Source organism: Carboxylicivirga litoralis, assembly GCF_025499605.1.
GTDB classification, from domain to species: Bacteria; Bacteroidota; Bacteroidia; order Bacteroidales; family Marinilabiliaceae; genus Carboxylicivirga; species Carboxylicivirga litoralis.
On record NZ_JAFMVC010000026.1, the window covers coordinates 1 to 57,671 of the forward strand.

Genomic DNA, 57,671 nt, shown 5'->3' on the forward strand with positions numbered 1-57,671 from the left:
GCGCCGAAACCCTTACCACCCTTGCCTTTTAGATGAACCGTTGTTCTCAAAAGCGGGTGCAAAATAAGGGAGTATTTTTGGAAGAACCAAATCGTAAGACAAAGTTTTTTGAGGCCTTTTTCCTTCGCTGTAGCTTAGGTACTGATTTGATGATGCTTGTGGCAGATGTTAAAATGTGTTATGAAGTAATTCCTCCACGAAGATGCGATGAATACGAAAGGGCTTCTGTGTAGATGTGGTGCTTTGATGGTGTAAAAATGGCTGGTAAGGGGTAGCGTCGTACCTGAATCAGGGTAAACTCATAGTAAAGTCATACTAAACTCGAAGTAAACTCATAGTAAATTCGATCGTAGTTGACTTTAATACGACTTAAATATGTATTAAATGTGGTGGAAGTGTGGGTGTAGAACTTGAAGGGTAGAATGGTGGGGTGAAAGAATGAGAATGAAAAAGGCTCCCGGGTGGGAGCCTTGGTATTAATTAAATCAATGTCATTAGCTTTTAATGATGATGTCCTTCACAACACTTCTTCTTTTGAGTCGAACTACACTCCTCATCTTTCTGTTCGTCCACTTCAAAACCTATTTTTTCAAAAGCCTTAACCAGATTTTCTTTATTCGTTTTATCCTCGCGATACTTAACCGTTACTGTTTGCCCTTCGAAATCTACATTCAAATCCTTCACACCTTTCTCAAAAGGAATGTTCTTTGTTATTTTATTAACGCAGCTTTGGCAGTCCATTTCAACGTTGTAGGTTACCTCGCTTACCTTTTTATTTTTGTCGTCGGCATATGTATTTAATACAACCAATGCCATCACAATTAATACAATTACTTTTTTCATGATTTATAATTTAAAATTTAATTACTCTTCTCTGTCTATTGAAAAACGAAGACCAAAATAAAAACGTCGTCCCATTATTGGTCCCCAAATTAATGAACTATCAAAACTATCTCCGAACGGATCCTCTCCTGCTATTATTGGATCTTCCTGTTTAAATCCACCAAGATTTTCAACGCCGGCATATATATTCCACTTTCGGAAATACTTTGTTATTTGCGTGTTGACGATTTGATAGGATTCAAAAGAATCAGGACGTTGATAATCGGGCTGGTTTGAAGCCGTTGATGGAACACGTCCTTTTCCATTAAACTGCGTAGTGAGATCAAATTGCCATTTTTTTAGCGGTGTCGAATAAGATAAGTTCACCAGCCCTTTAGCTCTACTCATCAAAGGACGATCCCTTAGCTCTCCATCGTAAGTAACTTTCACATCGTTAAAACGCCATGCAGCCACCATGTCTAATCCACGCACCAGCTCATATTTACCTTCTATCTGATAATTATTGGCGTAAGATTTACCATCCAGATTATAAAAGGAGACAGCATCTACACTTTGATCAATATCTGTAATCAGTTGATTTTGAAAATCGGTACGATAATACTCTGCATTCAAGGTTAATTCACGACCTGCAATGTTAATATACTGCGTAATGTTAGCTCCATAATTCCAGGCTTCCTCCTGGTCGATATCACTTGCAATATTAATTTGTCGTGAACTGGCTAGCAGATAACTATTTTCGGCCAGCACATTAGGCGTTCGATAGCCTTTACCTGCCGAAGCCCTTAAAATAGTATTTGGTGTAAGGTTATACTTGACGTGTAAACGAGGCGTTACCAATGTACCAAAATCATTATGAAAATCAATGCGACCACCGGCAATAACAGTCAACTTATCAGGTATATTATAAGTATACTGAAAGAAAGCTCCGGGAACAAACTCTTCCCGATTTAAATTCTGAACATCGCCCGGGTCTTGAAAATTCATCAATAATACTTCATCAAACTCATCAGATTGAAAACTTATTCCTGTACTAAACTTATTGTTTTCGTTCGAAATAAATGATTGAAAAATAAGGTTCGCATAAAATGAACGTTGTTCGGCATCATACTGCTTGCGACCATAAAAGGAATTCTGCTCATGGTAAGCATAGTTAGCCACTAACGCCAGACTGGTGAAATCATCATCAAACACGTATCCTACTTTATAAAATCCTTCGTAACGCCGTGTATCAATATTGATTCCGTATATTTGATTGGCCCCACCAATGTTCTGATCAGCTGGCTTTGAACCATCAAACCCCATTTGACCACCCAAACGATTTTCATCTAACACCTTAAAACCAAATTGCGTGGTAAAACCATTGTGGTTATTATAGCTCCAACGGTTCATCAGGTTTAATTGCTTTAACAACGGTTCATCTCTAAAACCGTCATTATTGTCATCGGTTTCGTTTTGGTCTTGCGAATAATGTGCTAAAATAGCTGTCGACCATTTATCGTTTAAATGGATCGAGCCATTGATATTGTTCTCCCATCGTCCGGTATGATTCCCCATCACATTCAGAAAAAACTTCTCTGAATTCTCAGGGCGCTTGTAATCAACATTAATCTGACCGGTTAATGCCTCATATCCATTGATAACCGTTGATGTCCCTTTTGAAATCTGAATTGACGACATCCAGGCGCCAGGAATATAGTTTAGACCATACAAAGTTGCTAAACCTCTGAAGTTTGGAATGTTCTCTGTCATCATTTGAACATAATTGCCTGACAAGCCTAACAACTGAATTTGCTTTGCTCCTGTTGCAGCATCGGAATAGGACACATCAACCGAAGCATTGGTTTCGAAGCTTTCGCTCAGGTTACAACAGGCCGCCTTACAAAGCTCAGCCCCGGTAATGTTTACTTTAGTCATCGGATCAAGACGCGACATATGTGAACCAGCCTTTTTGCCGGCTACTACCACCTCATCCAATTCATCACTTTGCAATACAACTTCAAAATATTCCTGTTCGCCAACCAATAATGTATCAGGTTTATACCCAATATAACTAATTACCAGCTGCTGGTTACCTCTTTTCTGTTCAATTATAAAAGCTCCATTGAAGTCAGTAACAGTACCCGTTTGTGTATTGGCCCAATACACATTAGCTCCTACCAAGCCAGTTAACTTATTCTTTTCTTTGGCCTTTACAACACCAGATATTTCCTTATTCGCCTGCGAGTAGGCCGAAATACCAGTAATAAACAATAGTATTAAAACTATAGAATTACGACTCATCTTTAAATGATTTTAAATCGCTACAGGTTGATGCCTGTAGAAACACACTTTAATTTAAAAGAAAACTTATGCCGATGACGAATCAAATGCGAAAGCTATCACACGATTCACTTCATTCGAGCGGTGATTCTGTTTCGGCATTTAACCAATGCGACAAGCAAAAATCCTATCAATCATTTTGTTACACATTTGGTTTTAAAACAGAGGTAGGTCGATGCAGCTCAAACTCAACATGTAGTTTAAGATGTCATCAACAGATTTAAAATCATAAAAGAAAAACGCAGTTCAGCTCTGGCGAGGGCTCGTCAGGAATTTTCTGAAGCACGTCTAAATAAAGTTGTGTTGGTAATGTAATATCAGACGCCCAATGGGACACTAAAGTCGTATGTGAAAACAAATCGACCGAAGCTGCCTCAATCTTGAATTTAACTTGAGCGGTCTGTCCTTCGATGGAAGCCTTTTTAAACTGATGCTGGCAGCTTTCGTCCTGATGTTGATTGTGAACATGTTGTCCCGATAACTCTTGACATGATTGACATGCACTATTGACACATGAACAATTATCACAAGCATGGTGATGCTCATGAGCTGTTGTGATGATCCTGGTAATGGTTTCATTTTCATCACAACCATTGCAATGATGTTGAAATATATGAACCCCCAAAACAGATGGCAATATGGCCATCATTAAGAAAATGCTCACTGCTTTATATTTCAGCTTAAAAGATTTCATCGCCCACAAAGGAAACAAATCTCTTACATCCTCGCAAAATTTTAACAACTGATTTACATCACGCTACTCAGCAGATTCGCCATCCCAACCACTAATTCGTGCTAAAATCCACCACATTGCATAAGCCTTTCGATTTGAAGTAATGTGTTGTTCGGTATGCGAACCAAATTCAACATCTCCGCCTGGCGCATGTTTATTTTCGTAGTAATGAACACCTAATTGATGTGCATTTTGCCAATCTTTATAAAAATTACCATCATACGCCGTTGAACTACCATCATCGCCGGCATCTTCCCAGTAATTATCTTCCATGCAATGCGTATCAATACTATAGTAATCGAGGCACATGTAATTATTAGCATTGCAATAATCAGTAATCAGCTTAGCTTGTTCTTTAGGATTACCATCTCCAGTGTTAGAACCCCTGTTAGCATGTCCTGTCATAAATATAAAAACCACTGCATTTTTGCGCAGGCCATCTCCATCACCAATCTTTGAGCCTCCAACACCATATTCATCAATTAAGGTTTTCATGCCGGGTAAATAATTGCCCTCAACATCGTGACCTGCAATGTTGCACCACGACCACATCACCACATTTACATCTGCATTATCTTTATCATCCAGATAATTACGAGTAGCTTGTATAAAAGCTGTTTCATCGCGACTAAGATCAACTGCTCTTTTCCCTGGTTCAGCATAGTTTTCTAAGGTACAATCATCAAAATCAAGTTTATTTTCTTCCGGAGCATCAATTGTGATGGCAAATAATTCTGCATCTCCATCTTTATAATCAGGTAATCCATATAAACCACGGCTAACATGCGTTCCATGCGAAGTATGCTGATAGGCAATGTGCAGATTCTGACGAGCTATATCAATGTATTTTTGTGGAATCGAACGTAGAACATCCTCTTTCGCAACGGAGAAGTCTGCAACAAACAGGGTTCCTTCAATTTCTTTAACAGCAAATGACTCTTCAACTACTTCTTCCGTAATTTCACTTTGTTGCTTTTCAGGCTCACTCTTATCATCACTACTACAAGCACCTAAGAACGCCACTACTTCTAACATAAACACACTTACCAATATCATTTTCATAATTATACGATTTTTGGAGAAGATATTTAAGAAATGATCAATAGTCAAGAGTGCAATAGAACATTCGGCAATTACAACTACTTTTGCCCTATGGCAAATTTGTTCGTTTATAACCCTACCTGCGACATGGCAGTGGAGAATGGCACCAATAGTTTTATGCCTTCCCGGTTTCTGTCAAAATTTGAAAGCGACATAAGTCCGCTAATGGCTTTGTTAGCCAACGAAGAGAATTATATACTGAACGAAAATCCAATTTCGGAATCTTTTATCGAGTTTTGGAAAAAAAATGGCATTCCACTTCCTACTTTCATTAAAACTAATGAGCTTAGTAATATATCAGCTGATAATATCATCCCCTGGGGGTGGAGCCAGGTGATTGTGGCCAAATTTGCGAAGCAGCTTAACACAGACAAGCAACCACCTATTTTTTTTGAGGGAAATGATTACAGGAATTTCTTTAGCCGGCAAACAAGCCTTCAGCTTTGTGTAGAATTATGCAAAAGAAAGCTACCCGCGTTTGTTTCAATTCCTACATTACCGCAAACTATTTCGAGTTATTCAGATGTTCATACTTTATTTAGCCATCACCCTGATGGTATAGTATTAAAAACGCTGTGGAGCTCGTCGGGAAGAGGCCTTACTTTTATCAGAAATAACAAGCAACTGCAAAATGCAGGCAATTGGATAAATGCCCAACTTAAAAAGCATGGCTCTTTAATTATTGAACCCATTTATAATAAAGTACAAGATGCGTCGTTACAATTCAACATTACAAAGTCCGGCGATTACGAATTCTTAGGGCTGAACTATTTTGATGCCGATCAACAAGGTCATTTTAACAAAGAATACTTTCATATCCCCGAGCAAATAATTGAACAACTGCCTTCGAACGATGCATGGATTAACCAAACTGCAAATTTCATAATTGAGAGCATGCAAACCTTAAAGCTTCATAAAAATTATTTTGGCCCAATAGGGATTGATGTCATGTTTATTAAAAGCGAAACTGGAGACATTAAATTCTATCCTTTGGTCGAGGCCAACTTAAGATGCAATATGGGGCTTATTAACCTTCACCTTAAAAAAAGAATTGCGGCCAAGACTTCAGGAACCTGGCAAATCGACCAATTCAAGGAAGGTGAAGCTCCTGCATTTTACGATGCTCAAACAACTAAACATCCGTTAATCATTAAAAACGGAAAAATCACTAAAGGTTTTTTTCCATTAACGCCGTTCGAAAACAACACCCGATTTGCCGCCTGGGGCATCGTTTATTAACTACTACTTAACAGTAACTTTGCATTCACCATTTACCTTTGCTTCATGTTTAAACGTGAGCAATTTGGCGATAACTTCAAGTGGGGCGTCACCATTAGTGCTTTTCAGAATGAAGGCGCTGCAAAAGCAGACGGGAAAGGTCCTTCCATATGGGATACCTTCACCGATAAGCCCGATAATATTAATAACGGCGATATTATTGGTGAAGCATCTGATTTTTACAATCGATATGAAGAAGACATAACTCTGGCCAGACAACTAGGCATGGATGTTTTTCGTTTTTCGATTAGCTGGGCAAGAATATTGCCTTACGGAAGAGGCAAAATCAACCAGGCCGGTATTGATTTTTACCATCGTGTTATTGATTGCTGCCTCAACAATAATTTAACACCCTACATCACTTTATATCATTGGGATTTACCTCAGGCCCTTGAAGACAAAGGAGGCTGGACCAATCGCGAAATAATCGACTGGTTTATTGATTACGTTGAGATTTGCACAAAAGCCTTTGGTGATAAAGTATACAATTGGATAGTGATGAATGAACCCATGAGTTTTACCGGCCTTGGTTACTTTATGGGTTACCATGCTCCTTCGCGTAAGGGTATCAACCATTTTTTAAAAGCTGCCCATTATACTGTTTTGTGCATGGCACAGGGCGGAGCCAAAATCCGAAGTTTACAGCCTCAAGCTAATATAGGCGTAGCTTTGTCATGCTCATACATCAAGCCTGTTAACCAGCTCCCTAAACACCGACGCGCTGCTAAGCGCATCGAGGCCATGCTTAATCGTTTTTATCTGGAACCATTATTAGGCCTTGGTTACCCAAGCGATGTGATGCCAGCATTAAAAATCATTAAGTCATTTTTTAAGAATGGTGATGAACAGCTAATGGCATTCGATTTTGATTTTATTGGCATACAATATTATTTCCGTGTGGTGGCCAGGCATAGTCTGACGCCGCCCGTTCTTTTTGCCAACGAAATACCGCCGACAGTGCGAAAGGCCAATCTAAACACCATGAACCTGGACGTTTACCCCAAAGGATTATATAAATTGTTGAAATTTTACAGCTCTTATCCACAAATAAAAAAGCTGATAATAAGCGAGAGTGGTGTTTGTTACCCCGACTTTTTGGTGAAAGACCACGTTTATGATGTTCGACGCATGAAGTACCACCAGAAAATGCTCAAACAAGTTCGTAAAGCACAGGATAAAGGCATCCACGTCACTGGCTATTTTGTATGGACCCTGGTTGATAATTTTGAATGGAAAGAAGGCTTTGAACCCCGATTTGGTTTGGTACATGTTGATTTTGAAACACAAGAGCGCACCATTAAGTATTCGGGCCAGTGGTTTCAAAGTTTTTTAACTAAAAAAGCCTCCAAAAAATAATGGAGGCTCCTATCTGTAAATTCACACTGTATTATTTCTTAAAAAGCAAGAGTGCCGAATAAGTGGCTACTCCCTGATCGGAATGACCACTGAACTTGACATCAATCAAATTCTCAGTGGTAATGCCTTCTTTTTCGATAAACTCATTAATTTGTGCATCCAACGACTGGTCAAAATCATCTGTCCCTGTATATTGAAAATGCTTTGTCAAAATATTACTCATAACACCTAGTTTTTAAATTCTACATCATTTTCCTTCTCCTACGTTAGAGTGCTATTTAAGATACAAAAACATTTTCATTTTTTGACGAAAAGCCCAATTACTTACTGCTGTAGCTCCATCCAATTTATAAACGCATTAAATGCACTTTGATGATCGCCGACCCAAAGCAGTACATCCGGATTATATTTTGCGCTACATATAAAATAAGCAAAGGCCTCGGCATGACCCGCCTGGTGCAGCTGGGTGAAAAAATCAACATACTGAATATCAAAAAAATCCATTTCACCCGTTTGTTCCTCACTCAACATAGCAAACAAAGCCCGCGTTTGACTCACCAGTTTATTGGGTTCTTCAGGGTTATTAATGGCTGCTTCACGAGCAATGGCATTTAGTTTCGATTCAGCCACCTCCAAGCCCGAAACCACAGAATGCTTACTCACCTTCTTTGGCTGCTTAGCTCTCTGCACCATGGCCACATGCCACCTTACCTGCAAATCATCCAGCAGCTCTTCTTTTTTCAGTTCATCGGTTTCAATCAACAAGCAATAATACAAAGGCAACATACTTTTCAGCACCTCGTGTTGCTGTTTTTTAATCGACGACAACATTAAGTGACTTGGAATATGGTTACGATTCATCTGCAAGCATTTGACCAATGACTGTTCGGCCAGTTCATCTTCATTGAGCAGCTCGTAACTTTCGGCCATATTGTAATGCAACAAATATTCATTGGGGTATTGCTTCAAGGCCTTTTTATATTCACGCACAGCCTGTTTAGCATTTCCTTTTTCATTTAATACCGCTCCGTATATCAATAGTGCATCGAGCCAGAAATCATTTTCATCGGCCAATACATTGCGACTATAGTGCAAGGCTTCATCATAATCGTTAATAGCTAAATAGGTATATGCTAATTCATAATGCGCCTCCATGCATTTTTTATCAAAGGCAATGGCTTGCTTAAATTTACTGATGGCATCCTGATACAAATCGTGACTGTACAAGGTTTGTCCTTGCTTTATCAGCTTCTCCACTTCTGTCTTTTCCTGGGCCTGCACATTTAAAAAGCCCATCAATAACAACACTGCTAAATATCTCATGCTGTAATGATAGACTTTTATTCCTTATCCATCAAACATTTTCAATAAGCGGAAGTTGTTTAACGCTTGTTAACATCCCTATTTTCCTTCTTTCAAATACCTTTTTCCTGTTCAGAACTATCTTTTACAGGCTCCGTGCTACAAAGATGAAGCTCCGAGCCGCAATTTTGGAGCTCAGAGCTGCAATTTTAGGGCTCAGAGCTGCAATTTTGGGGCTCTGAACCGGAAAAATGGTGCTCAGAACCCCTTTTTTGATGCTTTAAGCTCCATTTTTGTATTTCAGAAGTGCATTTTATCTTAATTCATCTCCAACGTTTTTAACACCGCTTCTACTTCGCGCATATAAATGGCTTTATTGGGTTTTGCAGGAGCATAAACATAACCACTCACCATCAACAGACGATTGTTATCTTTATCCTGATAGAAGTAATCAACAAATGGTCCACCCATAAAATCGCCTTGTACTTTCCAAAGGCCCCGTAACTCGGTCCACTGTCGGTTGGCAAAAGTTGACTGACGCACCGAAACCGGAAACTGCTCTTCGGTAGCCATAAAGGAACCTTTGGCCTCACCTGGTACTTGTTTTCGAAGCAGGTTATTGCGAAAGCGTATTAGCGATTGCGAATTAAATTCCCCTAATGAGTCCAGCGGGTATTGATAAACAAAGATGCCTAGCTGACTGCCTAAACGCTGCGAACCCAACCACGAGAATTGTCCATTAAATTTCTTTAACCTAAAACCTTTAGGAAAATACATTTTAAACGGATACACACTATCCACATGCAATACAGCTTCTGGCTCGTAAACAGTGTGATAGGACTCGGCCATGGCACTGATATCGCCATTGTGAAAAAAACCTTTGATGGTTGACCACTTTTGTTCAAGCAGGCCATTTAATTCATCGGGGGAACGAGCTATTACTTTTGCCACATGTTGATTTTGTGCCCACTCTTGTCGACGATACTCTACCCTGTTGGTACGCTCATTGTCACGAATAGAAATCATCAACACATTTCGGTAGGTTCTGAAATGACGTTCAAACTGCTCATAGGCAATACGCGTTTTTTTAAACAAGGTCTCGCCCTGTGGCAAAGCCGGAAATTCATCATCCAATAAAACTTTTAGTACCTTGCCGGTGGCCGCATTCCAATACTGATCTTCAATCACCACCAGTAATTCTCCAGGAGAACCAATGGCCCGGGGCTTAAAATTAGATGGCCTGTCGGCACATGCAGCAACCGCAATAATTGTGATAACTACAACAATGGCTAATAACCAAACTCTGTTACTAATGGTGTTTATATAGTTTTTCATGACTTACGTTTTAAGGTTTAATGAAATGGCAAAACGACATCGATTAAGGCTCTTATAATCGCTCAATCTTTAGGCACGGATGAAACAATACATTACGAGCCCAACCGATGTCGATTCTATATATAGATTGGTTTGAAGAGTTATTGCAATACAAAGTTGACCGGAATAGTATAAGATACGCGCACCGCCTTATCGCGCTGACGTCCTGGTGACCATTGCGGCATGTTGTTAACAACTCGTAATGCTTCAGCTGATAAATTCTTATCCGGACTTCGAGCCACTTTAGCTTCTACTACATTACCCTGTTCATCAACTACAAATGAAATATACACGCGACCTGAAATGCCAGCTTCGGCACAAATAACAGGGTACTTTACACTACTGGCCACATACTTTAATAAGGCAGCTTGTCCACCAGGAAATTCTGGCATATGCTCGACATGAACAAACGTTACCGGCGCTTCATCCTTTTCGGCTGGCAATTCAGGAATTTCAAATGTATCATCGGCTATATCTGTACTAAAATCAGGTATGTCTTCTATTACCTTATCTGTATTTTCAACTATTTCTATCATTTCAATAGCTACAGGTTTTGGCAACTCCTTTTTAGGCTCTTCATGAGTTGTAGATGGTATCATCTCTATTTCCTCCACATAGCCCTCATCAATATCTACATGTGCCATGCCTTTGGCTGGTGCTCCCCATTCGAAAGCTGCCAATGAGGCGCCTAATGCCACGATTAAACCTATCTGAAAAAAGATGCTTCGTTTCCGTTCTAAATCGGCGTGTTTATATTTTTTTGCTTTCATGACGCTATATTTTATGAGGTTATTACTGTTAGTTGCTAACTATATCCCAAGCAGCGTTCCACAATTGCTTCTTCCTTATAAAAACTTTCACACACTCAATACAGACCACTGAAACACTACCACTTACCGTCACTAATTTTATTGTAACCAACTATTGTAGTCAATTATTGAGGCGAGATTATTCGCCCTGCTGGGCGAAAACGCACCTGCGCATTACACAAAATCGCACAACAAAGCCGATGTTCCAGTTTTTCGTTTTCATTTCGAAGTTTGCAGGGTCGTTCTGGAGACATCGGCTTTTATTCTGAAAAATGACAGAGAACGTTTTCTCTGCTAAAGGATTTTAAACTATTTTGTCATCATACGCTAATACATTCGTTAAACATGGCTGCTATTGCAGCTTAAATCTCACCGGAACCGTAAAGGACACCTTAACAGGTCTTCCTCTTTGCTTTCCTGGTTTCCATTTGGGCAATGTTTTTACCACCCTAACAGCTTCTCTTTCCAGATTTGGGTCGGTTCCCTGATAAGCTTTTACATTAATCACCTCTCCTTTCTCATTAATAACAAATGAAACATTAACTCTTCCTTCGATACCATTCTCCTGACAGATAACCGGATACTTCACATTTTTATTAATATAACCGAGTAATGCTGCCTCTCCTCCGGGAAACTCTGGCATATGTTCCACAACCATAAAAATCTGTTCCTCGGTATCTTCCTCTGGCATTTCAAACTCCGATAAATCCACTTCAAGGTCTTCATCCATCTCGGTGTCTTCAATCTCCAACTCTTCGTCCAACTCAACATCATCTTCTACAATTTGCAGAATATCTGTTGCCTTGGGCGGAGGAGGTGGTGGAGGTGGCTTAATTTCTTCCTGCCTGGTGATGGGCGGCGCTTCTTCTTCAAGCACTTCTTCATCCACCATAGCAAGCACATTTTGCTTAGCATCTTTGTTACTCCATTCAAAAGCAACCAAAACAGCACCAAGCGTCAATATCATACCAATTTGAAAAAACACACCACGTTTGCGTTCTAAATCGGCTTTTTTGCTCTTTTTTACTTCCATAGGCTTAATTTTTGAGGTTTAACGAGAATTATGTCTTGCTCCTATAAACCCAAGTAGTGTACCAGAAAGAAAAAACAAAGAAAACCTCAACCTACTCAACTACTACAAACCCCTCATAATGTACTACTTAAAATTCAGCTTAAAAACTTCAGCTTATACTGCGGACATAATCTTACTGTTATATATTCGCGCCCAGGTGGGCGAAAACAGTAAGCTTATCAATACACCTATTCTCCTCAAAAAGATTAATTTTGTGGCTGAAACGAATCAATATTACAACAAGCGAAATGCCAACAAGCGATTTCAACTTTGCACATAGCAATGCACTAACAAATGCCTTAAATCAATTTGTTAAAAACATGGATAGCGCCTGTTTTAAACTGATTGTTGTAAATGAACAGGGACTGATTACGCATTTATATGGTAATCTGGTATTTTCAAAGAAATTCCAATTAAAGAAAGCTCAAAATTGGTTGATGATTGCCGAACGAATTAAATGGGAGAAACCCAATGAGCAGGGAATGATCACTCTAGGCAATTCTGTTTATAATCTTGTTAAATACCAAAATAGAAGTAAAAATTTTGTCCACCAGATTTTCCTGATATCATCAATCGACATTGATTATCCCTGGTTACAAATGGCGCTTGCCGCCATAGACACCAGCATTAATGCCGAGATAAAAGATGTGAGCATGCAAAAGCAAATGGACGATACGCACCAGTTTACTTTTGCAATGATGAATGCCCTAAAGGTGGGTGTTATATCTGTTAGTACCAGAGGAAACATCAAATACGCTAACAACCAGGCGTGCCAGTGGATAAACATCAGGAGACGTGAGCTGTTGAAAATTCCAATTAAGAATCTGATTCCAAACTGGAATAACATCTATCAACTGGTAAGCTCAGGCGAGAAATTCCTTAATGAAGAGATTGCCATTAATACGGCCGACCGTAAAGCAAAATTCAATGTCACCGTTACCCCTATTCTTGACCAGGAAAATGTAAAACTTATTGGTTTAGTGATTGCCATCCGAGAGTTGGAGAATGTTTACCACCTCGTGAATAAATACACTGGCATGCAGGCTCGCTTTACCTTTAAAGACATCATTGCCAAAAGCCAGCAAATGCGTAAGCTGGTTGATTATGCCCAGAATATTTCAGATAGTCCATCAACCATTTTGATTGAGGCAGAAAGCGGAACGGGAAAGGAAGTATTTGCACAAAGCATACACAATGCCAGTAGTCGACACGACAAAGGCTTTGTGGCCATTAACTGTGCCGCCATTAGCGACAATCTTATTGAAAGTGAACTTTTCGGCTATGATGATGGGGCATTTACAGGAGCAAAAAAAGGCGGTCATCCAGGTAAATTTGAGCTGGCCAATGGCGGCACACTATTTCTGGACGAAGTGGGAGATATGAAACCAGAGGTTCAGGTTAAATTACTAAGAGCTATCCAGGAAAGTGCCATTACTCGTGTTGGTGGTGAAAAAACCATTCCTGTGGATGTAAGAATAATTGCAGCTACCAATAAAAATCTGAAAACTGAAGTTGACAAAGGTAATTTCAGGTTAGACTTATATTATCGTTTAAGTGTTATTCCATTAAAGATTCCTGCTTTGCGTGATCGCATGGAGGATTTACCTTCACTCATTCGCTTCTTCCTCAACAAAAAATCGGTTCGCCTTCAGAAAGAAGTCCCTCAGATTCGTTACTCAACACTTCAGCAATTTTTGGATTATGATTGGCCGGGCAATATTCGCGAATTAGAGAATGCTATTGAGCAATATGTCATTCTCGATGGAGAAATATCATTTGAAAATCTTAAGAAGGAAGCACGGTCTACTTCACCAAAACCTGCCTTAACAAATAGTGAAACCTCGGCTCAAAATGAAATCCTGACTTCTGTTAAAGAAATGGAACGAGATCTAATCATCCGAACACTTCGACATTTTAACAACAACATGACACACTCGGCCCAATCACTTGGCTTGAGCAGAAATACGCTTTATCTAAAACTCAAAAAGTACAATATAGGGCTAACATAAATCATCTGTCCTATTTTGCAACACTGTCATGTTTCATGACACCACTTCGAGCTTAGTGTATTTTTTTAGTACACTAAATTATTGACTCTCTTCTCCTATTAAAGAAATAAATCTGTAAATCATAGAATTTCAGCGTTTAAGCATTTTTGGCAAGCACCTTGAAACAAAGCCATTAAAATGCGGAACATGGAATCAAAAGCAAATCACAAAATTCTTATTTGCCTTGGCAGCTCATGCCACTCAAGGGGAAATGCCGAAAACCTGAAAGCCATTCAGGATTTTCTAAAAGAACGTAAGATTGATTCACAAATTGATTTCAGAGGCCACTTATGCAATGACATGTGTAAAAGAGGGCCTGTGATTGAAATTGATGAGATAGAATATGAAGGAGTTACTCAAAGTAACCTTCCTTCTATATTAAGTCACCATTTCAATTAGATGCCATGCCTTTAAAACCAATTTACACTGAAACCAACGACTGCAAAGATTGCTATAAATGCATTCGTGAATGTCCGACAAAAGCAATAAAAGTAACTGACAATAGGGCTTCGGTTATTGATGAACTATGCATTTACTGTGGGCATTGCGTAGCCATTTGCCCATCGGGAGCTAAAAAAGTACGTGATGGCATTTCAAGAGCCAAGCAACTCATAAAAGACAGAAAAGAGGTCTACGTATCGTTAGCCCCTTCATTTGTTGCTGAGTATGGCACTACAACCCAACCATTATTAAACGCTCTTGAACAACTTGGTTTTAAAGGCATATCAGAGACAGCTATTGGTGCTCAGGAGGTGTCTAAACAAATTGCTCAGTACCTGAAAGTTCGACAAAACGGAACCTATATATCATCAGCTTGTCCCGTTGTTGTTGAGCTTATTAGAAAATATTATCCTCAACACACGATGGCCATCACACCATATATGTCACCAATGCTGACCCACGCCCGTATGCTAAAACATTGGTATGGCGATGAAATCGGTGTTGTTTTTATTGGTCCATGCATCGCTAAAAAATCAGAAGCCGATGCCTCCGACTTAGTTGACGTATCCCTTACGTTCAAGGAGCTAAGCGAGTGGTTTAAGCAAGAAGATATTCAAATTGAAGACACAGAAACAGTTGGCGAATCAGGTTTTGTCCCCTATCAGGCTCGCGACGGTGTTATCTACCCTCTGGATGGTGGCATGGTAGAAACCATTAAGCGAGAAAACAATAGTGGTGAAAGCACTTTTATGAGTTTTACTGGGCAAAAGATGGTTCGAAATGTATTGGACAACCTGGAACAGTATGGCAAAGACAGTCCGCTATTCTTAGAACTACTTGCCTGTGAAACAGGCTGTTTGAACGGACCAGGAATGAGCAACCAGGAAAACATTGCCGGTAAACACTTAAACATACGCAATAGTTTTGTGTGCCGAACACAAACAACCGAAAGCTGCATTAAAGAAGAACAGGTCTTTAACATTGAGCGCGATTTCTTCAATATAAATACGGTTGAAACTAAACAATTTAATGCTGAAGATGTAAAAGAAGCATTGCACAGCATTGGCAAAACAAGCGTTGCCGATGAATTAAACTGCAGTGGTTGTGGATACGACACTTGCCGCGATTTTGCACAAGCACTACTATCAGGTAATGCCGAAACGGCTATGTGCGTATCTTATATGCGAATGGTAGCTCACCACAAAGCAACTATTTTACTGCAAAAGATTCCATCTGGCGTGGTAATCATCGATGATGAATACAAAGTGGTGGAGATGAATGCCAGCTTTGCCCGCTTAATGGGTACTGAAACGGAGTTATGCTTCGAGGCTAACCCGGGCATGCGTGGTGCCGAACTAAATAAACTAGGTTCTTTTGCAAAATTATTTAAAACAGCACTCATAACGGGTAAAGAATACTACGAATTATCTGTGACAGAAAATGAGCAAAAACTTCAGCTATCTATTTTCAACATACAAAAGCACAAACTGGTAACAGGTATTATTCAAAGTGCCCATCAACCTGAATTTAGAAAGGATATTGTTGAGAAACGCACGCGCGATGTAATTAAGAAGAACATGGAGACGGTTCAGAAAATAGCCTTCTTATTGGGTGAAAATGCATCGTACACCGACTCTTTGTTGAACTCAATATTAGACGCTCAAAACCAAGAGAATGCATAACAGGCATTTTTATATAGAGGCAGAATTATGCCAGGAATGTAAGGCACTGGAAAATGTGTGTGGTGATTCATGCGAATCTCGAAAAATTAAAGAGGAAGATCGTTTAATAACCGTTCTATCTGACGGTTTGGGCTCTGGTGTCAAAGCCAACATACTAGCCACCATGACTACCAGTATGGCTCTACAGTTCACCGCTAAGAACGACCCTCTTGAACATACATCAAACTTTATAATGAAGACGCTCCCTGTTGATTCGAAGCGCCAGATAAGCTACTCAACATTTAGCATCTTGGATATTAACTGCGAAGGCGACGCTTGCATTGTTGAGTTTGACAATCCACCAGTGTTAATCTACAGAAATGGTGATTTCATTGATTTACAGCGTGAAATTAAAACCATTAATCGCCCCGACAGCATAGCTGCTGATGTACATTATTCGAACATCAAATTACAAAAAGAGGATCGTATCATTATGGTCTCTGATGGTATTACACAATCGGGCATGGGCACCAGCAAGATGCCTTTTGGCTGGGGTAGTGATGGTCTGAAAACATTTATCAAAGAAAACATCAAGCAAAACCCTAATATATCGGCTCGACAATTAGCCAGAAAAATTATGCAACGGGCTAAGGCCAACGATGCTGACCAATTTAAAGACGATTCCACCTGCCAGGTTATCTATTGTCGAGAACCTCGCAAAATGGTGCTAGCTTCAGGCCCTCCATATTATAAAAACTACGATGCGGTTTTGGCTGATCGTGTTGATAACTTTAGAGGAAAGAAAGTTATCTGCGGAGGAACCACGTCAAAAATTATCTCACGTGAGTTGGATCGGCAGATTCATATCGAGCTTAATAATTACAATCCTGAATTGCCGCCTGTAGCTGAGATGGAAGGCATCGATTTGATAACTGAAGGTATTTTAACGCTAGGCAAAGTATCATCATTACTTGAGCAACTAAATACCAATACCATTAACGGCGATGGTCCGGCTGAACAAATGGTGAAGCTTCTACTAAACAGTGATTCCATTTTAATTTTAGCAGGTACGCAAATCAATAATGCACACCAGGATCCTAACTTACCTGTAGAGCTGGAGATTAGACGAAATATTGTAAAAAAAATCGCCAATCTACTGGAAGGAAAATTCTTAAAAACCATTGAAATAGAATATTTATAACCCTATAACATGCTTAATCCAATCAAATATAAAGTTCAGATATGCTGTGGCACCATGTGCTATATCATGGGCGGTGCCGAACTGCATTTGCTTAATGACAGCCTGCCTTTTCAACTAAAAGACAAGGTAAGCATTGAAGGTATTCCTTGCTTTGGAAGATGCGACTCGAACGAAAAAATTCACCCTTGCGTTCTAATCAATGGTGAAGAACTGGATAATGCAACAACTCAAAAAATCATAAAAAAACTACTAACACTCGAAGATAATGACCTATTATAACAATGCTGTTATAACCAAACGTGAATTACTTGTACGATTAATTCAACTGCTCGACAACGATTCTTTATTAGATAAAATCGACCGCATACCGGTGGAGATGCGCCCGCGCACCAACTCACCTATTCGATGCTGTGTACACAAAGATCGGGCTGTAATTAAGTACAAAATCATGGCTTTGCTCGGCTTTAACATTGCCGATGAAGAAGATGAACTAACACCATTGAAAGAATACGCTGTGCAGGCGTTAGAAGGCTATACACAAAATGGCAATTTCTTAACCGTGGTTGATGAAGCATGTAGTTCATGCGTGCAAGTTAATTACACCGTGAGTAATCTTTGCCAGGGTTGCGAAGGTCGTCCGTGCCAGGTAAACTGCCCTAAAGATGCCATTATGGTAATTAATGGCAAGGCCAACATCGACCATCAAAAATGCGTCAACTGTGGTATTTGTCAAAAAGCTTGCCCCTTCCATGCCATTGCTTATTTACCGGTTCCTTGCGAAGAATCGTGCCCGGTGAAAGCTATTCGTAAAAATGAAGATGGTATTGAAGAGATAGATTTTGAAAAGTGCATTCATTGTGGCAAATGCATGACTGCTTGCCCATTTGGAGCTATATCTGAGAAGTCACAAATTCTAAATCTTTTTTATAACATTAAGCACCAGAAAGAAAAAACAGTAGCAATGGTGGCACCTGCCATACTAAGCCAGTTTAAGGCCAGTGCATCACAGATATTGAGCAGCATAAAAGCTATTGGTTTTGATGAAGTGATGGAAGTGGCCGAGGGCGCCAATATGACCACCGACCATGAAACCAATGAATTATTAGAACGATTGGATGAAGGGGCCAGGTTTATGACCACATCATGCTGCCCTTCATACATTGAGTTTACAGAAAAACATGCAACTGAGTTAAAACCATACGTAAGCGACACCCCTTCGCCAATGGCTTATACAGCCCAACTGGCCAAGGAACGTTATCCTGATCACAAAGCGGTTTTTATTGGTCCTTGCCTGGCCAAACGAACCGAAGCCTACAAAAATCCCAACGTGGATTATGTCATCACAACCGAAGAGTTAGGCGCTTTATTTGCGGCATTAAAAATTGATTTTGCCACTAACAATGACGACTCGGTGGTGGCTGAAATCGTAAGGCCCGAAAGCCGTGGCTATGCCTCATCGGGTGGCGTTACAAATGCGATTAAAACGGCATTATCAACTGAACACAATATTGAAACTGAATTAATTGACGGCATTGACAAGAAGAATATTCGTTTGTTAAAATCATTGCCCAAGAAGAAAAGCACTGATGCTTCATTTTATGAAGTGATGGCTTGCGAAAATGGGTGCATCAATGGTCCGGTTAATGTTTCACCGCTTAAAGTGAGTCAAAACAACCTGAAAAAAGCCATGCGCGAAATTGAACAAAAACAAACTGTTGAAGAAATAAATGCATAAGCGACTGGACGATTGCTAACGAGCAACACTAAACCCATTCGATTATTTTTTATACATTCCTTTTGGTTATAAAGCCCATTCGGTTTCCACATGCCGGATGGGCTTTTTCATTGATGATTTATGATATGGAGATGAAGAGATGTTAGATTTAAGCGCAAGAAGCAGCTTCAACGGAACATCAAACGAACACTCGACTGAAAGGAAAAGTTGGCGGGAGATGCCAATCAAATATATCAATTTTGGTCCTATTTTGCATTACAATAGGTAAGTCATGCCTATTCTCATATCATAGTCCTCTAGCCGGACAGGCTTTTCATTTTTGCCTTAATGCAAAAACGAAACAAAAAAATCAAGGCTAACTGCAAAAAACATTGATATTATTACTGTTACTAACTTCGGCCGGGTGATCTTCGAACAAGTTCTCAGCTTCCCGGTCTCACTAAGCAACATTAGAAATATCAATCCTTTTTTTGCCGTAGGCCAGCAGAGTCAGCGTAATCAAAAATCATTACCCACTAAAGATTATACAGAGCCTCAGTTTTTCAATTCGACAGTTTACCAGTTCCTCAACTGAGCTACCACCCTATTGTTTTACTGACCTATCAACCTAAACACCTATTCTCCCAACCCTTTTGTTATTTCAATTCCAAACTTCTTAATTTTTCGTTTTAAGGCATCACGACTTATGCCCAGTAAAGTAGCAGCACGCGTTTGATTAAAGTCAGTTTCTTTTAAAGCGGCTTCAATCAACTGCATCTCGTTTTCGTCCAAGTTTAAATTACCATTTATTGCATGTGCAGCATTGGAAGTATCCTCTCCTCGTAGTGGAAAATCCTCAGGTAACAGACTCGTATTATCCGATAATATCATCGCCCGCTCCACCATATTTCTCAGCTCACGCACATTACCCGGAAAACGATAACTCTTCAATTTATTAACCAAAGCCATTGATATTTGAGGTGCTTTCTTGCCTTTCTTCTTTGCAATACTTGTTACAAAATGTTCTAGTAATGGTCGCAAATCTTCAGGTCTTTCGCGCAATGGAGGAATATTAATCTCAATGGTATTGATACGATGAAATAAATCAATGCGAAACTGCTTTTCATTGATGAGTTCTTCAATATTTTTGTTAGTGGCGGAAATGATGCGCACATCAACGGGAATTTCCTTATTACTACCAACCCGCTTTATGCGGTTTTCTTCAATGGCACGCAGCAATTTAGCCTGAAGAGCATAGGGCATATCAGCAATCTCATCTAAAAACAAGGTTCCTTTATTAGCCAGTTCGAAATAACCCTTTTTTTCATCACGAGCATCGGTAAAAGCTCCTTTAACATGCCCAAAAAACTCACTTTCGAGCAACGACTCAGGAATGGCCGAGCTGTTGACCGGTGCAAACACCTGTTTTTTGCGCGGACTTCCAAAGTGAATGATGCGCGAAATGATTTCTTTACCCGTTCCGTTTTCACCTGTCACGAGCACATTGACATCGCCATCTTCAGCTGCTTTCAGCGCCATTTTCAGCACTGTTTTAATCTGCTTACTCTCGCCCACAAAATCTTTCTCAATCATGCCTTCCAACTCTTTTGATACGAGAACACCTCTGTTCTCAGCCGCTTCCAGTTTCGATTGCATCATCAGAAATTTCTCAGTACGCTCAATGGCCAGTTGAATGTCCATGATTTGAAAGGGTTTACGAATAAAATCAGAGGCCCCTTGACGCATGGCTTCTATCACCATGTCCATATCACCATAACCACTAATCATGATGATTTCCAGGTTAGGATATTCTGCCTTTACTTTTTTTAGGATATCCAGCCCATTCATGCCTGGCAGCATCACATCCAAAATCAATACGCCCGGTCGCTCCTTTTCCAGTATAGCAAAACCATCATTGGGCGTATTGGCTGTAAAAACCTTAAATTTTCGTTTCTCAAGGTGATATTTTAGTTTCTCGGTAATTCTGGATTCATCATCCAGTATGAGTACTTTTAAGTCGTTCATTCGTTCTTGGTTTCTATAAATTTTCGGCTAATGGTAATATTACCAGCATCGATGTTCCTTTTCCTGATTGGCTTTCAACTTCTATTCGCCCCCGCATTTCTTTGATGAGACTATAGGAAATGGACAAGCCCAATCCGGTTCCTTTACCCAGCTGCTTGCTTGTCACAAAAGGCAAGAAAATATCTGTTTTACGATTTTGCGAGATACCAACGCCATTATCTTTTATCTTTAAATACACATTTTCGTTCTGGTAATACGTTGAGATTTCAACTTTCATTTTTAATTCCGGCTCTGTTAATCTTCGTTCTTCAACCGCATCTTTGGCATTGGACAATAAATTATGAATGACCTGTTCAAGCTTATGCGGATTACCCAACACGCACGGCAAATTATCCGACAAATCCATCGATAAATGAATGTGGTGATTAGCATACTGACTTCCAATCATCGATGATGCTGCTTTGACACATTCGCTCACATCGAATTCCTCCTCTACTTCATCTTTTTGTCCACTACTAAAAATACGAATATGGTCAACTATCTGTCGCACGCGCACAATATCCTCAAATATTTCGTTAACCGATTTATTGAGAAAACCCTTATCTGCATTTTCTTCCTCCAACTCATACTTAATGCTTTCGGCTGATAAGGAAATGTTTTGTACGGGTTGATTAATTTCGTGGGCAATACCAGCGGCCAACTCTCCCAGTGATGTCAAGCTGCTCTGGTGCATAATAATTTGCTGCTGTTCTTCCTGTTTTTTCAATGCTTCTGCAATACGCCGTTCCAGGTTTTTATTTTCCTGCCCTTTGAGGTAATATCGATAATAGGTGACGAAAACAAGGATAGAAATTATCAGAATCGTAAAGCCAAAAGATAAGCGCCAACGGATAAGGTTTTCCTTTTCCAGCTCAAGCAAGTAGTTTTTATTCTTTGTCTGAAGAATTTCATTCTCGCGTTTTTTCTCCTCTAAAGCCTGAAGCGCCATGGCATCAACAAAATTGGTAATGTTTTCTTCCATCACCATTGTCTCTGACAAATCAGAATATTGAATACGGTACTCATAGGCTTTCCGAAAATTCCCTAAGGCCTCATAGGCTTCAGATAGTACTAGATAATTATCGCGAAGCAATTCATTGGCTTCTGCTAGTTTAGCCAAACGCACACTTTTATTATAACTTCTAATGGCAGAATGGTATTTCTTCTGTTTCGCATCAATCATCCCAATGCGCATCAAACTCATGGCCGCTTCCCAATGACCATTTTGTTCTATCTGCATTTTTAATGCATCCTGATAGTACAGTTGCGCCTGCTGCAACTCTCCCATTGAGTAGTAGGTGTTGGCAATATTGCTCAATACTATTGATATATTCCGCTCGTCGCCACGCTCTTCTAATATTTGTTGCATGCGCGTAAAATAAATCAAGGCCGTATCAAACTCCTTCTGAAAAAAGTAGATCTGCCCTATCTGATCCAATAAACGAATCATCTCCCCTTTTGATTCATCTCCTTCTCCTTCTTCCACAATCTTCAGGGCTCCTTCATAGTAATACAAAGCTTTCGAATAGTCGGTGATGTTTTTATAAACATCAGCCATCTTTTTATAAGTCTCGGCCACATTGTGCCAATCTTTGTCTTTAATGTAAAGATTGAGTGAGCGCTTAAAACTCTTTAAAGCCTTCTCTGACTGGTTTAATCGAAAGTAGGTCGATGACAGAGTTGACATACTTTGGTTATCGCCAATAGAACGATAGGCAGACAATGACTTTCGATATGAATCTTTTAGGCGCTCATAGTCATTAGTGAAGTAATATCCCATCCCCAGATTAGTATAAGCCTCTGCTTTTCCCCGTTTATCATCAATACGAATGGCTAACTGCAGTGCCTGTTCTGCATATCTAATGGCTTTCTGCGGATCGTCATACATTTTAAGCTTAGAAAGTTTATTATTAATCTGCACCTTTTCTTTGTTCGATGCATTCTTGAGTTTTTCAAGCATATCGCGCTCTGTTTCTTCCTGGCTCCATGATTGGTGAGGCAAGACAAAACAAAGCAGCAGTACAATCATTGGAAGAAAAATCGACTTTAAACTACTCATGTGCTTACAGAAAGATAAATGTATGTCGTTTAAAAGTAGAAAAGATTTTTCAATCTAATGCCTGAAGCAACTAAAAGTTTAGGCAAACGCCGGTTACTTCCTGTTTCACAATTATTAACACAGCGATTTTTATCATGTTTTTTTCAGTGCTATTGTCATTGTTTCAGATTTGTCGGGGATATATTTTTGCCGTGATTTTATCAACTACATTATTAAAGGGAACAGAATGAAAAGATGTTTATTAATAGCATTCATAGCTATTATAAGCTTGCAGTTAGGTGCTCAAGGTACACTAAGTATAGATGGAGGTATCACATCGAATTACCTGGCTCATGGTCGTACTCTCAGTAACAACCAGTCATGTTATCAACCTGGTGTGTATTACACAATTGAGAAAGGACCTACTATAATGGCATGGTTCAGTATTCCAACAGATAGATATTTGTCTGCCTTAGACGAATATGATATTATTGTAGATCATAGTGTTAATTTATTTGATGCCGAACAAAACTGGAATATCAACGTACATGGCTATGTCAATTATTGGTTTCTTCCTGAGAATCACGAATCGGATAAACAAGATTATTACCAAGGCATGAAATATAATGCTGGTATTCATCTTCCCGTTTTGGTTTCTGAAAACTCAGGTTTAAAAATAACAACTGGCTACGATTTCTATTACTACCACCAGTTAGGTCGTGATATGGACATTAGAGCAGCCGGCATTCATGAATTTTTAATAAAATTTAACAAAACATATAAAAAGGTAAGTTTAGAGGCTAAGTCAGTGATTAGCAACAATCGAGGAGCAGTTAGCAATGCTATCGACCCGGGATGGGGATTCTTTTCCCAACATTTGTCATGTTCGGTTGACTTGAAGGTGATAACTTTGTCAAGTAGCGTTAATTATCAAAGAACTTTAGACGCATTAATACCAACAGGCATGGATAAAAACCTTATGTGGTTCTCATTTAATGTTGGTAAGAGTTTTAGTTTGTAATTTCTTTTCATACCTAGCAAAGGTTAGGTTAATAATGGTGATAAAGGTGTAGAGTTGGTTCTGGCGAACCAACTCTATTTTTTTGCCCACACCTGTGCCACCAATTTTTGCAAGAAATCGCGTGAGTAGTAATCATCATCGACTATGACACCATCATAAACAATAATGTCCAAATCAATCTCGCGTGGGCCAAATTTAGGACGACTTCTATCCCGCCCCAGCTTATCTTCAATACGCTTTAGTGCTTGTTTTAAATTCGATTCTAATAGCTCCACTTGCATCAGTACTACACTATTGGAAAAATCATTCTGATTAGTGATGCCAATTGGTTTTGTTTCCAATACCTCCGACTCCTTTAGAACTTCACCAAGGGCTTTCAACTCACTAATAGCTTTCGGAATGTTCACATCAGCTTTGATGTTTGAGCCCAACCCTATAACAACTTGCACACCCATAACTATTTAGTAGCAGACAAACTAATGGATACACTTTCAGAGAATCGTAAAGCATGCAGCTTATCCACTTCCACCTCGGCAGCCTGCACGCGTTCATAACTCATTATGCTATCAAGCACCATGCGTGCCATGGCTTCCAGCAGGTTAAATTTACTGTGCTCTACCTTATCGATAATTTCTTTTGTGATTGTCCGGTAGTCAAATGCATCTTCCGGCTCATCGCTAAGCTCTTCTTTCCCTGAAATATAATCGATTGTAATGTTAAGCATCAAATCCTGTCGCTTACCTATCTCATGCGGATTAAAGCCGACGTAACTTCTTAAAAGCAGATTTTTTATCCTTAATTGTCCCATAGTGTACTATTTGGTCTAAGGATAAAACGAATTACTATAACAAATGTTGACCTGAATCACAATAGATTATCTGACCGGTCATGTTCTTATTCTTCAATATAAAATCAACGGTATCAGAAATGCTGGATAAATCAACCTGTCTTTGCAATGGCGTATTGTCAACCACCTTATTGAAGTAACTATTATCCTTACCTTCCGGAGGCAGGACAGGTCCTGGTGCAATTCCATTTACCCGAATAAAAGGTGCCCACTCCTGAGCAATCATCTTTGTATAATCAGCCAACGACTTCTTTGACAACAGGTACATGCCATGTGTCGATTGGTTGGTTTGAATTGCTGTATCCAGTATCGAAATAATATTTCCTTTTCCCCCTCGCTCTTTATAGGCTTTATTGATAAGCATAGGCGAAAACAAATGAATACCCATCATCTGCGTTATGTCGCTTACACTTGTCTCATCCATATTTTTATTGAGATAATAACTGGCATTATGAATGATAACATCTGGCACACCATACGTTTCAAATGCATGATAAAATTGCTCTTCAACATTCTCGTAATCGGCAAGATTGCATTGAATAAGTTGGAACGATTGCTTCGAATAGCTAAGTTTCAATTCTGACAACAGCTTCTCGCCTTCACCTATGCTTTTATTAACATGGATGAATACATCATAACCAATCTCTGCAAAATGCCTGACCAGATGATTCCCAATGCGCTTAGCCGCGCCTGTTATCAGAACTTTCATTAGCTGTATATCAGTGCAACAATTTTTTCCAACTCTTGCTTATCAATCTCATCAAAAGTATTAAACTCCTTACTATCCACATCCAAAACAGCAATTACTTCTTTGTCTTGGTTAAATACTGGTACTACAATTTCCGAATTAGTGGCTGATGAACATGCAATATGTCCAGAAAACTCATGCACATTAGGCACTACAACTGTTTCTTTGCGATTAATACCAGCCCAGCAAACACCAGTGTCTTTTTTAAGCTTTAAACAAGCAACTGGCCCCTGGTAGGCACTTACTAATAATTCACCGTTTACTAACTCATAAAAGCCGGTCCAATAAAAGTCGGTCATTTTATGGTGAAGAATGGCATTAATGGTTGCCATACGTGAAGCCGGATTGTCAGTAGCTTCTATTAATTGTTTTATTTGCTCATATATGCGCTGATAACGCTTTATCTTGCTTTGTTCTTTCATAATAAAGAGATGTTTAGATTTTAGACAAAAGACATGAGATTGATTGACAACTCGCCAAAGTAAAAACCTATTAAAAATAAAAACCGATGCAATTTACTAAATTACACCGGCTAATATTCTATTTCGATTATCACTATTTGTCTTTTAGCATTTCCTGCAGCTTTTTACGGGTAAAGAAAATACGACTTTTTACTGTTCCGATAGGTAAATCCATCTTTTCTGCTATTTCCTTGTATTTAAACCCTTGCGTATGCATTTTGAAAGGAATTCGGAATTCATCGTCTAATTTCTCAACCTTTGAGTTCATCTCCATCACGGCATAAACATTTTCAGGTGTTTCGGATGCGTAATTCCTTTTATAAGCCACACGAATAGCATCATCAGTACTATCAAAAGTATTCCTTGTCTTTTGATCGCGGCGATAATTGTTAATAAACGTGTTCTTCATAATGGTAAATACCCACGCTTTGAAATTAGTGTTATTAACGAATTGTTCGCGGTATGTTAATGCCTTCAAAGTTGTTTCCTGAAGCAAATCACGAGCATCGTTGTCATTTGCTGTTAAGCTCAATGCAAAATAAAGCAGCTTATCCTGCATGCTTAATAATTTTTGGTCAAATTGAACTGCGGTCATCTTATTGTGTTTTATTTAGTTGCAAAATTATTGAACAAATATACATCAAAAGAAAAATATTTCCAATATATTCGGATGTTTTTATCTTTTATTTACGGTGAATTCTAAATTAAAACAATCATAATCAATTGTATTACTGAGATATAAAACAACAAATAAATGTTCAATATAAATAACAGTTATTTATAAATACACTTAAACAAAAAAAGAGGCACCAAAGGCACCTCTTTTTCTATCTAAGTGATTTATCGTTACTAACGACAAACAATTTTCTTCTTATAAATACTTCCATTGATACTAACAGTCACAATCTTTGTTCCGGCAGAAACATTACCCAACTCAATTGTTTGCGACCAACTTCCAGCCTCTTTATAATAATCCCGCACCACTAAAGCACGACCTGACATATCATAAATAGCCACATTAACTTTTCCGTTTTCACTTGAATTAAGCGTTAACTCAATAAAGTCAGTTGCCGGATTTGGACCAACAGTAAACTCAACATCATTCTCGACTTCTAAATCAACAGCTGTACCCGTTTCCTGGATTATTAAATCATCGATTACCCAACCGTAACCAGTGGTATTGGCATCTGAATATAAACGGAAACGTACCAGAATTACATCTCCTTCACTAAAAGTATCATGCAAATTCAATGAATGCTCTACAAATAAAGAAGAAGAACTTGGTGTGTCGTTAATGTTAGCATAATCTGTTCCCGCAAAATCCTTCCATTTATCAGCTCCATTAACATCATAGCCATCGGTCAACCGTAACCAATTAATACCATCTTTAGTACCTTCTACAATTACATAATCCCAATATTTGTCATCTCCATAAACGGTACCAGATTCACCAGCTTCAACCAAAACAATATCACGATACGAAAGAATGGCGTTACTCTCACTAAGTATTTCAATCGGGTAGCTTAATACATAAGTAAGATCGTCTCCTTCAGCATATGGGTGATCTGTATGAATGGCCCAATCATCAAATAATTCCTTAGAAATTTTAAAGGAAGAGCCAGTGAAATCATACTTCGAAGTTGAGAATGCATTCATGTATTTCTGTACAGCATCTCTGACCGCATAATTTTCTACCTCAACGTATTTTGACATCGCGGTTTGCTCTCCCACTATACCTTTTACCTGAACACCAATCATTGCGTTAACAGACGTAAGCTCTATCTCTTCCAGAGTAGTTCCGGCACTAACATTTTCATATGTTTTTTGCAAAACATCGTCGACATATAATTCAAGGGCATCATAATCCCTTTCCAATAGTATCTCAACGGCGATATTTCCTTGTGGGTTTTTGCCACCTCTTACTGTAGGTTTTGCCAGGTCAGCTGGCAATTCAGGAATGTCAACTGTCCACACACCTCGACCGTGGGTACCAACAACAACTTGCTGACCAACAATCTTCATATCCCAAATACAAACAGCCGGTAAACCATTATCCGCATAGGCCCAACTAGCCCCTCCATCGGTTGATTCAAACAAACCAACCTCAGTACCTGCCCACATAATGTCAGTATTATGTGGCATCACAATTAATGTAAACACAGCAACATTAGGAAATCCATTTGAACTTGAACTAGCTGATCCAAATCCTGACAATTCAGTCCACGTTTCACCTAAATCTTCAGTTTTAAAAATCTTAGGCTCACCAAATAGTGAAAACAGAACAAAGGCAGTATTTTCCTCCGTTGGGTGAGCTATTATTCTTGAAATATTGGCGGAATAGTCACTAATCGGAGAATTTACTAATTCATAAGTTTTTCCACCATCAGTAGATAATGCTAATGGCTGACTAGTTGAAGCGGTTGTTCCTGCCCAGACATAACGTGAATTAACCGGGCTTATTGCAATTTGCGGATTATAATAACCTTTACTCCAGGCAGCTTCAGGAACAGAAACTAATTTCCAACTTAATCCGAAGTCCTCTGATGTAGAAATCCCATTTTTACTACCTACTAATAATAAATCAGGATTGCTCTTTGAATTGGCTATTCGCGTAATAAAAGGAGAAACATCACTATCATCATAACCATGAACCCCTTTTAACAAACTCCACGTTTCACCACCGTCATAAGTTCCAAATAAGGTATTATTATAGTAGCATCCTACAATTTTATCTGGATCTTCCTGGTTCCAAACAGTTGAGAACCCGTCTCCACCTGCCACTTCACCCCATGCTGTCAATTTAGCAGGATTTTCTCCTGACATCCAGGTACCATTATCTTGTAATCCTCCGGCATAACGGTTTAATTCTGGATGACGAGCAACTCCATAAAATTGAGAAGTATTATAACCGTCATTCGGACTTGTCCAGCTCGTTCCACCATCTTCAGAGAAAGCGACACCGCCATCATTACAACTGATTAGTCTGAACGGGCTACCATTATTGGCATCAACTATAAGGTTGTGATGATCGGCATGTACATAATCTGACTCATTGATATTGGCATTCCATCTACTTAACTTGGCATAAGTCATTGATTGCACAAGCAACTCTGTTTTATTAAGTTGAAGTACTGCATCAACAAATTCAGCTGGATTCCAACTTACACCATCTGCCAGTCTTGGATATATATAAGCTACCTTTTCAATAGCCACACCACCGGTAACAGCAATCGCTACTGAAGCAGTTGACGCGTCATAATCACTACTATGTATAAATATCTGCTCCTGACTTGTTCCGGATAAATTAAACTCACCACTATTATCCGCATCTCTAAAAGACACCATTAATTGTCTGTTATTTTGTGTATCCCACACTTCAAACGGAACATCAACATAGTCATTATACTCATAGCCTGATTCTGTCGGAACTTCAGCCGAACTATTGCTTGTAAAGCGATGAGCCTTCTGACTATTAGTGCCTCCAAATCGAATTTCTATTTTACCAATACTGGACACATTATCATAGTTTATCTTTACGCCTCCACTAAGATATTGACCTTCTAAGTTGGCATATACAAAATATGAAGCTGTGTTATTGACAATATCAAAAGCAGTGTTCCCATTCGGACCTCCTTCCGTTGTGCTTACACTGTATAAATCTACACCACCAATAAATAATTTAGATTCATCTGTGGGGTGTGCAACCATGGTGTTGTTATACCACCCCTGTCCAGATAAATAGGCCACTTCGGTTCCGGAAAAAGAAACCTTCACCCAGTTATCACCGCCATCTGTAGACATAGATAGATTCGATTCTGAAGTTAGTGCAAAAATCACATCATTATTGAAGTCTGAAATACAGATCTCAACACGACCTTCACTTAATTGATGAACTAGCTTCCAGGTCTCTCCACCATCAAACGATTGAACCACACCATAATCATTAACCCCTGCAATAAGAATCTTAGAATCAGATGGTAATATTCTTAAATCTTGTACTCTGCGATATCCATAAGTGTAACTTTCCTGAAATACCTTATCCCAGTTTTCTCCTCCATCAACTGTTTTGAATATACCAGAATTGGTTGCTGCGTAAACAATATCCTCATCATTTTTATCGATGGCTATCCGATTTACATAACGAAATGCCCCATTTCCTTCAGTTGAAGTTAATAAATTCCAGGTTACACCACCATCTACAGTCTTAAATATACCATTCCCCATAATGGCATCAAGGTTATAAAAACCTTCACCTGTTCCGGCATATATAACTTGCGAATTGGAGGGGGCCATGGCTAAACAACTAACAGCCATATTTGGCCAGTCTTCAGATAAAGGCACCCAGTTTAGTCCAGCATCCGTTGTTTTCCAAATGCCACCACCAACAGAACCTGCCAACCAAGTATTACCCGTATTATCGGCGGGATCAATTAAAAAGCCTCTTGTTCGGCCCCCGACATTACCAGGTCCTCTTTCAATCCAATCAAGCTCTGCTCGCGTTCCTTTTAATTGAGCAGATTTTAATTTGGCACTTTTTAACTCTTTTAAATGATGGTTATGCGGGTATTCCTTTGAGGCTTCATTACCGGTCTTCAAAAAATACAGATATTTCTGATACTCATCAGGTTTATCAGGTTTGGCGTAACCTGCATTTCTCCGGTCCATTTTCCTCTGTACCTCTTTCTGCTTAATTTCTTTTGGTGTACAAGCTTTAACTCCTTTCACGGGAGATTTCGTAGTGTTAGGCACTAAAAAATATGCCACTACAGCTATTGAGAGCACTACTAATGCGAAGTAAAATTTCTTCATTCAATTTTGATTAAACGTTTATATGGATTTAGATAATTATTTCTCTTCATTAAGGGTATAAACTATTTTTAAACTTGATACATGTATATAATAAATTGCCATTTTTCGATTAAGTTCCTTATCAATTGATTGCTCCTCTGGTTTTGACCATACTATTGTAAAATCTGTATTATACCACTCTACGGTATCATCCCTTTTTTGTTCTTCAAAAATAATTTTATGCACCTTTACATTATTTATTCCGTAGTATATTGGGGCCATTGGTTCTTCAGAGTCAACCTCTTTATTATTAGATCAGAGTCTTTTGAACTATTAAACCGAAGTAGACATTTTCCTCCAAAATATTGCCGCCCTAATTCTGTAACCCTTTCTGTATCTTTTTAATGAATTACAGCCAGCCATTAGACTAAATACAATAAAAATACTAAAATCCTCATAGACGAACATTTAAGCTCCTGAGGGATAAAGGTAGGCTAAATTATTGAATAGAAACCTGATAATTATTGGCGTTAAAAATAAGGACACTTAACACACTTGCGTTATTCCCAAGAATAACGCACCAAAACAAAAGCTCTTAGGAATAGTTATTTACAACTTTACTTAAAAAAAAAAGAGGTGCTTTTGGCACCTCTTTTTTTTTGTTTAAACGATTATATCAGTTAGCGACAGATAATCTTCTTTTTATAAATCTTACCATTTAAACTGACCGTAACAATTTTTACGCCAGCATCTATACTGCCTAGTTCAATAGTTTGATTCCAAACACCGAAACCTTTATAATAATCCTGAACAATAACAGCTCGTCCCGACATGTCGTAAACAGACACATTAACGTTACCACTTTCACGAGAGTTAAGCTTAATTTCAAGATGGTCTGTAGCAGGATTTGGGCCAACCGTAAAGCTTGTATCATACTGCACTTCCTCTTCCACAGCAGTACCTGTTTCCTGCACTATTAAGTTATCGATTACCCACCCATAACCTGATGTCATTTCATCAGAATGGAGACGGAAACGTAGTAAAATAACATCTCCGGTATTGAAGTTATCAAGAAGATTAATAGTGTGTTCAACAAATAGATCTTTTGATGTAGGTGCTGAATTTATATTGCTCACTACAGAACTCCATTCACTGTAATCACTTACATTATAAGTATCATTTAACGATTTCCAGTTATAACCATCTACACTACCTTCCAACACTACATAATCCCCACCTTCAGACTCAATCATTGCAATGTCCTGGTATGAAAGAATGGCTTTTCCTGCTTCCATAACCTCAATTGGATAGGTCAACATATAAGTTATATCCATATTGTTTGAATACGAATGCTCACTATGAATTGCATAATTATCAAATAACTCTTTTGATATTGCAAACGACTCACCAATGAAATCGGAATGATTGGTATCAAAAGAAGTCATATACTTTTGAATCGGATCATTCAATTCATAATTCACAATCTCGATATAATCTGTAACCATTAATTGTCCATTCACAAACCCTTTTGCATAAGCATTAACACTTGCTTTGTTTGGTATTTGCGCAATTTCTTCATTAATGATTCCTGCACTAACATCGTTATAAGTTTGAATCAAATTATCTTCAAAATACAACTCAACCGCACTATAGTTTTGTTTTAACTCTAACTCAATAGCGACACTACCTTGTGGATTTTTTCCACCTTTCAACAACAAGTTCTGACTCTCTGTCGATGACTCTTGAATATTTAAATCATCAATAACCCAACCGTAACCAGTTGTCGCATCATCTGAATATAACCTGAAACGTATTAAAATAACATCTCCCGCTTCAAAAGTTTGCTGAAGGTTAATTGAATGCTGTTCAAATAATGTGGATGAGTTTGGTGTTGAACTAATTCCTGAACTTGCGAATTCTTTCCAACTATCAAAAGCGTTAACATCATATCCATCCTCTAACGGTTGCCATGTAATTCCATCTTTAGTACCCTCAACAACTACATAGTCATAAAACGCGTCATCTCCATATGAGGCTCCTGGTTGACCGGCTTCAACCAAAGCGATATCACGATATGTTAATATTGAGTTATCAGCATTCTCCATTACCTCAATCGGATAGTTTAGCATGTAAACTATGTCCTCATCCTTTGAATAAGGGTGAACTGAATGAATGGCCCAGTTATCAAATAATTGATCAGATATTGAAAATGATGCACCAGTAAAATCGTATTGATTCGTTGTAAATGGGTTCATATATTTCTGAACCGGTGCATACAAGTTATAGTTTTCAACATCAACTACTGAAGAAACCGCTTGAGTATCACCAATTTTCCCTTTAACTTTGACATTAATAAGAGAATGTGATGAAGCATATTCAATGGCATCATTCATAACTCCAATAGATGTATTTTCATATGTTTTTACCAACTCATCGTTAAAGTAAACCTCTACTAGATCATAGGCCGATTCCAATTGTAATTCAATCGCAATTTCGCCCAATGGATTTTTACCAGCCTTCACAAGAGGCTTCTTAATTGCATCTAATATTTCAGGTATATCAACTGTCCAAACACCTAATCCATGTGTGGCAACAACCACCTGTTGTCCGACAATTTTCATATCCCAGATACACACTGCAGGCAAACCATTATCAGCATAATGCCAGCTTTGTCCTCCATCTATTGATTCAAAGATACCAATTTCAGTTCCAGCCCAAAGTATATCAGTATTATGTGGCATAACCACTAACGAATAAACAGCAACATTGGGAAATCCATTGCTGCTCGTTCCTGTTTCAAATTGACTTAAATCAGTCCAGCTGCCCCCATTATTCTCAGTATAAAGAATCTTAGGATGGTTGTTTTGTGCAAATAGTACATATATTCCTTTCTCGTTTGTTGGGTGAGCAATTAATTCAGAAATAAAGGCAGCTGCTCCATTGGGAATTGGCATACTCTCAAAACTTAACCCTCCATCAGTAGAGTATGCTAAGGCATTAGAAGACGATAAAGCATTTCCCGCAAAAACAAATTTACTGTCAACTGGACTAATAGCTATATGTGGATAAGCATGCCCATAACTCCATGTACCATTAGGCATCGTAACCAAATTCCAGGTTGCACCAAAATCCGGTGAACGCCAAACACCTGAAGCTCCTCCAACAAACATTAAATCAGGTTCCGACACTTCATTCGCGATACGTGTAACAAAAGGAGCATCATCTCCTTGATCTCCAATATTTGCATCAAACCACGATTGCCCACCGTTATTCGAAATTTTCACCCTGTTATTATACAAGGACAAAGCTATTTTATTAGGATCATTGGCATTCCATGCCGTCTCAAATCCATCTCCACCTCCTTTTTCAGTCCATTCGCTTAACTTATCAGGATCTTCAGGAGACATCCATGTTCCATTATCCTGTAATCCACCTATGTAGATATCTTTAGTTGGATGTTTAGATACGCCATAAAATTGAGAGGTAACATAACCCGCTACTCTTTCTTCCCAAGTAACGCCACCATCTTCAGACATAAAAACACCACCATCATTACAATCAACAATTCTAAACGGATTTCCTACCCCTTGGATAATTGCCATATTATGGTGGTCAGCATGTGAATAATAACTTTCGCCTTTAGCATACCATACGGTTAATTGCGAAGACGTAATATTCTTACTTTTTAACTCATAAGTATCTAAAGTTATAGTTGCTGCAGGTAAGTTTGCTGCGTCCCATGTATAATCATTAGCTACATTAGGATTAAGCACAACTATCCGGTTATGAGTAGCTCCTCCTGCTGATGCAATCATTGCTGATGCTGAAACATTATCATAGTTGACAGCATGAATGTAGATTTGTTCCGTACTTGATGCTTTAGGCTCAAAGGTGCCATTAGCATCACTATCAACAAATGAAACCATTAGCTGCTGTCCACTTGTTTTATCCGTAACACTAAAAGGAACATCAACATAATCCTGATAAACCAAATCTGATGCCGCCGGAACTAATGATGAAGAACTGGTTGTAAAGCGATGTGCTTTTTGGGCGACGCCTGCTCCAAAAGTAATTTCAACATCAGTGTATAAGGTGGCATTTTCTGTCTCCATTTTAATACCACCAGCTAAATACTCTCCACCAATATTTAACCATGACAAAAAAGACGTATTACTTAACTTGATATCAAACACACTAGAACCTGCAGAACTTGCATCTTCGCCAATTGATACACTATGAGTTTCTAAACCTCCAACATAAAGCTTTGTTGCATCATTTGGATTAACGACCAATGTATTATTATACCAGCCTTGTTGACTCAAGAACTCAACTTTGGTATCCGGAGTTGTTTCTTCCCAGTTATCACCTCCATCGACAGACATAAATAAATCAGATGTACTTGTTAAAGCATAAAGGTATTCCGGATTATTGGATGAAATTGCCAATTCAATACGTCCTTTATTGATCGCTTTTGTTACATTCCATGACTGTCCTCCATCTATTGACATTAAAATACCGATATTATTATCAGTCGCAAACAATGTGCTAAAATCACCAGGTTTTGCACGCAAATCCTGAACTTTTTCCTGAGCTTCATAAACATTTGTCCATGACAAACCACCATCTATACTCCTGAAAAGACCAGAATTAGTTGCTGCCAATACAATATTTTCATTTGAAGGATCAATCACCAGGCGACTAACAAATGAGAAATTATCATCGTCTTTGGTTGATGCTAGTTGAGTCCAAGATTGCCCCCTGTCAATTGATTTAAAAATACCATTCCCTTTTATGGCATCTACATTTCCAAATCCTTCTCCCGTTCCGGCATAAAAAACATCGTGATTCGATTCTGCCATTATCAGAGAGGCTACAGATAAATTGGGCCAATCACTGGTTAATAAAGTCCAGTTTAAACCTGCATCAGTTGTTTTCCACACACCACCTCCAACAGGACCTGTAAACCATGTATTTCCGGTGGCATCATCAGGATCAATTACTAATCCTCGAGTACGCCCGCCAACGTTTCCAGGGCCGCGTTGCTTCCAATCTAGCGTTTTTATTCCCTTTAACTTGGTCGAATTTAGTTTTGCTTTCTTTAGCTCATTAAAAGCATTGTTAATTTTATAATCTGCATCGGGGTTTCCACCAGTTTTCAACATATAAATATGTTCTAAAAACTTATCTGGCTTATCTTGCTTAGCATAACCATTTTTGCGGCGCTCAATTTTGGCATCAATATGCTCTTGTATCAACATTTCAGACGTCTTGAACTCTCTATTGATGTTCAGCGTATCTCCAAATTGAGTATAATAAATCCCCAAGCCCACTACTATTAGGGAAATAATAATTAGGTAATTCTTTCTCATTTTAAAGGTTTAAATATTAATTGGGTAATTTTGTTAGTTTCACAAGGGTTTTTACATTGATATAGCAGTGCTCCATAGCACTATTAATAGCATCGTCAGTTGATTTTACTCCCGGACGGGATTTAATCGAAATATATTCATCGTTATACCAACTTGCACGAGCATTATATTTCTGCTCGGTATAAACAATCGCTTCCTTTTTAATATCATAAATTCCAAACTTGAGTGCATTAACCGGCACTTGCATTGTTGGTTCCTGGGTTTGCAGAATAAGAATAAATGTTCCGGAAGTATTTGTTACTGTGTCAACATTGGCATCAAAATGTTGAGCAATAGCTTTGTCAAGCGGACTAATATCAGTAGCCTTTTTCACCGTTTGACAACCTATGACAAGAAGTAGAATTACAATCAGGTTAAGTATTTTCATTCTTTTTAGGTTAAGAGTAACGTAAGATGCGTAAAGGTAAGCAAATAGAATGTATTTACAATGAGCTAAGCTTTGACTCTTATCGCTCAACAGCACTTTATTTTTCTAAATTAGAGTAATAAAAAACTATGAACAAAAAACAAGAAGCACTCATATAAATAAAGAGGATGTTAATAATTAACATCCTCTCTTAATTAAATATTTTTAGTTAACTAGAAGATAACAGGCACTGCTTCGTTATTTAATGATTTAGGATTTATTTTACCCTGAACTTTAAAATTGTGTCCTGGTTGTGCCGGTGTTTCTTCAGACCATGAAATAGCAGATTGTACTTCTGGAGACATAACATACGATGATGTTGCTGCTGCCTTAGAACCTTCAACTGGTGAAAATTCTATTAAAGCAAAACCATCAAAATATCCGCCTAAGTCAGCTGTGTAAATTAAATAACCAATTGCTTCAGTGGCCGGAGCAAGAACAATTTGTCCTCCCATATTCAGCTTCATATCAATCTTAGCTGTTGTACTCTCACTTTGTCCATCAAAGGTTAAGAAAGTAGCATCAACAAATGTTCCCTGATAACTCACATCGGCTACAGCCTGAGGAGCTATTGACATTAAGCTTGTAGCAGGGTCAAATGTTGCTACAACCTTATCGGTTACATCAATACCAGTTATTACAAGCGTATTAGCCTCTGTACCTTCTGTAATTTCCACTTCCATATTTGCATTATCACGGTTTTGAAGAAGTGCTTCACCAGTCATTACGTATGAGCCAACAAAGTCGCTTACTTCATACGAAGGCATAGACTTGGCGTGATAGAATAACTCTGCAAACTCACCAACAACCGTTCCATCTTCATAGTGGAATTTAAGACCTAGTGTATACTCTGTAACCCCTTTTTTAGTTACAACTACAGTAGACTTAATATCCTTACTCTGTGAAACAAACACATCCTCGCCATAAACTTGCATACCTGTAGGCTGGCTTTCAGGAATAAGCACTTTTCCACCTTCTGGGTAATAAAACGCCAAACCTAAACCTGAATCTTCTGTATATAAATTAGCTAAGTAATATAGGTCTTTGTACTCACTTGCTTCATTCTCAGGATCAGCATCAACTGCCTTTGCAATTGTTTGTGACCAATTGTCATTAAGCCCCTTAGACCAATACTCACTCACCTCACCAGCTACTATTTCATACTCTACGGCATTATAATCCTCAATCTTAAGGTTAGCTTTAATAAAGGCCTCTTTAGTCGTATAAATAACAGTAGGTGCTCCTGAACCATAAGCTGCGCCATCATTATAATTAGCCATACTAAAAAATAAGTCACCTTCAGCAAAAGTAATAGTTCCATTCTTCACTTTTCCAGGTTTATCAGGCAAAGAACCAATAGATATCATACCATAGTCGCTCCATGCAACACCGATTTCATGCCCAACCATAACTGCATCACCAGAAACTCCTTTGGGATCAGAAATCTCAATAATGGTATAATAGTCATTCGCTTCATCAAAATCACCTGGATCATTATATGGATATCCATCAAAAATACCATCCGCATCAGCATCCCCTGTTGGTACATCATAGGCGTTCTTAAAACGATAACGCATTGAGCCTTCCAATTTAGCTTCCTCAACCTCTACATACATTGGGTATGAGCTTACACCGAACAAAGCTGAAAAAGCACCATCTACATAAATAAAAGGATCATCTAACTTTTCCCATTTAACACGAGAAATAGCTGTTGACACATAAGATTTTGCTGAACCATAAGGATTCACAAATTCATCGCCCACAACTGCAATTTTCAACTGATAAGCCACACCTTCACCTGCATCAGGGAACGTTACTTTAAAACTAGCTTCTGTTTCACCAGCAGCAAATGTTACTTTTGCTGGTACATCAAATACATCCTCTGTGTTTGTTTCAACAGTTAAAGGTACTTCAACACTACCTGTTTTAGCTACACGAGAAACAGTTAAAGTAATCTCTTTGGCATCATTAGGCTCAAGCTCAAATAAAGCTTTGTTTGAAGTTGGAAAATACACACCCTGACATCCTTCTAACTTTGTAGGACTAGGTTTCACGGTATCTTCATAATCACTACATCCCCATACCAGGGACATAGCAATCATTAAAAATGCGATATATAATTTATTTAATTTCATGCAATTTAATTTTAAGGTAAAACACATTAGTCTACATCAGGTACCGGTTGTGGATCTGGTGCTGAAGGATTGTTATCGCTTTCAGTCAATGCCGGGTTAGCCTGAATCTCTGCTTCTGGTAAACGCCAAATTAAAACAGGATCTCCAGCAGGAATATTAAACACCATAGTGGCATTCGGATAACCAGCTCCTCGGCGGTCAACACCTTTGTTCAGACGCATAATATCATACCAGCTTAAACCTTCACCCCATAATTCAATACGACGCTGGTCGAATACTTCTTCCTGAATCCCTTCCGGACTAGTTGCTTCACATACATAGTCAGGATCACGATAAGTTTGAATAAAGCTTTCCAATGTTGTTTTGCCATCACCACCGCTCATCGCTTCCGCTTCTGCCTTTATCAGGTACATCTCTTCAATACGCATCAAAGGAATATCATTGGAATTTGTAGATGTTTTAGCCTCATTCTTATATGGTGCAAATTTAACTTGCGTGTAAGCCTTATAACCATAACTAGCCATAGCTGCAGCAAATTCATCTGATAAATTAGGGGATTGCTTATTTTCATCTATCCACCAGCCTTTTCGTGCATCTGAATCACCAATTTTAGCATAAAGCTTCTTGTTGATCTGGCGTCCTTTGTTATAGTTGGCATAACCATAGTTAAGCGAACCCATATGCGAAATCCAGTTAACAATACCAGACGTTACAACACGGTCGGTTTCAGCAATTAAAATACCCCACATCCAGTTTGCTTCATCAACTGTCCAGAAAGCAGGCTTGCTAATGTCTTCAATGCTAGCAGGCGTAGCATCTGATATATCGATAGCACTGCTTGCATCCGCTGCTGCTTCGGCGTATTTGTGCATTGTTAAATTAAAACGAGCTCTTAAACCATAAGCTACTGCTAAGTTCATATAACGTTTATCATCACGCTTAACACCTGCAGCCTCAGCATCGGTTAATAACGACACTGCTGTATTGATGTCGGTCATAATAAAGTCATAAACTTCCTGAACAGTATTACGCTTTGCTCCTTCATCGGCAATAGTTGTTGCATTTTCATGTGTTACAATTGGCACACATGGTTTTGACTCGTTACCCACATAATTAAATTGAAATAACTGAGCTAAAGTCCAATAACTAAATGCGCGAGTTGCTAAACCCTGGCTTAAATAGTACTTAGAAGTAGGATCTTCGGTAGCAGGATCGATGGCACCAATTACATTGTTACAGTTAGAAATAATTCTATATTGGTTGTTCCAAATAATCTGACACTCACGTGAAGTATAAGTACGATCAGAATACTCTAAACTACTGGTTGTCCAGTTATAACCATTATCTTCCTGCACCACATCTGTACCATTGGCATCAGAAAACATCATTAACGATGGATAGCCAATATCATGGTGATTTACTCGATTTAAATCATCTTCATTCGGTGCATACTGACTAAACTGAGCATAAATACCTGTGACACCAGCTGAAGCCTTAGAAGGATCTTTACTGTAAACATCTTCTTTCTGGCCAGTCGTTACAACATCGCCTTCAGGCAAAGTGTCCAGATTGTCTTCACACCCGGCGAAAAGCAATAACGCGGGTGCCACTAACATATATAATAATTTCTTTTTCATATCAATCATTTAAGTTGTTAAAACACCAAGTTTAAACCACCAGAAATAGTGCGAATAGGCGTATAGCGTGCAGTGGTTGCAGATGTGAAACTCTGACGAGGATCCAAACCCTGACGCTTTGCCCAAACTGCCACATTTTCAGCCGATACATAGATACGTAACTTCTGAACTTTTAAGCGAGACACTAAATCAGCAGGCAAGGTATAACCAACTGTAATATTGTTTAAGCTTAAATAATCAGAACTAGTTAAGAAACGAGTAGATGTACTACTTGCATAGCGATCATTGGCATTTAAACGTGGTACATTTGTATTCGTATTTTCTGGTGTCCAGGCATTGTAAATATCCTTGTGCCAGTTCTGTCCGGCTGAACCAGATGTACCACTATGCATTAAACGCTGATACCCTGAATCATAAATCTCACCACCCATTTGATAAGCACATTGTACAGAAGCATCGAAACCAAATAGTTCAACATTAGTACCGAAACCACCATATACAGATGGTAATAAGTCGTCGGTTGCAATTTTATGATTGGCTGCCTCTGAATAATCTGACGTACGAACACGGCTACCATCATCAGCTGTTGTGTAGTATTCAGCCAAACCAGTTTCAGCATTTACACCAGCATATTCAACTAAAAACATGCGATACATCGATTCACCTTCTTGGTAAATACGACTGCCGTCAATTAGCTGACCATTTAAGTTAGCAGATAACTCGTTGATTTCGTTTTTAATAAGGGTAGCATTGGCGTTTACTGACCAATTAATATTATTGGTATTAAGGATGTTATATGCTACTTCTAATTCAAAACCAGAGTTAGTCATCGACCCTATGTTCATTGGAGTAGTAGAATAACCAACAATCTTCGTATTAGGGGCATAGTACAACATATCTGACGACTTACGTCCGAAATATTCTATTGTACCACTTAAACGGTTATTTAACAAAGCATAATCAATACCTATGTTATAGGACACTGAAGTTTCCCAGCTGATATCTTTACGACCTTTATAATCAAGCGTTCCGTCAGCAAATACGCCATCAGCACCACTCATCTTATACTGATCAGCCCATGCATAATAGTTACCTAAAGCATCGTTACCTTGCTCACCATAAGAAGCTTTTAACTTTAACATGTTTACCCATGATAATGACTCCATAAACGGTTCGTTACTTATCATCCAGGCAGCACTGGCCGAATAAAAATCTCCCCAGCGGTTATCTTTGTGGAAACGAGACGAAGCATCACGACGATAGGCTACATTGAAGAAATAAGTATCTCTTAATGAATAATTCGCTCTAACAAAAAATCCCATTGTTGCATAGCTATCTTTTTTACCACCACCACGCTTTTGGTCAATTGAGTTATTTACGTAGTAGTTATCAGGGTCGTATAGGTTCTGACCTGAAGCATAAGCATATTCGTACTCGTACTCATATCCGTCGTAACCAGCAGTAATATCAAATAAATGATCGTCGTTAACATCAAATTGATAGTTAGCTACATATTGCTGGTTAAAACCATATGTTCTTGAGTTTTGTTGATAAACAGTACCACCATATGAAGCACTTTGTCCCATATAGGCGTTACCCAGGTCATTATAACGTGTGTTATCAACGTTTAATCCATAACGAGCGTTAACTTTTAAGCCTTGAATTGGTGAAATTTCAGCAAACCAAGTACTGTTAACCACATCCGTTTTATAGTCTGTTTTGTTATACGCTAAGTCACCAGCCGGGTTAGCAATCGACATAAACGAACGGTCCATATTAGTACTTTGCCCATCACCATAATCGTATACTTTACGACCATTATTCATCATTATCTGTTGTGTTTCGGCATCACGAACATACAATGGATAAATAGGAGCAATATAGTTGGCAATAAAGAAGGCGTTACCACTTGAGCTTGTTTCTGTTTGCTCTCCTGGATATCTACTAGTGATATTATTAACGTTAACATTGGCACCAACTTTTAACCATTCTTTCACCTGGTGCTCGCCTTTAAAACGTCCTGAAATACGCTCGAAACCAGAACCTTCTACAACACCCTGATCATCTAAGTAGTTAAATGAAATATAATAAGTACTCTTATCATTTCCTCCTGAAATTGATAAATTATACTCCTGACGAGGATTTTCCTTAAACATTTCATCCTCCCAGTTATCAGGCGTGTAGTAATAAGTTCCATCACTATAACCTAAAGTAGCATTCGGATTCAATTTTCCGTTTGTACCAATTAAATGTTCTCCATCAGGCAAAGTGTACACCTGATAACCTGAACCACCTTCTGAATCAGACATGATTCTTGAGTTAGCATATAAGTATGCATCAGTAGGTGTATAACCCAAATTGTAAATACCGGCATTATAAATTGCTTCGTACGATTTTTCCAAGTAATTCTGAGGGCTAGTCATCACTTCGTAGTTCTCAACAGAACGAGAGTTAAAACCATACTTCACATTTACATTCACATTAGCTTTACCGGCCTTGGCTTTTTTGGTAGTAATCATGATAATACCGTTAGCACCACGTGCACCATAAAGAGCAGTAGAAGCGGCATCTTTCAATACTGTCATCGACTCAATATCAGATGAACTGATTGAAGATAAATCACCATCGAAAGGAATACCATCTACAACATAAAGAGGATTCATTCCAGCATTAATAGAGCCAACACCACGCACACGCACTTTAGGAGATGCACCTGGCTGGCCATTATCACTTAATACCTGAACACCCGCTACAGAACCTGACAGAGCCTGGGCAACGTTAGCAACCTGACGTTTTTCAATCACCTCGGCATCAACAACTGCAGCAGAACCGGTAAATGAACCTTTTGTTGATGTACCATAAGCCACAACAATAACTTCATCGATGTCTTTTGCATCACTTTGCATATTTGCATTAATTGTTGTTTGCCCGGTAAAGGCTACTTCCTGTGTAGTCATACCTACAAAAGAGAATACAACTGCAGATGCATCATTTGGAACAGATAAAGTATAAGTACCATCAGGAGTAGTAACAGTACCTATGGTTGTTCCTTTTACAAAAACTGAAACACCAGGTATAGGACTACCATCCGATGCATCAGTCACAGTTCCGGTTACATTTGTGGTTTGCGCTAACACCTGCAAACCAACCATAACCATAAACGAAAGTGCGAAAAGTACTTTCTTCATAGACTAAAGGTTTAAATTAATAAATAGGACAATTTTTATTTTAACATCAGCAAAAGTAACAATACTTCGGTAGTTTTAAAACTTTTTAACAAAATTGTTTCCTGACATAAATCATATTCCATCTCTAGAGATGTACAAATACACTATCAACCCCCATTGCAATAGCAATTTGAAAGCATTTCGAATATATTCCTTACATTTTCTAATTAACAATTTTCAAATGTCAATATGAAATATGTGATATTTTTACGCTTTTTAACACTAACATAATCCACCTACTTCTCCTATACAATTAATTATTAATTCTTTATCAAACACAGTACTATTCCGTTATTTCACATTCATACACATATAATATTTGAAAATTTTGAAGAATAAAAGCATATCTGTGAACAACAATACCATACTACACAAAAAAGCCGCATATTTTAACAATATGCGGCAACGGAAAAAATAACTAATACTTATCCTATTTCAAGCATTAGCATCATAATATTACACTTTTCGTTAATAGCGCAATACCACCTCTTAAATATCATCATAACCAGCTATTCAACTAAAAATATTTTTCTAGCTGTTTTACTGACACTTACTACTCCTTTATATTAACTTTTGAAATAATATAATAAATACAAGCAAAACAAATATAGCATTTTTTCCATAACACAACATAACCATATTTAGTTTTTATTAACAGTATTAATGAAAGCCATTTTCTTATTACTCACAACCATCTTATTTTCAACACATTTAACTTTCTACCTTTTTAGTCTATATTTCTGTATTTAAGAAGTACCTCTACATCGTCATATCATTGACATTTGTATCATTTACTTTTCAAAAAGCGACTTTTAATGAATCATTAGCACTTTTCAAAATTTCAGTAGTTTGACCATAAATTAATACGCCACGCAACATTTTTTAAAGTAATTTTTATCGACTAACGAAAACTGATTACAATTCAATAAATTAATCTGCAATTCAACATTTCTAATCAATAAACATACACTTAATAGAATCGAATCAAACCTAATTCAAATCTAAACATTAATATACTCGACTCAAAAACTACTAAATGCCACCGCCCTCTAACAACACTACGATTAGAAAGAGTCGCAGGAATTCATCAATAAACAAATAGGCAAACAAAAAAATCCCCGGGAAAACCCGGGGATTTTTAAGTAATATTAAAACCATTTAGTACGATATACTAGTACTTATTTTGATCTTCTTCTGTTAAGTTTGGATTGGCATCAATTTCTGCCTGCGGAATCTTCCATACCCAACGTGGATTTTCAGATGGTTTAGCTTGACTAAAACCATCCTGATACAACACGGCTGATGCACCAGAGTTAGTCTGATCAAGACCTTCATCCCATCGAATGTGATCATGGAATGCAAATCCCTCACCCCATAGCTCAACATGCCTTTGAAATTTAACTTCATCCATTAGCGCTTCTTGAGTAGTAAAGCCCGCTGCACTATACGCCGTGTTACGCTCTCCTACTAAAGCCTGCAAAGCAGCCTGTGCTTCAGGAATCATATTTTGCATAGCATAAGCTTCCGCCTCAATAAGGTACATTTCAGACGAACGCATGTAATTAACATCATCAGGATCAATTGTACCACCATTCTTATTTAAGAATTTAACCGACATATATGGATGTGTATGGTGTCCAGTTGTCATATTGTAAGTTGTTACAACATTTGACCAAGCCCCCCAGAAATCATCCGAATTGTCATAATTAGGATCTGTCTCATAGCTCCCCCCCTGTCCATTCGATGCATTAGGGTTTGTATTTGGAGCTAACGGCAACCATAATTTCTTACGGTAATCGGTATCTGGCAACAGGTCATAAATCTCATTATTAATCATTTTTGGATTACCCCTGTTCTGACTACCATTAAAGTTAGTACCGATATAATAGAAATATGAAGCATAGTAATTGGTTTCAGAGCTTATTACGCGACCACCCCAAATCACTTCGTCTAAATCATATGTATTGAAACCGCTAGTATAAGCGGACTCATTCATCAGAGGATAACCTTGACGAGCCAACTCTGCATTACCTGCAGCTGTAGACCAATCGCCTTTGGACAAAGCAATACGCGCTTTAATTCCATATGCTGCATTTAAAGAGATATGTGATTTATTCTTGGCTGGAGATGCATCTTTCAGATGGGTAATCGCCATATCAATATCCGCCTCAATTTGGTCATAGATAGCCTGCACCGATGAACGTGGCTGACTCGTATATGGAGCCTCCGTTTTAAACAACAATGGAACACCAGGCTCAGTAGCTGGATTAGCACTTACCAAATAACCTTTCGCATAAGTCATCACCAATTGATGATATGCCCAGGCACGATATGCATAAGCCTGCCCAAGAATATTATTCATATCAGCATCTATTGTCAAACCAGCCTCTTCTACCTCGTTGATGATTGAATTAGCACTTGCAATAAAATGATAACGCTGAAACCACAAATTGTATGGAGTCGTGTAATTGGGGTTTACATGTATAATCCACTGCAAATCACCACGCATCCACCCATTACCAGGTGAAGTATGAATAACTTGCCCGCCCATTGCATCAAACATTGGCATAAAGTGACTTTGACCAGTTCTTGACCATTCTGCACCTTCTAAAGGCGACTGAGCATACATCTGACGATGGAGTCCATTTAACACCAACATCATATTATCTGGAGACGACAATGCATCTTCCGCGGATATTGCATCTGTTGGTTTAGTGTCAAGAAAATCATCTGAACACCCAACCGTGAACAATACCGCTAAAACGATTAGTAAAATATATTTATTTCGTATCATATTTTCCTGTTTAAACTAGTTAGTACATTTAGAATGAAACATTAACTCCAACAGAGAATACGCGTGATGGATTATAATCATAACCATCAGGTGTACCTGCTAAGTTATATTGTGGATTCAGACCAGTTCTCTTACTCTTAAGGAATAGGTTTTCACCAACTAAGAACACTTTTAAATGACCAATACCAGCATTTTTAACCCATGCCTGACGGAAAGTATAAGAAAGGTTCACATTTTTAACTGCGAAATATGATGCATCTGTTAAGAAACGTGTTGACATCGTTTGTAATAATGTTGGATCACCATTTTCCATCCTTGGAACATTGGTAACATCACCAGGCTGTCTCCAACCATTCAATAAATCAGGGTGCATAGATTCTCCATACTCACCTTCGTGCATCATATTGGCATAACCGTAATCTAAAATCTTACCACCAATTCCATAAGTGAACATGAAATTTAGGTTAAAGCCTTTATATGACAGGTCGTTAATAATAGAACCATAAAGATCTGGCTGAGAAGTTTCTCCAGTGTATCCTTTACCTACATCATTGTAATCATTGTAAGTCACAAATTCACCCGTAGTCTCATCTACTTCTTTTTCAAATTTACCAGTTCCCAATTCAGTCTCCTCATCGAGTACTTCTTTCCAATTGTAATACAATGCATCACCATTAGCAGGGTCAACACCAGCATAGTCATAAATAAAATACTCATAACGAGAGCGCCCTTCAGCCCAACGCTTTGAACCCGTCACTACGGGATCTGGTATTTTAGTAATTTCACTATTAAGGGTTGATGCAGTAACCGTTAAATCCCAGTTAAAGTCTGTCGTACGAAGAAGATTACCTTTTATCGAAATTTCGATACCATCATTAACCATGGTGGCAATATTGGCAGGACCTTCACTTAAACCATTGGATGGTGCAAGAGGCACATTGTATAACAAGTCCGAAGATGTGCGATTCCAATATTCAATCGAACCATCAATCTTTCTATCAAACAAGGCAAACTCCAAAGCAGCATCCCAGCTCTCACTGGTCTCCCAAGTCAATGCATTATTACCAAGGTCTGACCAATAAATACCTGGTTCACCAGCATTTGAATACAAGGCATATCTAGGCTGTGAGATATAAAAATCACCAAGATTATCCTGACCAACCTGACCAAACGAAGCTCTTAATTTCAACTTATCAATAAACGTAATGTCCTGAATAAAAGTTTCCTGATCCAAACGCCAAGAACCTCCAAGTGAGAAGAAATTACCCCAACGAACATCTTTATTAAAAACAGATGAACCATCTCGACGAACAGAACCACTGATATAATATTTATCATTATAGTTGTAGTTAGCACGAGCAAAGTAACCTTCGGTACGTTTATCAGAAGAATAACCAGATAAATTAGATACTTGAGAGAAGTTGTCGAATTCATAAATACCACTTGCAGTTTGAGTATTCTTCATTCCTGAATTCTCAGAATAATGGCGATCAAAACTTTCATGACCAATTGTTACATCAAAATTATGCCCACTATCGAAACGCTTATTATAGCTCAACATCTGATAGAAAGTCTCGGTTGTTCTTCTATAACGATCTTCACTATAACGTCCTGATGGCGCTCCATCTCCAACAATATTATTTTCGTATTCTTTATTGATGTAATCCTGAACATCTATCGAGTAACTTAAAGTAGCCTTTAATCCATCAATAATGAAGAAATCAGCATAATAACGAGTACTTAAATTATTTAACTTAGAAATATCGCTATTCCATAACGTTTCGGCAATAGTATGACGCCCCACTAAAGTAGGTCGGCCTTTAACACCATATTCTGGATAACCTTCTCCAAGGTCATAAATTCTTTCACCTGCTTCATCAAGAATATAGTCCCCCGTAGCAGGATCGGTAACCCAAACCGGATAAATTGAACCAATCGATTTAGCAAAGAAGAATGGGTTAGCATAAGAAGTACCTCTAGAAGCAGGGCCAGCCGTTTCGGACATAGTAAGATTGGCACTACCTCCTAATTTTAACCATTTTTTAGGTTGAAAATTAGCTTTTAAGAAGGTTGTTAAACGGTCGTAATCACTATTGATCACATACCCCTTTTCATCCAAATAAGAGGTAGAAAAATAAACATCATACTTATCGTTACCACCCGATACATTAATTGAGTATTGCTCACGCTGACCAGTTCGACTAAGAGCATCATACCAATCCAAACCTTTAGTGATAACTTGCGCATTTGGATTCAGAACACCATCAGTTCCAACAATCTGATCATCCGGCACATTGAAAGGATTATAAGCCAATCGATCGGCAATTTCGGCTGAAGCTTGTATCGCTGCATCACCAGCACTAGCTCCACCGTCAATCAATGAATTTTTGTATCCTTCCCACATTAATTCATAATATTCTCCAGGACTAACTTCGTCGTAATTTGGAACAGCTTGAGTTAAAGTACCAAGACTAGCACTCACATTTACTCTTAGGCCTCCGTCACGTTTTTTACCACTTTTTGTAGTAATAACAACAACACCGTTGGCAGCGCGAGAACCATAAAGAGCCGTTGAGTTAGCATCTTTTAAAATGGTCATTGACTCAATATCTTCAGGGTTAATATTAGATAACCCGCCCTCATACTGAGCTCCATCAACGATGTATAAAGGTGCTGTAGAACCATTTAAGGTACCAACACCACGAATAATAATAGCAGGAGATGAACCAGGCTGACCAGAAGCAGACATTACCTGAACACCTGTAGCATTACCTTCTATAGCCTGAACAGCTGAAGTAACAGCGCGTGTCTCCAACTCTTTAGCTCCAACTACGGCTGCAGATCCCGTAAAGGCCTCTTTTGTAGTTGTACCATACGCTACAACCATTACTTCACCTACATCCACTGCATCACTCTGCATAACAGCATTGACAGTAGATTGACCTGTATAGGCAACTTCCTGCGTTGTCATACCTACAAATGAGAATACAATAGTTGTTGCATCATTAGGAACAGCGAGCGTATAAGTACCATCAGGAGTAGTTACGGTACCAATGGTTGTTCCTTTAACAAAAACAGATACACCAGGAATAGGACTTCCATCTGCTGCATCTGTAACAGTTCCGGTAACATTAGTTGTTTGTGCTAATGCTTGTAAACCTACCAGAACTATAAACGAAAGTGCAAATAGTACTTTCTTCATAGACAAAAGGTTTAAATTAATAAATAGGATAATTATTACTTATTTTTTCCGCCTCAAATATAACACTATTTGCTTTGTTTTAAAACTTTTTAACTTTTTATACTCTTCCAATCATTTTTTTTGTAATACATAATGTTATTTTATAGCGCTAACCATGCCGTACTATGAAACACATATAATTTGTTTTTAGATGCATACATTGAAAAACCATGAACATTAGTAAATTATAATATTACATATAGAAGCAGCAACAAACCATATTTCAAATTAATTATCACCAACATTACTAATGTTTAATTACGCAAAAAAAGGCTGCTCACCAAAGAACAGCCTCTTTTTTGTTAATTTTCGCACCAAAACTTAATTCTGAATCATCCTTCAATTTCTATTCATTCAGCAATATTTTATCTACGTATCTCCATAGGACTAACTATGCACTAAACTCACAGTAAAGTCACATTAAACTCATACTAAACTCATATTAAATTCAATTACAGTTGACTTTAATACGTGTTTAATTTGTATTATCTATCCATTTACTTGGTCTTTATATGATATAAGGTAGGATGATGCATCCTGGCAGATGCAATTAAAACTGAATCGCGATTGAGTCGTTATACAATTTGGTTATTTACCGGCAGCTTCAGTAAGCAATAATGTTGCCCTTAGAGCATTAAAGAATATTCACTAAAGACTTCATTAGCAGCTAACCAAAGCATTTGAGTGTTTTATCAATTGACAAAAAAAAGGCTATTCATCAAAGAACAGCCTTTTTTTGTTACGTTTTGAACCAAAGATTAGTTCTGATCACCTTCTCCTATATTAGGATTTGCATTAATTTCAGCTTGTGGAATTTTATAAATCCAAGCATCATTCACAGATGGCTTGTCTTGTTTGAATCCCTTTTGGTATAAAGTTTCATCTGCCCCACTATTGGTTAGATCTAAAGCTTCGTCATATCGCTTCATATCTACCCATCGATGACCTTCTCCCCAAAGTTCAACACGTCGCTGTACTTTAATCTCATCAATTAAGGATAGTCCTCTGGCATTTACATCATAAGCAATTGACTCATCTTTTCTTCTTGCATTTGCTAATTCGGTAATAACAGCAATTGCCTCATCATCTTTACCACCTTGCATTGCCAACGCTTCCGCTTCAATTAAATACATTTCTGACACACGCATATACAATACATCATCCGGGTCTATTGTACCGCCATTTGCATTTAAGAACTTCACTGACATATAGGGATAGGTATTAAAAGAACTTGTCATATCGTATTCTTCGATAACTTTTCCCCATGCAGCCCAAAATTCACCCCTGGTCGCATAATTTTCATCACCAGAAATAACTGGATCATCATTACTTGGCTCATCGCCAATCTGATCAAATTCAACATCAATAGAATTTGGCGCAGTCTCTAACCACATATCCTGACGGTAATCGTTATCATCTATTAAGCTATACAACTCATGATTAATAAACTTAGGATTACCACGATTTTGAGAACCGTTGAAGTTAGTTCCAAGATAATAGAACCAAGCTCTGTAATAAGTAGTTTGATCTGGGATAATATCGCCAGCCCACATAATTTCTGTATCCTCGAAATTATTAAAACCAGCCTTATATTCCTTCTCACTCATTAAAGAGTATCCCTGACGAGCTGCATTTGCATATTTAGCTGCATTTTCATAATCGCCTTTAGTTAAAGCAATACGAGCTGCAATTCCATTAGCTGTATTTACAGAGATATGTGAGTTATCTTCAGGCTTTGATGCTTCAGCAAAATACTCGATTGACTTCTTGATATCAGCCTCACATTGAACATATACATCTTCTACAGTACCTCTTGACAATCCTTCATAAGGAGCTGCTGTCTTTGTCATTACAGGTACGCCTTTATCACTTGAGGGATTGCCATAAGTATAGCTTTTAGCAAACAATGTTACCAATCGATGGTGAGCCCAAGCCCTATATGCATAGCACTGACCTAATACATTTGCTAATTCAGGCGTAACAGTCATTCCTTCAGCAGCATTAATAATATTATTAACACCACCAATAATATTATAATGATGATACCACACATACTCCATATCACTATCATTAGGATCAGTATGTACTAACCATCTTAGGTTCCACCTAAACCAACCATTACCTGATGTTGAATGTAAGGCATCACTTGCACCAAATTCCATCATAGGTAAAATATACCCTTCAGCAGCTAATGAATAATCTTCAAAAGTCGATTGCCCATACATTGCTCTGTGCACACCATTTAAAGCTGCCATCATATTTTTCGGTGATGATAATGCCTCTGCAGTTGACACACTATCCGACGGGTATGTCTCAAGGAAACTCTCTGAACACCCGAAGGTTGAAACGGCCAACAACAAAATAGCGGCCTTTTTTATATGTTTAATCATGATATTTGTTTTTCAATTATTAAAACGAAACATTAACACCGAATGACACTACTCGTGAAGGAAGGTAAACATTACTTGTTGTTCCGGAGAATGCCTCTTGTGGGTTCATTCCTTTTCGTTCTGTTAACATGAATAGATTCTCAGCAGTAGCAAACACTTTTAATTGTGAAATTCCAAAGTCTTTAACTGCCTGCTGCCTGAATGTATAACTTAAGTTAATGTTTTTAAGAGCAAGATAGGAAGCATCAGTCAACCAACGATCTGTAGTTGGGTTAATATTTGAATTTCCATTCTCCAAGCGTGGAATATCTGTATTATCACCCTCTTGTCTCCATCCATCTTTCTGATCAACATGAAGAGCTCTACCATAGGTTCCACCATGCATTAATGATGCATAGTTGTAATCTAAGATCTTACCTCCAATCGAATAAGTCATTAAGACATTTAAATCAAATCCCTTGTAGCTAAATGCACTACTAATTGAACCAAATAAATCTGGAATTGACGAGTCTCCAGTATAACGCTTACCTGCGGCAGAATAACTAGTCGTCGTCACTGCATTTCCTTCGGCATCAAATTGCTGAACCATTTTACCATCTTCCTCTTCCCAAACGTTATATAGCGCTGCTCCATTATCTGGATCAACCCCTGCATAATCATACAACCAATAATCATAAACCGAATGACCTTTTGACCAACGCTTAGAACCATTAATAAATGGATCAGGAATTTCAGTAATTTCATTTTTAACCGTCGATGCCTGAATATCCATATCCCAGTTAAACGCATGGTTCTTGATAATTGTGCCACTCAAGCCAATCTCAAAACCTTGGTTATACATTGTAGCAATATTTCGTGGCTGAGAATTTAGCCCCATTGACAACGGTAATGGCATATCATAAAGCAAATCCTCAGAAGTCTTTTTATAGAATTCCAACGAACCCGATAACCTGTTGTTAAGTACAGTAAACTCAACAGCTGCATCAAATGAATTATTTGACTCCCATGTTAACGCATCATTCCCAACTGTTGACCAGTATAAACCTGGCGCACCAGCATTTGGCCTAAAGCCATATAATGCCTGGTATGCATAAAAATCAGCAACATTAGTTCCTAATCTATCATTACCAACCTGGCCATATGAAGCACGTAACTTTAATTGATCAATCCAATTAATACTCTGAATAAATGCTTCCTGATCCATACGCCATGTTGCTCCTACTGAATAGAAACCACCCCAACGTTCATCTTGGTGGAAAACAGAAGAACCATCACGTCTATATGAACCTTCAAAATAATATTTATTCATATAGTTATACTTGAAACGACCCAAGTATCCTTCGTTCTTCTTATCGTAAGAATAACCTGATAATGAAGTAGGTGTAACAAAGTTGTCAAATTCATATGTATTAGTTACAGTCTGGTTCGATTTCATTCCATACATATTTGTATAGTTTCTATCATATGACTCGTGCCCTAATAACACTTCAATGTTGTGAACTTCATTAATAGATGTTGTATAATTAATCAACTGGTTCCAGTTAATTACTGTTCTGGTGTAGCGTGTTTCATTAAAGCGCCCTGAAGGAGCTCCATCACCCACAACATCATTTTCATATTCCTTCTTTGTATAATTCTGAATATCTAATCCAATGTTGGTCGACACCTTTAATCCATCAATGATTGTAAACTCAGCAAACGAACGATTACTTAAGTTGTTTCTTTTAGTTTCATTGAAGTTATAATCTAATTCGGCAGCAATATGTCGTCCATTATTTGCTCCAGATGGACGTGCATTAATACCGTATTGGCTGTAACCACCACCCAAGTCGTATTGTTTTTCGCCGGTATACTCATCTAAGATATAATCTCCAGTAGTTGGATCAACGATGTAAACAGGATAGATTGGCCCCATGTAACGAGCAAAATTAAACGGGTTAGCATAGCTAGTGTTTCCATCAGTGGCTGACGCCAAACCTTGAGTAGAAACAGATGCAGATAAATTAGTCCCTAATTTTAACCATTTTTTGGGAGTTACATTTACATTCATTCGGGTATTAAAACGCTCAAAGTCTGAATCTACAACATAACCTTCCTCTTCTAAATAGCCTAAAGAGAAGTAGTAATTATGATGTTCACCACCACCAGAACCAGAAACGTTATAGTTTTGCCTATGACCTGTTTGTTCTAATGGCTCATACCAATCTAGGCTCTTCGCAATAACATTAGCATCAGGGTTGATTTTGCCATCTACACCAACAATCTGATCATCTGCCACATCAAATGGATTATACTTTAGCTTCGAATAAATACCTGAAGAAGCCTTAGCTGCTGCATCTGCCTCAGTATAACCATTACTATGAATCAAGGAGTTTTTGTAACCCTCAAACATTAATTCATAATAATCTTTGGCACCAACAGTTTCGTAATAAGGAATAGCTTGTGTAACTACACCACCAACTGCTTTTACTTCGATTTTCACTTTACCATCAGATTTTTTACCTGATTTGGTTGTAATCATTACAACTCCATTGGCAGCTCTAGCACCGTATAAAGCAGTAGAAGAAGCATCTTTCAAAATAGTCATCGATGCAATATCATCTGGAGAGATATCTGCCAGGCTTCCATCAAAAGGTGAACCATCAACAACATAAAGAGGGGAAGCATCTCCATTTAACGTACCATATCCACGAATACGGATATTAGGAGATTCACCTGGTTGTCCGGTTGCCCCTGCTACCTGAACCCCAGTTGTTGAACCTTCAAAGGCCTGACCAACTGATGTAATGGTTCTTTTTTCGAGCTTTTCGGCACCCACAACACCTGCCGAACCAGTAAACGATTCTTTTTTTGCTGTTCCGTAGGCTACCACCATCACTTCACCAACATCTAAAGATTCGCTTTCCATCATTACACTAATACTGCCCTGACCTGTATAGGCAACTTCTTTTGTTTGCATACCCACAAAGGAGAATACAACTGCTGCAGCATCACTCGGAACACCCAAATTGTATTGACCATCGATATTCGTAACTGTACCAATGGTTGTCCCTTTAACAAACACCGAAACACCAGGGATTGGACTTCCATCCATGGCGTCACTAACTGTACCGGTTACATTTGTGGTTTGGGCATAAATTGCCTGCAAACCCACCATAACCATAAACGAAAGTGCAAATAGTACTTTCTTCATAGACTAAAGGTTTTAAATTAATAATACTAGTTGTTTGAAATTTTGGGCAGCTAAAATAATACTACTATTACACTTGAACGTTTGCAATTGCATGATTTAAATCATCATCTTTTTGCAATCATATACGAATTATATTCACTATAGAAACTTACGTTTTTATTTTTGCAAGCCTTTGCGAATATCAATATGTTATTCCTAGCTTATTCATACCTTCCAGAACTTACAATTAACAGTTTTTACCAACTTTTACCCTACATTTAGTTGGGTTTTACCAATTTTAAGAATTGATTCTTCAAAAACTTTTTTGATACCGAAAACACACATTCACTTCAATATAATTGAATGCGAGCATCATAAACTAAAAAAGCACCTCCGTTGAGATGCTATTTTTCAAACTAGTATATTAATTTAAAACCTAAAAAGGTGATAAATTCTGCGCTAAGGTGTTTTATAACACAAATACAAATAAACACTTTTTACCATTATTTCACAATTACATTGAAAAATATTAACTCCCCGTCTCAACCAACACCCTTTCATGCTTGCCTCTAAAAACTTATACTAACAAAACATTTATTAACACTTTCATTATAGATAAGCATAGTGAACAAAAAGTTAAATTCTTTTTTGCCCTAATGAACTTTGTTTTTCATTCAAATCCTAACTAAAATCAGTTAAGATAACGTGAATAATAAACGAAATCTAAATTGACAAAAGGTAGCCGAAAGGCCACCTTTTATCCTATTACTAATCTAAACCTAATTGCTATTAAATTTATGGGTTTTGATCTTCATCATTTATCTCACTATTAGCATCCAACTCATTTTGTGGAATCTGATAGATAAACTTATTATCATTTGCCGGCACTTGTTTAATAACAGTTGCATGGTGGTTATTAGATTTTGTTCTATCTAAAGCTTCGCCTCGTCGAACCATATCAAGGAATCGTTTTCCATCTCCCCAACACTCTATTCGTTTTTGGAAGTAGATTTCTTCTTTTAAAGTACGTTTTGCTGTTGTAGTGTTATACTCCGAATTTCTTGTCTTCATAACTGCTTCAAGAGCCATCTTTGCTCCAGACTCATCACCCACAAGAAGCAATGCTTCCGCTTTTAGAAAGTACATTTCAGCCACTCGGTAATAAACATAATCAGACTCAAAACCACCTACATCTCTAAACTTTGAGCAAACCTGATAAGTAACACCTTCAACAGTTTTGTTATGAAACCACTTAGAACGCTCATCTTTTTCATCAACACCATCGATTAACTCGCTTGCTACTTCCTTGTATTGCGATAAACCACCTGCATAACCTTCTCCATATGGGTCAATATGACTAGGGAATGATGCATAAAATGTACAAGTTTCAGCATTAATACGCGATCCCCAAAGTACTTCTTTCATATCAACACTGTTGAAGCCATTGTGAAGCTCGCTCCCTTGTAATAACTCACCACCTTTAATGGCCAAATCACAATACTTTGCCACTTCTTCCCATTGATTAGGATAATCAGTGACGAAGCTTAAAACATTAGCCATTATGGCTGCCACAGCATATTCATTTAATTCCTCGGGTTTCGACTTCCCTTTTCCTTCAAGTAGTTTGTAAGCATTCTTAAGGTCTGAGATAATTAAGTCATATACATCGGCAACCGGTTGACGAGAAGCCAATACTAAGTCTTCGGTATAAATTGGTATACCCGGAGCATTTTTATCAATCCGGTAAGGATGCTGAAAGCGGTTAATCAGCCCAAAATATGAGTATCCGCGAGCGGCATAAGCCTGCCCTAGAATACTTTCGTGCTCTTCCGTTAATTCTGTTGTTTCATCCTCGGGCTTTAACAAGCCAATCGCATTGTTTGCACCACGAATTAACTCATAATACAACGCCCAACAACTTCTTGGTCGTCTGTAAGCAGCAGCTCTGTTATCTAGTCGATAATCAAAAACAAACCACCCGCGATTATAAGCGATATCATCGGTCATCATATCTGACCCTA

Annotated in this window: 37 protein-coding genes (1 of these 37 running past the window's edge); 9 read left to right on the top strand and 28 right to left on the bottom strand. The window is 38.2% G+C overall.

Annotation, left to right across the window (positions count from 1 at the left end; translation table 11 throughout):
• Positions 1-501: 501 nt before the first annotated feature.
• The 4 genes from J1N10_RS17500 to J1N10_RS17515 all read right to left on the bottom strand — a co-directional run bounded on the left by J1N10_RS17500 (position 502) and on the right by J1N10_RS17515 (position 4,957).
• Positions 502-843, bottom strand: coding sequence for a heavy-metal-associated domain-containing protein (locus J1N10_RS17500; RefSeq protein ID WP_262328030.1), 342 nt, complete (start codon positions 841-843; stop codon positions 502-504).
• Between the two features lie 21 nt (positions 844-864).
• Positions 865-3,123, bottom strand: coding sequence for a TonB-dependent receptor (locus J1N10_RS17505; protein ID WP_262328031.1), 2,259 nt, complete (start codon positions 3,121-3,123; stop codon positions 865-867).
• 265 nt (positions 3,124-3,388) lie between these two features.
• Entirely contained in the window at positions 3,389-3,826 is a 438-nt protein-coding gene (locus tag J1N10_RS17510) for a hypothetical protein (protein WP_262328032.1), read from the bottom strand.
• Between the two features lie 93 nt (positions 3,827-3,919).
• Positions 3,920-4,957, bottom strand: coding sequence for a hypothetical protein (locus J1N10_RS17515; protein ID WP_262328033.1), 1,038 nt, complete (start codon positions 4,955-4,957; stop codon positions 3,920-3,922).
• A gap of 90 nt (positions 4,958-5,047) precedes the next feature.
• Between J1N10_RS17515 and J1N10_RS17520 the strand changes: the two genes are divergently transcribed.
• Positions 5,048-6,235 (top strand): hypothetical protein, encoded by a 1,188-nt coding sequence (locus J1N10_RS17520; RefSeq protein WP_262328034.1) that lies wholly within the window; start codon positions 5,048-5,050, stop codon positions 6,233-6,235.
• Positions 6,236-6,280: 45 nt separating this feature from the next.
• Entirely contained in the window at positions 6,281-7,630 is a 1,350-nt protein-coding gene (locus tag J1N10_RS17525; RefSeq protein ID WP_262328035.1) for a GH1 family beta-glucosidase, read from the top strand.
• 31 nt (positions 7,631-7,661) lie between these two features.
• Here J1N10_RS17525 and J1N10_RS17530 read toward each other — a convergent pair whose 3' ends face one another.
• The 5 genes from J1N10_RS17530 to J1N10_RS17550 form a co-directional block, all read right to left on the bottom strand.
• Entirely contained in the window at positions 7,662-7,853 is a 192-nt protein-coding gene (locus J1N10_RS17530) for a hypothetical protein (protein WP_262328036.1), read from the bottom strand.
• A gap of 101 nt (positions 7,854-7,954) precedes the next feature.
• Positions 7,955-8,953: a tetratricopeptide repeat protein gene (locus J1N10_RS17535; protein ID WP_262328037.1), complete on the bottom strand. Its 999-nt coding sequence runs from the start codon at positions 8,951-8,953 to the stop codon at positions 7,955-7,957.
• A gap of 297 nt (positions 8,954-9,250) precedes the next feature.
• Positions 9,251-10,267: a DUF4837 family protein gene (locus J1N10_RS17540; protein ID WP_262328038.1), complete on the bottom strand. Its 1,017-nt coding sequence runs from the start codon at positions 10,265-10,267 to the stop codon at positions 9,251-9,253.
• A 140-nt stretch (positions 10,268-10,407) separates the two neighbouring features.
• Positions 10,408-11,076: an energy transducer TonB gene (locus J1N10_RS17545; RefSeq protein WP_262328039.1), complete on the bottom strand. Its 669-nt coding sequence runs from the start codon at positions 11,074-11,076 to the stop codon at positions 10,408-10,410.
• A gap of 391 nt (positions 11,077-11,467) precedes the next feature.
• The gene (locus J1N10_RS17550) at positions 11,468-12,148 is read right to left on the bottom strand and encodes an energy transducer TonB (protein WP_262328040.1); all 681 of its coding nucleotides are present in this window, start codon (positions 12,146-12,148) and stop codon (positions 11,468-11,470) included.
• Positions 12,149-12,399: 251 nt separating this feature from the next.
• On the opposite strand from J1N10_RS17550, the gene J1N10_RS17555 reads away from it, so the two are divergent.
• The 6 genes from J1N10_RS17555 (at position 12,400) to J1N10_RS17580 (ending at position 19,273) form a co-directional block, all read left to right on the top strand.
• Positions 12,400-14,196: a sigma-54 interaction domain-containing protein gene (locus J1N10_RS17555; protein WP_262328041.1), complete on the top strand. Its 1,797-nt coding sequence runs from the start codon at positions 12,400-12,402 to the stop codon at positions 14,194-14,196.
• Positions 14,197-14,382: 186 nt separating this feature from the next.
• Positions 14,383-14,634, top strand: a complete 252-nt coding sequence (locus J1N10_RS17560; protein ID WP_262328042.1) for a (2Fe-2S) ferredoxin domain-containing protein — start codon at positions 14,383-14,385, stop codon at positions 14,632-14,634.
• Between the two features lie 5 nt (positions 14,635-14,639).
• Entirely contained in the window at positions 14,640-16,358 is a 1,719-nt protein-coding gene (locus J1N10_RS17565; RefSeq protein WP_262328043.1) for a [Fe-Fe] hydrogenase large subunit C-terminal domain-containing protein, read from the top strand.
• Complete coding sequence (locus J1N10_RS17570) at positions 16,351-17,538, top strand: serine/threonine-protein phosphatase (protein WP_262328044.1); 1,188 nt, start codon at positions 16,351-16,353, stop codon at positions 17,536-17,538. Before J1N10_RS17565 ends, J1N10_RS17570 begins: the two co-directional genes overlap by 8 nt.
• 9 nt (positions 17,539-17,547) lie before the next feature.
• Positions 17,548-17,817 (top strand): NAD(P)H-dependent oxidoreductase subunit E, encoded by a 270-nt coding sequence (locus J1N10_RS17575; protein WP_262328045.1) that lies wholly within the window; start codon positions 17,548-17,550, stop codon positions 17,815-17,817.
• A complete protein-coding gene (locus J1N10_RS17580; RefSeq protein WP_262328046.1) occupies positions 17,804-19,273 on the top strand; it encodes a monomeric [FeFe] hydrogenase in 1,470 nt (489 codons plus the stop codon). Before J1N10_RS17575 ends, J1N10_RS17580 begins: the two co-directional genes overlap by 14 nt.
• A gap of 615 nt (positions 19,274-19,888) precedes the next feature.
• On the opposite strand, the gene J1N10_RS17585 is transcribed toward J1N10_RS17580, so the two are convergent.
• Together J1N10_RS17585 and J1N10_RS17590 are read right to left on the bottom strand one after the other, a co-directional pair.
• Positions 19,889-21,277 carry a sigma-54-dependent transcriptional regulator gene (locus J1N10_RS17585; RefSeq protein ID WP_262328047.1) on the bottom strand — a complete coding sequence of 463 codons (1,389 nt, stop codon included), beginning with the start codon at positions 21,275-21,277 and terminating at the stop codon, positions 19,889-19,891.
• Positions 21,278-21,290: 13 nt separating this feature from the next.
• On the bottom strand, positions 21,291-23,375 hold the full coding sequence (locus J1N10_RS17590; protein WP_262328048.1) for a tetratricopeptide repeat protein: 2,085 nt from the start codon (positions 23,373-23,375) through the stop codon (positions 21,291-21,293).
• 226 nt (positions 23,376-23,601) lie between these two features.
• On the opposite strand from J1N10_RS17590, the gene J1N10_RS17595 reads away from it, so the two are divergent.
• The gene (locus J1N10_RS17595) at positions 23,602-24,375 is read left to right on the top strand and encodes a hypothetical protein (protein ID WP_262328049.1); all 774 of its coding nucleotides are present in this window, start codon (positions 23,602-23,604) and stop codon (positions 24,373-24,375) included.
• Between the two features lie 74 nt (positions 24,376-24,449).
• On the opposite strand, the gene folK is transcribed toward J1N10_RS17595, so the two are convergent.
• From folK to J1N10_RS17680, 17 genes are all read right to left on the bottom strand, one after another.
• Entirely contained in the window at positions 24,450-24,830 is a 381-nt protein-coding gene (folK, locus tag J1N10_RS17600; protein ID WP_262328050.1) for a 2-amino-4-hydroxy-6-hydroxymethyldihydropteridine diphosphokinase, read from the bottom strand.
• Positions 24,831-24,832: 2 nt separating this feature from the next.
• Positions 24,833-25,183, bottom strand: coding sequence for a FolB domain-containing protein (locus J1N10_RS17605; RefSeq protein WP_262328051.1), 351 nt, complete (start codon positions 25,181-25,183; stop codon positions 24,833-24,835).
• A gap of 34 nt (positions 25,184-25,217) precedes the next feature.
• Entirely contained in the window at positions 25,218-25,931 is a 714-nt protein-coding gene (locus J1N10_RS17610) for an SDR family oxidoreductase (RefSeq protein ID WP_262328052.1), read from the bottom strand.
• A complete protein-coding gene (locus tag J1N10_RS17615; protein ID WP_262328053.1) occupies positions 25,931-26,392 on the bottom strand; it encodes a GAF domain-containing protein in 462 nt (153 codons plus the stop codon). Before J1N10_RS17615 ends, J1N10_RS17610 begins: the two co-directional genes overlap by 1 nt.
• A gap of 133 nt (positions 26,393-26,525) precedes the next feature.
• Positions 26,526-27,026: a sigma-70 family RNA polymerase sigma factor gene (locus J1N10_RS17620; protein ID WP_262328054.1), complete on the bottom strand. Its 501-nt coding sequence runs from the start codon at positions 27,024-27,026 to the stop codon at positions 26,526-26,528.
• Positions 27,027-27,280: 254 nt separating this feature from the next.
• Complete coding sequence (locus tag J1N10_RS17625) at positions 27,281-31,240, bottom strand: T9SS type A sorting domain-containing protein (protein ID WP_262328055.1); 3,960 nt, start codon at positions 31,238-31,240, stop codon at positions 27,281-27,283.
• A 36-nt stretch (positions 31,241-31,276) separates the two neighbouring features.
• Positions 31,277-31,501, bottom strand: coding sequence for a hypothetical protein (locus tag J1N10_RS17630; RefSeq protein ID WP_262328056.1), 225 nt, complete (start codon positions 31,499-31,501; stop codon positions 31,277-31,279).
• A gap of 398 nt (positions 31,502-31,899) precedes the next feature.
• Complete coding sequence (locus J1N10_RS17635; protein WP_262328057.1) at positions 31,900-36,588, bottom strand: VPS10 domain-containing protein; 4,689 nt, start codon at positions 36,586-36,588, stop codon at positions 31,900-31,902.
• Positions 36,589-36,604: 16 nt separating this feature from the next.
• Positions 36,605-37,015, bottom strand: coding sequence for a hypothetical protein (locus tag J1N10_RS17640; RefSeq protein WP_262328058.1), 411 nt, complete (start codon positions 37,013-37,015; stop codon positions 36,605-36,607).
• A gap of 212 nt (positions 37,016-37,227) precedes the next feature.
• Entirely contained in the window at positions 37,228-39,189 is a 1,962-nt protein-coding gene (locus J1N10_RS17645; RefSeq protein ID WP_262328059.1) for a hypothetical protein, read from the bottom strand.
• A 26-nt stretch (positions 39,190-39,215) separates the two neighbouring features.
• A complete protein-coding gene (locus tag J1N10_RS17650) occupies positions 39,216-40,826 on the bottom strand; it encodes a RagB/SusD family nutrient uptake outer membrane protein (protein ID WP_262328060.1) in 1,611 nt (536 codons plus the stop codon).
• A gap of 17 nt (positions 40,827-40,843) precedes the next feature.
• A complete protein-coding gene (locus J1N10_RS17655) occupies positions 40,844-44,014 on the bottom strand; it encodes a SusC/RagA family TonB-linked outer membrane protein (protein ID WP_262328061.1) in 3,171 nt (1,056 codons plus the stop codon).
• A gap of 1,210 nt (positions 44,015-45,224) precedes the next feature.
• Positions 45,225-46,847 carry a RagB/SusD family nutrient uptake outer membrane protein gene (locus J1N10_RS17660; RefSeq protein ID WP_262328062.1) on the bottom strand — a complete coding sequence of 541 codons (1,623 nt, stop codon included), beginning with the start codon at positions 46,845-46,847 and terminating at the stop codon, positions 45,225-45,227.
• Positions 46,848-46,875: 28 nt separating this feature from the next.
• The gene (locus J1N10_RS17665; RefSeq protein ID WP_262328063.1) at positions 46,876-50,049 is read right to left on the bottom strand and encodes a SusC/RagA family TonB-linked outer membrane protein; all 3,174 of its coding nucleotides are present in this window, start codon (positions 50,047-50,049) and stop codon (positions 46,876-46,878) included.
• A gap of 797 nt (positions 50,050-50,846) precedes the next feature.
• Positions 50,847-52,478 carry a RagB/SusD family nutrient uptake outer membrane protein gene (locus J1N10_RS17670; protein ID WP_262328064.1) on the bottom strand — a complete coding sequence of 544 codons (1,632 nt, stop codon included), beginning with the start codon at positions 52,476-52,478 and terminating at the stop codon, positions 50,847-50,849.
• Between the two features lie 19 nt (positions 52,479-52,497).
• The gene (locus J1N10_RS17675) at positions 52,498-55,671 is read right to left on the bottom strand and encodes a SusC/RagA family TonB-linked outer membrane protein (protein ID WP_262328065.1); all 3,174 of its coding nucleotides are present in this window, start codon (positions 55,669-55,671) and stop codon (positions 52,498-52,500) included.
• Positions 55,672-56,445: 774 nt separating this feature from the next.
• A protein-coding gene (locus J1N10_RS17680) for a RagB/SusD family nutrient uptake outer membrane protein (RefSeq protein ID WP_262328066.1) crosses the window boundary here: on the bottom strand, positions 56,446-57,671 show its 3' portion. Its footprint extends 235 nt past the window's final position; 1,226 of the gene's 1,461 nt are visible here — the last part of the coding sequence; its start codon lies beyond the right edge, outside the window — the gene reads right to left on this strand; its stop codon occupies positions 56,446-56,448.

What these genes read in the sequence shown, in the direction of transcription:
- J1N10_RS17500 (WP_262328030.1), bottom strand. Translation starts at nt 843, where the DNA reads ATGAAAAAAGTAATTGTATTAATTGTGATGGCATTGGTTGTATTAAAT.
- J1N10_RS17505 (WP_262328031.1), bottom strand. Translation starts at nt 3,123, where the DNA reads ATGAGTCGTAATTCTATAGTTTTAATACTATTGTTTATTACTGGTATT.
- J1N10_RS17515 (WP_262328033.1), bottom strand. Translation starts at nt 4,957, where the DNA reads ATGAAAATGATATTGGTAAGTGTGTTTATGTTAGAAGTAGTGGCGTTC.
- J1N10_RS17520 (WP_262328034.1), top strand. Translation starts at nt 5,048, where the DNA reads ATGGCAAATTTGTTCGTTTATAACCCTACCTGCGACATGGCAGTGGAG.
- J1N10_RS17525 (WP_262328035.1), top strand. Translation starts at nt 6,281, where the DNA reads ATGTTTAAACGTGAGCAATTTGGCGATAACTTCAAGTGGGGCGTCACC.
- J1N10_RS17530 (WP_262328036.1), bottom strand. Translation starts at nt 7,853, where the DNA reads ATGAGTAATATTTTGACAAAGCATTTTCAATATACAGGGACAGATGAT.
- J1N10_RS17535 (WP_262328037.1), bottom strand. Translation starts at nt 8,953, where the DNA reads ATGAGATATTTAGCAGTGTTGTTATTGATGGGCTTTTTAAATGTGCAG.
- J1N10_RS17540 (WP_262328038.1), bottom strand. Translation starts at nt 10,267, where the DNA reads ATGAAAAACTATATAAACACCATTAGTAACAGAGTTTGGTTATTAGCC.
- J1N10_RS17545 (WP_262328039.1), bottom strand. Translation starts at nt 11,076, where the DNA reads ATGAAAGCAAAAAAATATAAACACGCCGATTTAGAACGGAAACGAAGC.
- J1N10_RS17550 (WP_262328040.1), bottom strand. Translation starts at nt 12,148, where the DNA reads ATGGAAGTAAAAAAGAGCAAAAAAGCCGATTTAGAACGCAAACGTGGT.
- J1N10_RS17560 (WP_262328042.1), top strand. Translation starts at nt 14,383, where the DNA reads ATGGAATCAAAAGCAAATCACAAAATTCTTATTTGCCTTGGCAGCTCA.
- J1N10_RS17565 (WP_262328043.1), top strand. Translation starts at nt 14,640, where the DNA reads ATGCCTTTAAAACCAATTTACACTGAAACCAACGACTGCAAAGATTGC.
- J1N10_RS17570 (WP_262328044.1), top strand. Translation starts at nt 16,351, where the DNA reads ATGCATAACAGGCATTTTTATATAGAGGCAGAATTATGCCAGGAATGT.
- J1N10_RS17575 (WP_262328045.1), top strand. Translation starts at nt 17,548, where the DNA reads ATGCTTAATCCAATCAAATATAAAGTTCAGATATGCTGTGGCACCATG.
- J1N10_RS17580 (WP_262328046.1), top strand. Translation starts at nt 17,804, where the DNA reads ATGACCTATTATAACAATGCTGTTATAACCAAACGTGAATTACTTGTA.
- J1N10_RS17585 (WP_262328047.1), bottom strand. Translation starts at nt 21,277, where the DNA reads ATGAACGACTTAAAAGTACTCATACTGGATGATGAATCCAGAATTACC.
- J1N10_RS17590 (WP_262328048.1), bottom strand. Translation starts at nt 23,375, where the DNA reads ATGAGTAGTTTAAAGTCGATTTTTCTTCCAATGATTGTACTGCTGCTT.
- J1N10_RS17595 (WP_262328049.1), top strand. Translation starts at nt 23,602, where the DNA reads ATGAAAAGATGTTTATTAATAGCATTCATAGCTATTATAAGCTTGCAG.
- folK (WP_262328050.1), bottom strand. Translation starts at nt 24,830, where the DNA reads ATGGGTGTGCAAGTTGTTATAGGGTTGGGCTCAAACATCAAAGCTGAT.
- J1N10_RS17605 (WP_262328051.1), bottom strand. Translation starts at nt 25,183, where the DNA reads ATGGGACAATTAAGGATAAAAAATCTGCTTTTAAGAAGTTACGTCGGC.
- J1N10_RS17610 (WP_262328052.1), bottom strand. Translation starts at nt 25,931, where the DNA reads ATGAAAGTTCTGATAACAGGCGCGGCTAAGCGCATTGGGAATCATCTG.
- J1N10_RS17615 (WP_262328053.1), bottom strand. Translation starts at nt 26,392, where the DNA reads ATGAAAGAACAAAGCAAGATAAAGCGTTATCAGCGCATATATGAGCAA.
- J1N10_RS17620 (WP_262328054.1), bottom strand. Translation starts at nt 27,026, where the DNA reads ATGACCGCAGTTCAATTTGACCAAAAATTATTAAGCATGCAGGATAAG.
- J1N10_RS17625 (WP_262328055.1), bottom strand. Translation starts at nt 31,240, where the DNA reads ATGAAGAAATTTTACTTCGCATTAGTAGTGCTCTCAATAGCTGTAGTG.
- J1N10_RS17630 (WP_262328056.1), bottom strand. Translation starts at nt 31,501, where the DNA reads ATGGCCCCAATATACTACGGAATAAATAATGTAAAGGTGCATAAAATT.
- J1N10_RS17635 (WP_262328057.1), bottom strand. Translation starts at nt 36,588, where the DNA reads ATGAGAAAGAATTACCTAATTATTATTTCCCTAATAGTAGTGGGCTTG.
- J1N10_RS17640 (WP_262328058.1), bottom strand. Translation starts at nt 37,015, where the DNA reads ATGAAAATACTTAACCTGATTGTAATTCTACTTCTTGTCATAGGTTGT.
- J1N10_RS17645 (WP_262328059.1), bottom strand. Translation starts at nt 39,189, where the DNA reads ATGAAATTAAATAAATTATATATCGCATTTTTAATGATTGCTATGTCC.
- J1N10_RS17650 (WP_262328060.1), bottom strand. Translation starts at nt 40,826, where the DNA reads ATGAAAAAGAAATTATTATATATGTTAGTGGCACCCGCGTTATTGCTT.
- J1N10_RS17655 (WP_262328061.1), bottom strand. Translation starts at nt 44,014, where the DNA reads ATGAAGAAAGTACTTTTCGCACTTTCGTTTATGGTTATGGTTGGTTTG.
- J1N10_RS17660 (WP_262328062.1), bottom strand. Translation starts at nt 46,847, where the DNA reads ATGATACGAAATAAATATATTTTACTAATCGTTTTAGCGGTATTGTTC.
- J1N10_RS17665 (WP_262328063.1), bottom strand. Translation starts at nt 50,049, where the DNA reads ATGAAGAAAGTACTATTTGCACTTTCGTTTATAGTTCTGGTAGGTTTA.
- J1N10_RS17670 (WP_262328064.1), bottom strand. Translation starts at nt 52,478, where the DNA reads ATGATTAAACATATAAAAAAGGCCGCTATTTTGTTGTTGGCCGTTTCA.
- J1N10_RS17675 (WP_262328065.1), bottom strand. Translation starts at nt 55,671, where the DNA reads ATGAAGAAAGTACTATTTGCACTTTCGTTTATGGTTATGGTGGGTTTG.